The organism is Raoultella sp. T31 (genome assembly GCF_002806725.1).
Lineage (GTDB): Bacteria > Pseudomonadota > Gammaproteobacteria > Enterobacterales > Enterobacteriaceae > Klebsiella > Klebsiella electrica.
Map to the genome: position 1 here is coordinate 1 of NZ_PIBO01000001.1, position 57,671 is coordinate 57,671.

Below are 57,671 nucleotides of genomic sequence, written 5' to 3' on the forward strand. Positions count from 1 at the left end.
TTGTTGGAGTGAACATATCAAAAACAGGCAATTACACAATTTAAATTACAGTCTCGATTTACTATGTCTTCATGGGGTTACTCAGAACTATTATTTTGACACCAGGAAACCGCCAGCAGATTGTCCACTCTTTGTCAGCATTTGATTTCGCTTTTGATATTGCTCTTGGTAATAAAGAGGTGTGCAATGCAACATGATGTTATTTACGGACTCACCGAATGGATTGAATCCCGGCTCGCATCGAAGTTATCTCTGGATACAGTGGCAGCGAAATCAGGGTATTCGAAATGGTATTTGCAGCGCGTTTATCATGAGTTAACGGGGGTTACGCTTAGTCGCTATATTCGTCAGCGGAGGTTATCTGCCGCTGCAGCAGAGTTACATATAACCCGGACACATATTATTGATATTGCACTGAAATATGGTTTCACCACCCAGCAGGCCTTTACGCGCTCTTTCAGAGATTATTTTCACCAGACGCCAGCAAGATACAGAAATAACAATGAATGGGACTGTTCACAACTTTATCCACCATATAAGAGGATAAAATATCCGGTATCAGAGCCTGATATTATCCGGATGCCAGAGCAATATCTAATCGGCATGCAGCACTCTTTTCCCTGCTCTGGTATTTTTGAAGGTCTTAACAAGTTTGATATAGATGTGAGAATGAATTTTTTTAACAGACATTTCAGGTACCATCCGGAACTGCCTTCTTATATCTGTGGACTCAGCCACTTTGAATCTGGAGGTATCGGGATACCTGGAGGAATGATTAAGTTTTCTACAGCAACACCAGAAGAATATATGGTTAAATTTACAGGGGATGATAAATTAAAGAAAATTGTAATCCCGGAGGGTAATTATGTTCAGTTCAATTATTCGGGTATAAAAGCAGACTTTCAGCAGTTTATTGTTGATGTAAACTGTTATCATTTACCTAAGCTGGGTATCATCAGGAGAAAAGGATACGATATTGAGCGCTATTTTATCTCTGACAGAAAGATACATTCATTGCAGTCAAATTTTATCAGTTGCAACTATCTGGTGCCGTGCTGTGATGCATTACATAAACCTGTCGACAACAGGTTTATGTAATGCCTGAAAGGCATTCAGCCTTGACCGGCCATGGCAAACTGGATCAGTCAAAATTTTTAACTGAGGAGAATGTATGAAATACGTTATCACGGGAGTTGACGGACAGTTAGGCGGACGTGTTGCGAAAAATATGATCTCAAGCACGGATCCTGAGGAATTAATTTTTACCTGCCCTGACCCCGGCAGAATAGATTCTGAATTGCGTAACTGCTGGGAATCACTTGGGATAGAGCTCAGACAGGCGAATTATGATGATCCTGACGGAATGCAAAAATCTTTTGCAGGCGGAACGCGTCTTTTTATGGTATCAGGTGTTCTGATTGGAGATAAACGGGTACGGCAGCACAAAAATGTCATCGATGCAGCTGTAAAATCTGGAGTGGAACACATTACATATACGTCATTCATTGGAGCAACAAATCCGGCCTATGCACACGTTTATGTTACGCCAGACCATACAGCTACAGAATTCTATCTGCACGATTGTGGTCTGGATTTTAATGTTATGCGAAATAATCTCTATCTTGAAAACTATCTGACAACCTCCGTGATGTTATCATTAATGTCCGGTAATAAATGGTACACGACAGCAGGAGAAGGGAAAGCAACTTTTATTGCAAAAGATGACAGTGCACTGGCAGGTGCTGCATTATTATTAGGCGTGGGTAAAAACAGACAGGCCTATAATATCACTGGCTCGCAATCAGTGTCACAACGCGAACTGTGTGAGCTGGTAAGCAATGTCTCGGGGATTAATATTGAATATTGTCCTGTTGACAAAGAAGAGTTCTTCAGGTGCCTGGACTCAATCAATATACCGCGTGATACGGACCAGGATTTTTCTTCATCGCCGGTACCGTGGTGTGCAAATGATATGGTCACGAATGAAGCCAGTATAGCTGAAGGGTTGCTTGACGTTAAGTCTACTGATTTTATTTTTCTGACGTTACGTAAACCCCGAAAAGCGCAGGATTTGATTTACAATTACCGCTATATATGGGAGCAGAAAGTGTCTCACTGGCGTGATATCAAATAAGATAAAGGCAGGAAGTTGAGCCACTGAACCTACAAGGAAACAGGTATATGAATTACATTTCCTGTTAGTCCACTTTGGGTATTTTTGCATACCACCGAAGTAGTTTACTGGGCACAGAGTATTTCACTCATGAACACTCTGTGCCTAAAAGGATATAAAATGAGAAAATCTCTATTCATCTTATTACCTGCGCTGTTCAGTCTGAGCGCATGTAACTTACAACCACATTACGAACGACCTGGCTTACCTGTTAATGGTCAATGGCTCAAAGACGGGCAGCGTAATAATGTCGCCGATATCGAGTGGCAGCGTTTTTTTTCTGATGTAACTCTGAAGCAACTGGTGACGTTATCGCTGAAAAATAACCGAGATCTAAAAGTCGCAGCATTAAATATTGAATCTGCAAGGGCACAGTACAGAATTGAAAGGTCTGCTTTATTCCCCACGATAGAGGCCAGTGGTAGTCAGACTTCGTCGCATTTACCTGGTGGACTGTATTCTACTCAGACTACCGGCCCGGTGACTTACCAGCAGTATGAAGCGAACCTTGGTGTAACATCCTGGGAGCTTGATTTTTTTGGCAGACTCCGGAGCCTGAAAGCACAGGCACTTGAAAATTATCTGTCCACTGAGGCAACTGCACATGCGACACAAATCAGCCTGATATCAGAGGTCGTATCCAGTTATCTGACTCTGTGTGCAGATAAAGATCTACTTAGACTTGCTGGAGAAACAGCAGAAAGTCAGCGTGACACTTATAACTTGACCAAACAACGCCTTGCGCTGGATGTGAGCAGTGAACAGGATCTGTCTCAGGCTGAAACCACACTAAGAAGCGCTGAAGCCGAAGTTTATCAGTATACCCGGCAGGTACAGCAGGATGTGAATGCGTTACGACTCTTACTTGGTACTGATTTACCAATGGGTGTTGTGGAAAATGCTACTTTAGAAAAAGCATGGCATTTTCCCGCACTCCCGGGCGGTATGTCATCAGACGTTCTTACTAACAGGCCTGATATTATTGCCGCCGAACATACACTTAAAGCAGCAAATGCTAACATCGGCGCAGCAAGAGCTGCCTTTTTCCCGACAATAAGTCTCACGGCATCAGGGGGGGCAGCATCTGAAAGTCTAGGTCATTTGCTTGAGGGCGGTACTGCTGCATGGTCATTTGTTCCAAGTATCAGCATCCCTATTTTCGATGGAGGTAAGAACAAGGCAAATCTTGATGTTGCAGAGATATCTAAGCGAATTGAAATAGCGAATTATGAAAAAGCCATCCAGCAGGCGTTTAAGGAAGTTTCTGATGCCCTGGCAGGACAATCAACATATAAATATGAACTTGCTGCCAGACAGCAGGATACGGCTGCTAACAAACGATACTACGACCTTGCTAACAACCGATATCAGGAAGGGATTGATGGGTATCTCAATGTTCTGATTGCGCAGCGGGCTTTGTATGAGGCTCAAAAGACAGAGGTATCGACCCGGCTGAGTGAGATAACCCAGCATGTTACCCTCTATAAGGTACTTGGTGGTGGCTGGAAATCATAGTTAACAAACTGTTGCCGGTGGCGGTAATATGCCGCCATTTAACTATTTGACACCCAATACGCATGGGGGAATAAATAAATGACATCTAATCTCAATGGAAAAGCGATAATTCCTGGTCATCGAAATAAGATAATAAATGCAGCCTCATTTTGTATTCGAGGAAAAGGGATATGTGGCTGTTCAATGGTTGATATAGCAACTTATTCCCAGATGAGTGTAGGCCAGATCTATCGGTGTTTTGAAAGTAAAATGGAGATAGCAAAGGAAGCTCTCAAAGATAATTTTGGTAAACAGATTCAGTTATTAACGTTAATCTATACTCAACCAGATCCTATTGATTATATTTTATCCAGTAATATGGTGAAAAATAAAAACTCCCTAGTTCAGCCTGTTTTTGACTTAAAATTAATTTTTCGCACAGAATCTATGTTTTATCCAGAATTATCAGGTTTACAATATGAGTATGAACAAAAATTAATAAAAAAACACTTATCACTAATACAATCTGGAACACTATTTTCTCACGATTATAATGTGGAGATGATTCCTGAAATTATTGATTTTTTAATTACGGAAACAACGTTAATGAGGAATCGGCAAAAATTCACAAATAAAAACATTTCGGTTATCTATAAAACACTAATCAACTCCTTAAAAATATAAAGCTGAACAAATCAGAATTTCATGGGTATTAAATGGAATAAAACTATTGTATTGCGCGCTCAATAAACGCTTCAATTAATTTTACTCCAGGATGAAATATATTTATATCAACGCGAAAAACTCACTCGCTCTTATTATGGGTATCATTATTCATTTAAGATATTAACCCCGTCTAAATAAAACAAAGATAAAGAAACTCACGATCATCAAAAAAATAATATTTATTATCACCAAACCTAAAATTGCTCCTGCAACCCCAAATTTTAACAAAAAATTAAATAAAAAATAATTAGTAAAACCTGAGGCAAGATAAGATAAAGCAATAATCATAATGCAGATAAAAACAAAAGCCACACAACATGAAGCATAAAAATATAGTTTATTTCCCATATTGCTCCTGTCTTTCACAATTGCACTCATCCCTTAAATGATGACTGAATGCTTTTATTCAGGACGTCTGTCATCAGGATGCCATTTCTGAACCCAAGCTATTAAACTTCGGAATCGAAAGTTAACAAAATGGAATCAGTTTATATTGAAACAATTCAAAGACATTGAACACGAAAATTGTCGCCAGATACGGATAATTACCGATTCTGGCATGGAAATTACGAACTGAAGATGACATAAAAAGCTCTAAACCAGTAATTAAGTATTAAGTTGTTAATAGTCAAAAAAAACACCACTATCTGGATAGTGGTGGAAAACTCAATGAAACAATGATGATGTTTACTTCCCGGTAATTTTACATCGACTGGAAATTTCATAAGGAATAATTTGTGCTATCACATCCAGCTTGAGGTGGCAGGTTTTACGCATACCCGTTTCAGTTCCACGTACTTTTTGAGATATCCGTTTTTTGCCAGATTGAGCAAATCTGTTTTGTGTTTGATGGCAGGATTGGTAGTATGATAGTCCCTCTGGTTTTGTATAAGTATTTGACACCAAGATCAAAACCCCGGTAACTCATAGTCTTTCAAAATGTTGTGTCAGCTCTTGTTGCAGCTAATGCACTTAACGGCTGATTATAACAAGCATGAATGATTTCATATATTACAGACCACTTCCCTATAAAACCACAGCACTTTTTACTAAACACTCATAATTCTCTGCAATATCATGAAGATGACACGGGTAAGTTTATTAGATGATGCCATAACGACAGAAGAAGTATTGCTTACCCTTGCCTTAAGCCCTTTAGTAAAGGAACTTAAGACGCTGGAAAGTGATAATAACTCTCAGATATCCAAAGATAAAGCTGCTCTGGCAGCTACTGTTAATGCACTGGCAGTGCCTCATCAGGAAAGACTTTCCAGCATTTCTCAGCAAATACAATCTGGATTTTAAAGTATCTTTCCAGGGCTTGGAGTACAACTTCATGTAGAAATGATTCCACCTGAGCTAAAAATTGAGAATTTGCTCAAACAGGGCTCCGGATTATTGGTTGAAGAAGCTGCTGGTCAATCCCGAATAGGACAACAAGGTACAGGAGCAAGGAGAGCATTATTCTGGGCAATGTTGCAAGTTCATAATGAGATCAGTCGACAAACTGAAAAACGAGATGCACTTCTTAAGTCTTTAAATGAACAATTAAAGAAAGAGTGTAAAAAGGATGCAGAAAGCGAGGCCGTAAAATTACTTAACCATCAAATTGACGCTATAAAAAATGGAGGTGTGATTCCCGAGGATGCCGAAGATCCAGCATTGCCGGGCTACGTCCTTCTGATGGATGAGCCAGAAAATGCTTTGCATCCAATGGCGGCAAGAGCTGCACAATCACATCTTTATGCTCTGGGAAAACATCCTGACTGGCAAGTATTATTGACTACGCACTCGCCTTACTTTATTAACCCACTTGAAGACCATACGACAATTGCGCGTATGCAGCGTTCATCTGATGGAAAATCACTATCTCCAAAATTATATGTCGCTGATGAAGCAAACTTTTCTGCAGAAGAAAAAGATAATTTACAGGCATTGCAATTAACTGATATGGGTTTTGCGGAAATATTCTTTGGTAGTTATCCAATTGTTGTGGAGGGTGATACTGAACATGCTTCATTTATTTCTGCAATAGTAAAAACTCAGCATGAAATGGCCGGAAAGATAAGCATTATCCGGGCGCGGGGTAAAGCCGTTCTTGTACCTCTAATAAAAATGCTACGCCATTTCAAAAGCAACTTTGGGATTGTGCATGATATTGATTGGCCATATCGCAAGGATGGTTCCGGGAATGGAATGTGGACCATCAATGAGACAATTCGTAACGAAATAATAAAATGCAGACAAAATGGCCATATTGTTTATCACCGCTGGAGCATCCCTGACTTTGAACGTTTTCTGGGAGGAGCGGCACTTGGCAAAGATAAACCATATTCTGCTTTTCATCGCATATCATCTGATGACGAACTCAAGGTTAAAGTACAAAATCTTATATCAAGCTTGTTCAACGGAGATGATTATGACCCGATAGGTCATGATCCAAACAGCGAGTTTATTTCTCAGGTTCTAGCGGATTTAACTGTTTGGGCCGTAAAAAACAATCAACAACATAATATACGTATAACAGGCGTCTAATAATACCTACCTGTAATGCCTGCAAAATTATTATTTGCAGGCATTGTATCTATAGTAATTATTTTAGTGGTTATCTGTTTTTAATTATTTGCCACTTACTCATAGCAGGTTGATGTTTATATTTTTCCTTCCAGTCTTGTGTGAAAATGAGCGTTCCAAATAACAGGTTGTGTAATGAGTCGTGTGGCTTGTCATAATCATTTTAAAATTTTAGATGCGAAGTTAGCAGACAATAATATAACTCTCTAATGTTATATTTCAGTTTGAACGAGATGAACATGATAGCCAAACTAACGATTGAAAAGAAAAATAGATTTTACATTTTTATTTTAATATATTAGCAACCTGCCAACCGATAAAATTTTAAATGGAGGTATCAGATAATGGGTGTTTCTTTAGGTATACTTGCAGGCATGGGGCCCCGGTCTACAGCCCCGTTTATTGATATGCTGGTAACAGACTGCCAGGTTGTGTGTGGGGCAAAATATGATATGGATTTTCCTGAGATGCATATCATCTCCCTGCCAACCCCTTTCTGGCCTGGTAAGAAAATTAATTGCAGCGAAATGATAGCCGCCCTGCAGCATGGTATAGCTGAACTCGTCAAAGCAGACGTAAGTCTGATAGCCGTACCCTGTAACCTTGCACACTGCTACTTTGATGAAATGAATGAGGTTAGTGCTGGTATCCCACTTCTCCATATCGCTGACAGTGCGCTTGAAGCCCTGCCAGCAGAAGCAGGTAAAGTCGCAATACATGCCACCGGGCCAACGCATGAAGCCAGTTTTTATCAGCAACGGATACGAGATGCAGGCAGAGAGGTAATTGATTCGCAGGAGCTTCGTTCCACAACCACATCGTTAATTGGGTTAGTAAAAGCAAAAGGCTCCAGGGACCCGGAGGTTCAGGCCAGATGGCATCATTTAATGTCGATGGTCGAAAGCACTCAGGCCGATGCTGTTCTTATTGCATGTACAGATCTTAGCCCACTGATATCGAGGAATTCTTTTAACTTTGCCATCGTGGATACCGCGACAAGCCTCTCCCGAGCGACAATAAGGCACTACAGACGACTGATTGAGGAAAAAAATGATTCTGGCGCGGCACGTTAACTGGTTCATATTCAGTGATTATTGACCCTCGTTAAAACTTATTATATTACACCATCAGGCGTTTTAGAGCTGCGAAACACGCTACGGCCACGTTCTCGCGGTGTGATGTGCTGATTATGGCCATAAAAAAGTCACACATCGTTTAATTCAGCACGCAATAACGTTTCAAACGCATTACGTGAGTGATGGCGGTCTATTCTGCTGTTTTTTATAAAGTAATTTTGTACGGGAAATAACTCGCTAAAAGTATACCCCCTGATATTACCTGTTCTTTTGAACTGCTCAAAAAAGCCAGCAGGGACCAGCGAGACACCGGCTCCGGAGCTGACACATCCAAGAATCGTTCCGTAGCTTGCAATGCTGGTGATATCGACCGTGACCTGATGCTGATTGACCCATCGCTCAAGGGCCTGTCGGTAAGGACACCCGTGCGGCCACATATAAATCCGTTTTCCTTTGAGGTCCTGAGGGGCAGAGATCTCTCCCGTAAACGGAGAGGCAATGAATACCAGTGATTCCTGGTGAGCATTCACATAAGTGATATCCGGATGGTCATCCTTTGTCGCGATAACAGCGCAATCGAGTTTATGCCCGGCGACATCACTGACTAACTGTTGCCATGTCCCTGTACTGAACTGCACCTGGACTGCAGGATAGTTCTGGTGGAATTTTGAGAGAACCATCGGTAGCCGTCCTGTTGCGGCAGATTCAATCGCTCCGACCCGCAGGATCCCGGCAGGTTCTGATGAGGGCTCAAGTGCCCGGCGGGCTTCCTGACAGTAAGTCAGTATTTTGCTGGCGTACTCAAGCAGTATTTCTCCCGAAGGTGTGATGACCAGGCCGCGCCCCTTGCGGATGAAAAGAGAAACACCCAGTTCCGTTTCCAGGAGCTTGATTCTGTTTGTGATATTTGAGGGAACGCAGTGCAGTATCTCAGATGCTCTGGCAATGCTACCCTGCTCGGCGACGGTTTTAAACATTTTCAGCTGAGATAAATCCATCCCCTCACACCTCACTAAAAGTGAATAATTAACTCACTATAAGTCAGTTGTAGTGTGTTAATCAATCATCCTACAATGCCTGGAGCAGGTGGAATCAGACATTATTTTTTAAACGCCGTAATGAAAACCGGAAATAGTCAATTTTTCATTCATTTACCAATGAATGGATCAGGAGTCTTTAAATACTTCAGTCCGTGAATAACAGAGGTGAATATATGACTTCCTTATCTTTGCAAGGCTGTGATGACATATCGAAAAAATCTTATTCTATGCAGGAACTGGGTGAGATATTCATCGATGGTTTGCCTGAACATATCGCAATGTTAAAAATTCCTGGTCGCTGGATAGCCGGAGATGTTCGCAGGTCACCCGTGCCCGCGCATATTGATCATGTCAAGGACATTCAGAATATGATGTACGAAGTTCTTTGTCATGAGATAACCCAGGAGGCACAGGCTTATGCGGAAGGGACTTTTCTTGCCTTTCTGCAAAAGGATAAAGTTGATCCCGGTGTCCTCAGCTTCTTTAACGGCTGGAATGAAACGCACAAAACGACAAGCCTGGTATCCGGAAAAATAATCATGCGACTGTCCGCTGATGCACTTTATATTTCACATGAAGATCAGGCTATCTATCATAACGTTCTGGCCCATATGCATGAAGTAACAAAAGATGACTTTGGACTTGGTCAGAAGGGGCATGACGGAATGTATAAATACATGACAAATGCTTTCAGGGCCGCAGCCTGGGTTGATGATCAATATAAAATCAATGAGTGTAATGAATTCTCTGATTTCCTCTACAATACTGGCATTGCAAAACATAAGTCTGCAATGCGTTCTCCTGAATATCTGCAGTCTGTCATGGATGCCATGATGGTCTCTGTCGCTTCTGAACTCTGGAACGGACGTGAATACAATTTTCTTGCTCAGTTTATAGAGGGGAAATTATTGTCCTTCAATGCGTCGTTAAATGAGGACACTAAAACTCTGCGTAACGCCAAAGGTTATGTCATGGGCCATGCCGGGGAGGTGGAAAACAGGCATGGCTTGCATGCGCTGGCCGCGTTACAGGACTTTGGCCGTATCGCGGGGCTGTCATTCGATACAGAACGACTTAAACATGTCATGCTTGATTATAACAGGAGAGTCGGCGTGGCTTTTTCTGCATTACAAAACGTTCTGACTCACTGAAATACGGAACTGGCTATCCTATTGTTCGTTGCCTGTTATGGGGCAGGTAATGATGCCTCAGGTGTTACAAGAGAAATAAGTTTAAAATATGTCTTTATTGCTTTTGCGGGGGACTGTAATAAGTTATGAATGTTGATATTTCTCTTTTTGCTCTGGGAGGCTTCGCTTTCTGTGGTGGTCTGATCGATGCTGCTGTTGGTGGTGGAGGGCTTGTTCAAATTCCTGCGCTTATTCATGCGCTACCTGGCTCCAGTCTGGCAACGATTTTTGGCACCAACAAACTGGCAGTTCTGCTCGGGAACGCATTTTCTGTCTCAGGGTATCTCCGCCGGGTAAAGATTATATGGAAGCTAATTATTCCAGTAATGGGCGCTGCATTTATTTTTTCATTCGCTGGCGCATACACTGTCTCTCTTATACCAAGAGAGTTTATGGAATATCTGGTTTTTGTCGTTCTTATTATTATGGCGGTCTATACGTTCATAAGAAAAGATCTGGGACGACTACATGCGGATATCAGGATTGGTCTGAAAGAGATACTGTTGGGGATAGTGTTAGGCGCTTTTATCGGATTCTATGATGGTATATTCGGAGCAGGCAGCGGAAGTCTTTTATTGTTTGCCTTTGTTAAATGTTTTGGCTTTGATTTTCTGAATGCTTCTGCATCAGCCAAATTAATAAACCTTGGGACTTTTACTGCTGCACTACTTTTTTTTGTGCCGTCAGGGAATGTATTGTGGATAACCGGAGGTATAGTCGGTATTTGTAATGTTGCAGGGGCGATTACGGGCGTATTTTTAGCCTTGCGGTATGGCAGTGGGTTTATCAGGGTTTTTTTCCTGATACTATTACTGTTTCTTATCGGACGAATGGGGGTTTCCATTCTCTGAATCAGTCTGAAAGTAAATTTTCAGACTGAACAGCTTTTTTGATTAAAATTTATAATGGAGATGAAAACCCGGCCGCTTCCAGCACAATATCCTCTATAGATAATACGGGTTCAGGCGTGGTTTCCCAGAATTGTTTTTTTATTGTACGCCATTCTTCATCTGCCATAAATTCTGCCCATGAGTCGTTCATGACTGTTTTGTCTGTCCATGAAAGCAGGTATATAAACCGGAGTCTGGCACTTTCACCGGATAACCACATAGCCAGTATATTAAAACCATACTTATCCCTCATGATTCTGGCCGCGTGTTTTTCAAATCTTGCCAGAAATTCATCACGTAAATCCGGGTTTATTGTATAAAGACGAAGCTGATTAATCATTGTACCTGTCCTCGTTATTCTGCATTTGCCTGTACCGGGAATCGGGGCGGCAGCACGTGACATCAGGGACTGATGCAGCAGACTGCAATCAGATGGATACAGGTTTCTGCCAGTACTGTTAACTGTAGCAGTGACAGCAGCATACCCCGATTATGCCTGTACCATCAAAATAAATATCGGTTAGTATGTGTCCCGCCGTCAATACATCAGATGACCGGCCTGATTGATAAATTCAGGCTTCCTGCCATCCCATCTGCCAACGCCAGCCTTTAGTCAACCCCATTTCACCACTGCGGAGTAAGGAGCGCTACGCCCGGTTATGCAGAGGCAGATTATTTCTCCCGTGTGCTTTCCGTTCCCGTATTCGCTTCCGGTTAATCGTTTCCCGTTGCAACCCGTCCCGCAAGGGTGAATTGCACGCATTCTGCGCCCCTGCGGGCCAGAACGACGCCGGGAAAACGAACCGTCAGGCGATACGAAGACGAAAATCACACCACTGACGGAGAAAAAACATGACTATTTCCCTATATAACCAGACTACCGCCCCTAACCCCGCAGCGGCGACCAGCGTATCGTCGCTGGAGCGCTCAGGCTCTTCAAAAACGAAAGGGTTAAAAAGCCGGACGGATATTTACCAGACCGTGACAGACAGCCTCATTCCAACACTGGAAGCGGGTGTAAAACCGTGGTCCTGCCCCTGGAAGCGTGTTCCGGGGATGTCCGGTCTGCCCGTTAATTACGCCACCGGCGTAGCCTACAGTGGGATGAATATCATGCTGCTGTGGTGCAGTGCATCGAAACAGGGATTCAGTGATTCACGCTGGATGACATACAAACAAAGTCAGACCGCTGGCGGTCAGGTACGTAAGGGTGAGCGCGGAACAACAGCCATTTTCTACACCACGCTGGAGAAAGAAAACGACGATGGCAAGACGGAATATATCCCGATGCTGAAAACCTTCACTGTATTTAATGTTGACCAGATTGACGGTCTGCCTGTGACGGATGAAACCGGTGCGGAAGCACCTGTCGCTACGTTTGACCCGTTACCGCAGGCAGAAGCACTTTTCAGTTGCAGCGGTGCGAAAATCATCGAGAAGGGGCAGAATGCTTACTTCATGCCTGCCACGGATGAAATCTGGCTGCCTGAGCGTCACCTGTTTAACGATGCGGCAAACTTCTATGCCACCGGCCTGCATGAGCTGGTTCACTGGACCGGGGCAAAATCTCGCCTTAACCGAGAAATGAAAGGCAGATTTGGCAGTGAGTGTTACGCTTTCGAGGAGTTGTGCGCGGAACTCGGCAGCGCGTTTCTGATGGCCGATTTGAGGATTGAGGGCGAGGTTCAGCACGAGAGTTATATTGCGTCCTGGTTGCAGGCACTGAAAAACGATAAACGTTATATTTTCAGGGCAGCCAGCGCAGCGTCAAAAGCGCACCGTTATCTGATGGATAAGCAATGAGTGTAAAATAAGGTGTTGCAAGGGAAGGCAGCTTTCGCCTTATATCTGGGCCAACAGGATGAGAGATATTCCAGGCGATATTTATTTCCCTGCGAATTTATCCGGGCATCTTATACCCGAATAAATTCGCAGGCTGCGGGTGCGGGCGGCAAAGAGCCCGCGCATCCAGCAGGTGTCTCCCGTCGAATTATGCCCTACGACATCGCCCCGTTTATCCGCCCTCCGGTATTGGGCGACTGAGTGGGGCGAACGGTAAGTGTTCCCGGCTCAGTTTTTTGCCATGAAAACGGACACGCCGCTGGTATCTGTTTTCATGCTGACACAGGCGCTGACTATGGGCGTCACGGATGGACGTCAGACCCCACGCCCACTGGAGACGCCCACAGATGACGTCCAACCGGTTGCCCGCATCCTGCAGGCATCCCCGTGTTCCTGGCTATCAGATACCAGCCGACCCGTGGTCGTCTGTCATCAGAAGCGCCCGAATCACGGGCAACGGCGTGTGTCATTACGTTCGGGCTGGACGCCCTTACTGCATGTCACATGGGGGTAATGACTCCGCTGAACGCTGCGTCAAAACCCCCAGGGTCAAAAGCGGCACACCGTCACGCGCTACGCGCGACCAACCCCTTTAAGACGCTGCGTTTCGCCTGTTTTTTCTTTTCCTCGCCAGCTCGGAGCGAAAAAACGGGAACGCTGCTTTAAAGGGATTGGTCGCGCCTGATCGGCAATATTCCCCGTGGGCGGGAAATATTACCTGGCTTGACGGTGTGCGGGGCAGGCCCCCCACAAAAACCGGCACGTGGGCGTGCCTTTTTGCTCGCCGGGGCGGCAAAATTTTTGCGGCTCCCCCCGGCCTGCTCAATTCGCTTCGGGCGAATGTTCGCAGGTGGGCGCGGTGCCTGAAAATTAACAATTCCTCCGGAACTGAATTTTCTGTCCACGCTCCACTTGCTTATTTTTACGGCTTAACAATTTCTTTGAAATTGAAGCCAAAAATCAGCAAGCCTTAACACCATCGTCTAAAATCTCAGTGCATTATTTTTTTTTCGTCATAAATCGAAAAGCATGCTCATATTCGCTTTTTTGTGTTTCATTAACATCTCTATTATCAATTAAATACTGATGTAAATCAAAAATACCCCCCCCCTTAACATGAGAGGTTTTGTTGTTCTTCACTTATGCTCTGTACTTATAGCAATAACTTCAGTTTTGCTTTCTGTGCAAAACAATTATGCCCGTTTTGTGTATTCCTCAATGAGTGACTGTTACATAGAGTAAATATGCCTTCCCAATTGTTTTGAGGATTCTGATATGCACAGCAAGAAAAATGTATTATTAACAGGTGCGACGGGTTTCATTGGTTCATATCTGCTGGCTGATCTTCTGGAGAATAAAGATATCGGGAGGATTTATATTCTTTCCCGGAAAGTGGATAAAAATAATGAAAAGGAAAGATTGTTCACCGCATTTGAAAAATTTTCGGTGCCAAGCCATGAACAACTGGCAGCGGCAACCAATATATCAGTCATTGACGGCGATATTACGCAACCCCGGCTGGGTATATCCGATGCCGCTTTTGAAGAACTCTGTTCAGAGGTGGATGTTATTCACCATATTGCGGCACGTGTCAATCACATCCGACCATATGAAGTGCTAAAAGCGCCCAATGTGGACAGTGTCGCAGATATCATCAGCATCGCTCAGAAAGGTCGGGATAAAATCATTAATTTTGTTTCAACGTTAGGGTCTGCGGCTAAAAAGGACAAGGATGGTCGTTATGTTGAGGCCTTTCCGGGTAATGCCGTTCTTAACTCTGACATGGGGTATTTGCTTTCGAAATGGGAATCTGAGCGTCTTCTGGAGAAATTTCAGGAGCAGGGTGGAAAAGTTAATCTTTTCCGGCTCGGTTATATTTCAGGTCAAAGCCATACAGGTGCTTCGCTTTTTGCCGATAACCAGTTTATGCTGTTTATCAAAAGCTGCATTCAACTGGGTTACGCCCCGGTTCTCCCCAGAATGATTAATTTCGCTCCTGTCGATTACACCACAGCCATCATGGCTCAATCCAGGTATATGTCAGAAGGGGGAGATGTTCTCAATCTGTTTAACTATTCCGGACTTATCAGTTGGGAAGACATTGTTTCATGGCTGAACTTACGTGGGTATAAAATTGAGACTACGGAATTTTATGACTGGCAGAAAAAACTTCTGGCGGATAATGAAAGTAATGCACTCTTCCGTTTTCTTCCACTTTATGGCGTTGATGGCTCTCATGATAAGATCCTCAGGTTTGGCCGTGAAATTGATAAGTTTGATTTCCATAATACGATGGCGGCGACTGAGCGCCTGGCCTATAAATTACCTGCTTTGAGATACGAATTACTGGATACATATTTAAGGTATCTACAGTCAGTTGATTTTTTACCAGTACCTCACGCTGTAAATGCTGCTTAAACAGGTCTGATATTTATGGAAAGAACACAAAGTAGTTATTTTGCACTGGCTTGTCTGTGTGCTTTTGCTGTTGCCAATATTTATTATAATCAGCCCCTGCTTGAACTCTTTGCAAAAGATTTCGCGGTTGATGAAAAACATGCCGGTTCTGTTGCGATGTTTGTACAACTGTCTTATGCAGCAGGTCTTGTTTTCTTCGTGCCACTGGGCGACCGGTTTGAACGCAGGAAACTGCTTATTATTTTATTGGGCATTAATGCTGCTGCTTCGGCAGCGGCCTCTTTCACGCAAACGATTGGACAGCTACTTACTGTAAATATTGTCATTGGTATGACATCTGTTGGTGCACAGATTGTCATTCCGATGGTATCCCTGATAGCTCCTGCGGAACAAAGAGGACGTGCAGTTGGAACCGTGATGAGCGGATTAATGGCTGGTGTCCTGTTTGGCAGGATCCTGTCCGGATTTGTTGGCAATTATTTTGGATGGCGGTCGATGTATCTTGTGGCTACTGCTCTGGATCTTCTTTTGCTTATTATGGTTCCCAGACTTTTACCACACAGTAAAACGGCGGCATCACAGATCCCCTATCATTTACTGCTGAAATCACTTATCACTTTTTTTATAAAAGAAGGTGATCTCAGATTATCATGTTTTTGTGGGGCAATGATGTTTGGTGGGTTCAGCGCATTATGGGGTGGGCTTGCATTTTTACTTGCGCGACCACCTTACCATTATGGCAGTGATATTGTCGGCAGTTTCGGATTTGCAGGCATTACCGGGATTCTTGCCACACCTTATATAGGGAAAATGGCTGACCGTTACAGCCCACGTATTGTTGTATTAGTGGGAAGTGTGATTGCATTACTGGGTTTTATCTCTGTCTTCTTTTCTCCTCATTATCTGTTTGCGTTAATTGTTGCTCTTGTTCTTCTCGATATCGGAGGACGGGCAGGGCTTGTGGGGAACCAACTGAGAGCGCTGGCATTATCCGTAGAAGGAAGGAGTCGTTTAAATACAGTATTTATGTGCTCTTATTTTATCGGTGGTGCTGTCGGAACCCGTGCGGGGGCTGAAATCAGTGTCCGGTACGGATGGACCGGGATCACTGTAATGGGATTTATTCTTTCCTGTTTTGTCCTGTTGCTGAATATGAGACAAGCGAATACGAATAAAAATACTGATGCTCTGGCCTGAGTGAATTTAAGAGGAAATAATATGATGAATGCCTATATTTGTGATGCCGTTCGTACCCCTTTTGGGCGTTATGGTGGAGCCCTTTCCTCTGTACGGGCCGATGATCTTGCAGCGCTGACGATTTCTGCTCTTATGGAAAGAAATCCGGCCATCAATTTCAGCAATATTGATGATGTTATTTTAGGTTGCGCGAATCAGGCCGGTGAGGATAACCGGAATGTCGCCCGGATGGCTCTTCTGCTGGCTGGCCTGCCTGCCAGTGTTCCGGGTACAACAATAAACCGGTTATGCGGCTCCAGTCTTGATGCCATTGTGGTAGCGGCGCGGGCAATCAAATCCGGTGAAGTCAATCTTATTATTGCCGGGGGAGTGGAAAATATGAGTCGTGCGCCGTTTGTTTTAGGTAAGTCAGACAAAGCTTTCTCGCGAAGTTTGAACATCGAAGATACAACAATGGGATGGCGATTCATTAATCCTGAAATGAAAGCTCGTTATGGCGTGGATACCATGCCTGAAACGGCTGAGAATGTTGCCCGCCAGTTTGGCATTTCCCGTGAAGAACAGGATTTGTTTGCTCTGACCAGCCAGAGGCGGGTATCAGATGCTTATCGTAACGGGATTTTTAACGATGAGATTATTCCCGTCACCTTACCTCAGAAAAATAAAGAGAATATTATCTTCAATAAGGATGAACATCCACGGGAAACCACGCTAGAGGCATTATCCCGTCTCAGAGGGGTTGTGACAGCAGATGGTACGATCACTGCGGGTAACGCATCAGGGATCAACGACGGCGCGGGAGCGTTATTAATCAGCAGTGAAACCGGGTTGTCCGAATATTCTCTTTCGCCAAAAGCGAGAATTCTGGCATCGGCAGTTGCTGGCGTAGAGCCAAGGATCATGGGAGTTGGCCCGGTTTCAGCCGTCAGGAAAGTTCTTGAACTGGCAGGACTCACCATCGACCAGATGGATGTGATAGAGATTAATGAAGCGTTTGCAGCTCAGGCGCTGGCAGTGATGAAACAACTGGATATTGACGTTAATGATGAACGGATTAATCCCAACGGCGGAGCAATAGCGCTCGGACATCCGCTGGGGGCAAGCGGTGCAAGGCTTGTTATGACGGCCTGCTATCAACTGCAAAGAACAAAGGGGCGCTATGCACTTTGCACAATGTGTATTGGTGTCGGCCAGGGTATTGCCGTTATCATCGAACGAATTTAGTCACTAAATAACAGCCGTAAGATTATCACGCAAAAATTGTAAAAAAGCAGCCAGTTTGGGTGTCATTCTGGGAAGCGCACGCAAAAAATGGATATCGTCAACTTTCTGCTGCGGGTCATCAAATATATTGACAAGCCTGCCAGCTTTAATATCCTGTCCCACAACCCAGTTGGGCAGAAAGACGATCCCTAATCCTGAAATGGCTGCTTTTAGCAGAGCTTCGAAATCATTGCAACGCATATATAAGCGATACTCTCCTCCCTGAGTGTCGATAATACGATTCCATGAAATGGAGTGTGGATCATGATATTTGTCCAGAATATGGTGGCCGAGGAGTTCAGTCGGTCCACCGGGAACCCCATATTGCTCAATATAACGAGGGCTTGCACAGGCAATCCAGGTCTGGTGCGCTATTTTTGTCGCATACAGTGAGCTGTTTTTTAGTTTACCAATGCGAACCGCTGCATCAAGGCGTTCTATTGATGGGATTTCAAGTTGCTCTGTAAGATCCAGAACAAGATCCACATCAGGATAATGAGATTTGAATTCTGGTAGCCAGGGGAATATATGGAGTTTTGCAAAAGTCGGCAAACAACTGATGCGCAATGTCCCTGTCACTTCTTCATTTAAAGAAACGATTTCATCACGCATATCATTGAGCGCTTCAAGTACCCCCACTGCACGGGTAAACAATGCATCGCCGATTTCTGTTAAATGAATGCCACGGGTGCTTCGTGTGAAGAGGGGGGCTTTCATGACCGCTTCAAGCATATCAATTTTTCGCATGATGGATGACGGGTTTACGCCGTGGCGGCGTGCAACCGCTGAAAATGAACCACATCTTGCTATTTCAACAAACAAAGAAAGGTTTTCTGTATAACGGTAAATATCCATTGTTTCTCTTGATATATTTCACCACTCCCCTGGCAGGGATACGATTTCGTCTGACCTGAACCCGGACAGAAACCAGCAACAAATCCACCCCTGGATTATCGGAGGCTGATTTTGTCCGGGATGAGCATCGTAACATCAGAGTAGATAATCGTGCCAGAAGCGCGGCCCTGTTTCTCATCTGGCCTGTCTGATGTGTCAGGTTCAGCCAGGGAAGATCTGGTATTCTGGCCGGCCCCTCCAGAATTTCCCCTGAGCGCTGACAGTGGCAAATTCTGTTAACGCGTTCTGCCAATAACAGAAACAGGGTTGTTTGCAGGTTCAGACAGCAGCGTGAGAATGCGCGACCCTGCTGTACTCACTGAACGGCATAGAACCGGAAAATGGCTGCGTTTCTACATTACAGATTAAATGAATAATGCCGTGCCAGCACAGGCTGATACGGCTTTTTTCATAATCTTATTATGCCCGATGCATTATGCCGCTTTGTGGCCGTCTTCCTGACCCTGGATATACGGCGGCACATATGCTTCCCGGCAGGTATCCAGATAATCCGACCACCACTGCATCATCGCCTTACGGGCTTCCAGATGTTCCGCCTTATGAATGTAAGCCAGACGAACGGTGTTGCGTTCCTGATGGCTCATCTGGCGCTCCACTGCATCCTGCGACCATAAACCGGATTCCATCAGGGCACTGCATGCCATTGCCCGGAAGCCATGACCGCAGATATCCTCTTTCGTGTCCCAGCCCATAAGGCGCAGTGACTTATTCACGGTGTTTTCGCACATCGGCTTGTACGGGTTATGGTCGCCGGGGAACACCAGTTCACCATCACCGGAAATCTCCTTAATCTGTTTCAGAATGGCGATGGCCTGTTCTGAGAGGGGCACGATATGCGGGGGGCGCATTTTTGCACCTCGCCCGGAATAACGTACGCCTGCAATGGCTTCGCGTGCCCCGGGTATCGTCCAGACCCGGTTCCTGAAATCAATCTCCGACCAGCGGGCAAAACGCAGTTCACTGGAGCGAATGAACACATGTAACGTCAGCAGGACGGCAAGCCGGGTGAGTTCCCGTCCCTGGTGATAACCGTCAATCCGTTCAAGCAGTTCAGGCAGCCGCTCCAGCGGCAGGGCGGGATAGTGATGTCTGACGGGAGTAGCCGTCACGCCGTCAAGGTTTGCCGCCGGGTTGCTGTCGATGAATCCCTGATGAACCGCATAACGCATGATGTTACTGAGGTGCTGCCGTGTGCGGGACGCAACTTCCAGCAGGCCTTTTTCCTCAATCCCTTTCAGCAGGTCAATGAAATGCCGGGGTTTAAGCTCCGTGACAGACAGATGACCAATCACCGGAAAGATATGGTTATTCATGCTGGCAAGCAGACGGTCAGCAGTGTTCTGCGACCATTTTTTATTACTCCCGTGCCACGCCAGCGCCACGTTTTTAAACACTTTCTCCGGTGTTAGTGAGCCACGTTCAGCAGCCCGCTGCTGAACCGGGTTGATATTCAGCGCCAGCATTTTACGGACACCTTCACGCTGCTGGCGGGCATCAGACAGGGAGACGGCAGGATAGGCACCCAGCGCAATGCGGGATTCCTTACCGTTTATACGGTACTTGAGATACCAGTGACGGGAACCACCCGGTTTGACCAGAAGATACAGACCGTGGGAATCGGAGACTTTAAAGGATTTATCAGAAGGTTTGAGACTACGGATTTTCGCATCGGTAAGGGACATATGGGGGTCACTCCATTATCGAACTAACCTGACCCCAGATTTGACCACCAATTTTTCCCGATGCGGAGGGTAAAATCAAAATGCACCGGGAAGAGTTTTCACGCTAACCTCTTGAATCAAAATAACATAAGGATTCACAAGGATGGATGAAAACAGGAATTTGGCTCCTCTGACTGGACTCGAACCAGTGACATACGGATTAACAGTCCGCCGTTCTACCGACTGAACTACAGAGGAATCGTGTGAACGAGGCGCATACTACTGGCCTGGCATTTTTGTGTCAACACTAAAATTAACTCACTGATTCAAATGGCTAAATTTAAGTCAACTCGTTGTTTTAGTGCACAGTGTACCCGTCGTCAGTATCCAGCAGGCCATTTTCACGTAATCTTTGTAAGGGATCCTGACGATAGAAATGGCAAAAGCGCTGCCAGAGCGCCGGAAAGCGCGGGGCAAACAGCTCCGGTGCGCTAAAGAAATATTCCGATAATACGGCAAAACACTCGGCCGGGTCGGTCGCCGCATAGGCGTCAATACTGGCGGCGCTCTCCCCAACCAGATCGATCTCATCCTGAATGTTATTCATCGCTGCGTGGAGATCGTGCTCCCAGCCGGCGACTTCGCGTAACGGAATCAACGGCACGCCGCTGGCGCGATCGCCATTGCGGGTATCCAGCTTATGTGCGACTTCGTGCACGATAAGATTGAAACCCGATGCATCGAAAGAGTCCTGAATATCCAGCCAGTTCAGGATGATGGGGCCTTGTTGCCAGCTCTGGCCGGATTGTACGACCCGTTGATTGTGGACCAGACCAATGTCGTCTTCCCACTCATCATCCACCACAAATGGGGCAGGGTAGATGAGCACCTCGTGGAAGCCATCCAGCCACTCAATGCCAAGCGCGAGAACCGGCAAACAGAACAACATCGCAATGCGGGCGTTTTGCAGCGGGGTGAGTTCAAGCCCTTGCAGGGGGACCAGACGTTTTTGTTGCAGAAAGCGTGCCGCCATCTGCACCAGTTCCTGCTGTTCTTGTGCAGAAAGATTGGCTAAAACAGGAATGGCAAGCGCATGTTCCCAGGGCATTTCTGCGTTGCCGGACTCTTCATCTACTTTCCAGGGCCATTTAAACATCATATTGCTCGCAAAGTCGTCACTTGAACATAATTAAAGAGACAGGAACTATTAAAGTGCCAAAGAACCTGGCATTATAGCAACCTCAGCGGAGAGATGCCGGAGCGGCTGAACGGACCGGTCTCGAAAACCGGAGTAGGGGCAACTCTACCGGGGGTTCAAATCCCCCTCTCTCCGCCACTATTCAAACACTTACGTCAATTCCTTTCAACGACCCGCGTCACACACTTCTCTTGTGTTGGTATAACGGGGCGTCGAATGTCCATCAATCATCATCCTCTGATTTCTCATTGACGGGAAGATCTCGTCTCGATGATATCTGAATACTCCCTGTAGGCAGAAGATTTCTGGCCTTATCAATATAAAAAGCCGAAGGCCTTAGTTCAGCGAGACAAACGGCAAAAGCCGCAATCATCAGTCGCAAACGACCAGGATAATGCGCTCATGGAGAACTTCTTCGAAACGCAGAAACCGGAGTGTTTTTATCTGTGTTCGCTCGGCAGTCTGAGTGAGCTGAAGCTGGTGATAGAGGGCTCTGCCCATGACGACAACCATGAACGGATAAGCCTGAAATTAAAAGGCCTGAGCCCGGAATAATACCGGGCTCAGGCCGAGGAAGCCGCTTAACATGAACTGTCCTGTTTTAGAAGATCAGCCCACCCGGCGGACGTTAAAGCATAAATCGCATCAGAACTGATAGGTAATACCGACAGCAAACTGATCGTCTTCAGCGGCGCCAGTGATGATGCTGTCTTTGTGATCGATCAGGTTAAATTTGTAAGCACTGTAGACATTCAGGTTTTTGTTGAAGTAGTACCAGGTGCCCAGTTCAATATAGTTCATAATCTCAGCATCTTTGCCGCTGTTTATACCGAGATCTTTGCCTTTCGCATAGACATAGCCGAGGGAAGGGCGCAGACCAAAATCAAACTGGTACTGGACAACGGCCTCGATATTCTGCGTCTTGTTGGCGAAAATGCCATTTGCCATTGGCGTCATGTTATGCGATTCGGCATACATCACCGCCGTGTAAAGGCTATTGGCATCATATTTCGCGGCTAAACTCCAGACTTCGGCGGTTTCGCCTTTACGGTCTGCCGCCTGTTCGTCGGTACGATCTGAATTGCTGTATGCGGCGGCGAAACCAAATCCATCGATACTGTAATCGACAGACGTGCTATAGCCGTCGCCGTTAGCTTTTAAACGATCGCGGTTATTATTTTTACCCTGGTATTGCAGCCCGAAATTCAGGCCATCAACCAGACCGAAAAAGTCGCTGTTACGGTAGGTGGCGATACCGTTAGTACGACCGGTCATAAAGTTGTCGGTCGCCACCAGGCCATCGCCGCCCCATTCGACCAGCATGTCGGTATAACCCGCCGCGTCGTAAACCAGACCATAGTTACGGCCATAATCAAATGAGCCGTAGTTGGCGAATTTTAAACCGGCAAACGCCAGACGCGTTGCGCTACCCTGTTCGCCTTCTGGTTTATCCGCTTTGATGTTGTATTCAAAACGGCCATAGCCAGTCAGGTCGCTGTTAATCTGCGTTTCGCCTTTTACGCCGAAACGGGCGTAAGTGGTATCTCTGGAGTTATTGTCGCTGTTGTCGCGATCGGTGTTGGTTAAAATGTGTTCGCCGACCATTTTGCCGTAGAAATCGAGCTTGTTTCCGTTCTTGTTGTAGATTTCTGCCGCATTAGCGGCTCCGGCCACGAGTAATGCCGGAACCAGAAGTGCCAGTGTTTTTCTTTTCATTATATATTCCCTTTTAATCATCATTAATATGAATGGAGGTGAGTATTGCTGAAAGCAATTTCATACTATCGGTAAGGTTCAATTTTATTTAAAATAAAAATGTAAATAAATTATATCCAATATTACAAAATGTTTCAGTTTGCATTAATATATTAAAAATCTATCGTTTTGGAATGATGCATTTTTGCTGTTTATTATTTTCAATAACAATGTGTTAGGTGTTTTAAGGGATGTATTTATGTTACTGATTAAATGCTTTTGAATTATGTGCGACATTTAAATGATTTGGCTGGGTTATTTTACTCGTACGGTCATACGTGATGCCTGAGAAAACATTCATATCCATGTGGAGTTTAACGAGGGGAAATATATTTAAGCTATGGTTTTATTATTGTCTGCCGCGTGTTGACGGCAATAAATAATATATTTTGTGACGCTGGCGCGTAAGCACCAGGATCTCGCGCTGGCTAAAAGCCGTCGTTGATGGGGGGAAGGTGCTGTTTCGTTATCTTTTTCACAGTATAATGTGATTTGCGTCACTTTTTTGCGAAGTGCCGCTGTTTCGTGGTCAGTTAAAGGAGAGGAGTTAATGGAGCAGAAAGCGAAACGAAGCCCGGGCGGGAAGCTGGCCCTGTGGGTCTTTTATGCCTTTTGTGGTTACTTTCTGTGGGCAATGGCGCGCTACTGGTGGGTCGTTGGTAAAATTGAAAGTGTCCCCGGCGCGACAATTGACGGCGATCTGGGGTCGACGTCAGGGAAGTGGCTTGGCGCGCTGCTCGGGTTCCTGGTGCTGAGTCTTGTTGGCGCCATCCTCGGGGCGATAGCCTGGTACACCCGTCCTGACCCCAGGATTCATGAACAACACGATTAAAGTTGCTATGCTCAACGCTGGCCTTATCTCAGAGGAACGCGTATGGAGCAATTTGACTGGCAGCAACGCTTTGAAACCTGGCTTGCGGGACATCTAACCCAGGGTGACTCGGCTCACGACATTTCGCACTTCCGTCGCGTGTGGGGCACCGCGCAACGGCTGGCTGAAGACAGTCAGGTCGATCGTCTGGTCATTGTGACCGCCTGTTATTTCCATGACATTGTTAGCCTGCCGAAAAACCATCCCGAGCGCAGCCGCTCCTCGGTGATGGCGGCAGAAAAAACGCTGGCTATTCTCCAGTCGTCATTCCCTGATTTTCCGCGCGACCGCTATCCTGCCGTTTATCATGCGATTGAGGCGCACAGTTTCAGTGCCAGTATTCCCCCGCAAAGCGCGGAGGCGAAAATTGTCCAGGACGCCGATCGGCTGGAGGCGCTTGGTGCAATTGGTCTGGCCCGCGTCTTTGCGGTCTCCGGGTCGCTGAACAACATCTTGTTTGATGCGGACGATCCCTTTGCTGACCGGCGTAATCTGGATGACAAAAAATATGCGCTGGACCATTTCCAGTGCAAGCTGTTGCGTTTGCCCGACACGATGCAAACGGACAAAGGCAAAGAGATGGCGGTACACAATGCGCGCTTCCTCGTGCAATTTATGGCGAAGCTGAGCGCTGAACTTCGCGGCGACCCGCTGTCGGTGGATGACGCGGTTTTAAGGCGCTTTGAGCCACTGGCCTGAAACTGCCCGCATGATTTGTGGTAATCTCTGCAAAATTGTCCGGGCTGGTTGAGGGTATGCCGCAAAATTTATCGAAGGAAAAGAGCCTGTTGTCGCCTCCGGAACATGCCGGGGAAGAGGCACAGGCGCTATTGCGCCAGCTGATGGCAATATACGATGTGAAAACGCTGGTGGGCATTCTGCTGGCCGTTGGCGATCGTCACTGGAGTCCGGCAATATTAAAGCGCGTGGCGACGGTTGAGCGGGCGGCCAATCGTATTACGGCCAACGAGTATGCTCGTCTGGCAACGCTGCTGCCGCCACCGCCGGCCCATCATCCCCATTATGCTTTCCGCTTCGTCGATCTGTTTGCCGGAATCGGCGGGATTCGCAGTGGCTTTGAGGCGATTGGCGGGCAGTGCGTTTTCACCAGTGAATGGAATAAGCACGCGGTGCGAACCTACAAAGCCAACTGGTACTGCGATCCGAATCAGCACCGTTTCAATGAAGACATCCGTGATGTTACCCTCAGCCATCGCCCGGAGGTGGGCGATGAACACGCGGCGCGGCATATTCGCGAGACGATCCCCGCGCACGATGTGCTGCTGGCGGGCTTTCCTTGTCAGCCTTTTTCGCTGGCCGGGGTATCGAAGAAAAATGCGCTGGGCCGGGCCCACGGTTTCGCCTGTGAAACCCAGGGCACGCTGTTCTTTGATGTGGTCAGAATTATTGCCGCCCGCAGGCCCGCCATCTTCGTACTGGAGAACGTCAAAAACCTCAAAAGCCATGATAAAGGACGGACATTCCGCATTATCATGCAGACGCTGGATGAACTGGGCTATGAGGTCTCCGACGCTGACCACAGCGGCGTCGACGATCCGAAAGTGATCGATGGCCGTCATTTCTTACCCCAGCACCGCGAACGTATTGTGCTGGTGGGCTTTCGCCGCGATCTCCAGCTGCACGACGGTTTTACCCTGCGCGATATTTCAAAATTATACCCGGCCGCGCGGCCGACCTTCGGCGATCTGCTGGAACCGACGGTGGAGGCTAAATTTATTCTGACGCCGGTGCTGTGGAAGTATCTCTATCACTATGCGCGTAAGCATCAGGCGCTGGGCAACGGGTTTGGTTACGGCCTGGTCGATCCGCGCAATCCTCAGAGCGTGGCGCGCACGCTGTCCGCGCGCTATTACAAAGACGGCGCCGAGATTCTGGTCGATCGCGGCTGGGACCGCCCGTTGGGTGAACAACACTTCGACGATGCGCAAAATCAGCTTCGTCGTCCGCGCCGGCTGACGCCGCGCGAATGTGCGCGGTTAATGGGGTTTGAAAGTCCGCAGGGCTATCGCTTCCGCATTCCGGTTTCCGATACCCAGGCCTATCGCCAGTTCGGTAATTCGGTGGTGGTGCCGGTGTTTGCGGCGGTCGCGAAATTACTTGCGCCGCGAATCGCGCAGGCCGTGGCGCGGCGTGAATCCGAGGAGCAAGACGGTGGACGTCCACGATAAAGCCACGCGCAGTAAAAACATGCGGGCGATTGGCCAGCGCGATACGGCGATCGAAAAACGGCTGGCCGCGCTGCTCACTCAGGCCGGGTTTACGTTTACTGTTCAGGATGCGACGCTGCCGGGGCGCCCGGATTTTGTCGTGGCAGAGTACCGCTGCGTTATCTTTACTCACGGCTGTTTCTGGCATCACCATCGCTGCTATCTGTTTAAAGTACCCGCGACGCGTACCGAATTCTGGCTGGCTAAAATCGGCAACAACGTCGCGCGCGATAGGCGCGATATCATGCGCTTACAAGAGCAGGGATGGCGGGTGCTGATCGTCTGGGAGTGCGCGCTGCGCGGGCGACTGAAGCTCAGCGATGAGGCGCTGACTGAGCGCCTGGAAGAGTGGATCTGCGGCGGCGGTGACCGCGCGCAGATCGACACGCAGGGCATTGGTGAATCAGAGCTTACTTCTCCACCTCACAAGGCGTAACTTCAACCCGGGCGGGGAACAGGTATTTTCCCAGCGTGACCAGCACAACGGCAAAAATAATCACGCCCAGCGCCAGCCACTCGATGGACGAGAGGCTCTCTCCGGCAAATCCGGTCCCCAGCAGGACCGCCACCACGGGATTGACGTAAGCGTAGCTGGTGGCGACGGCGGGAGTGACGTTACGAATTAAATACATATAGGCGTTAATGGCGATAAGAGAGCCAAAAATCGCCAGATAGGCAACGGCAAAAATACTGGACCACGACGGCATTTGGCTCAGGGTTTCGCCAGTCGCCCAGGAGGCGAGCGCCAGGACGATTCCCGCGGCGAGCATTTCAATCGCGCCGGCCATCATGCCTGTCGGTAGCTCAATTCGGGAACCGTAAACGGAACCAAATGCCCAGCTCATTGAACCGATAAGGATCAACAGCGCCCCCCACGGATTGCCGCTCAGGTTTCCGCCGCTGTTAAGCAGAATGATGCCCGCCAGACCGATAGCAATCCCCAGCCACTCGATCTTGCGAGTGGTAATACCAAAAAACCGGCTAAAGCAGAGCGTGAAGAGCGGGACCGTCGCGACCATCACCGCCGCAATGCCTGAAGGCACATGCTGGTGCTCGGCCAGGGTGACAAAGCCATTTCCCACGGCCAGCAGCAGGATGCCGATCAGTGCCGCATTGAGCAGCGGCCTGAGTGCTGGAAGCGAGTGGCCGGTTGCCAGCAAATAAGCGAGCAGTAGCCCGCCGGCGGAGAGAAAACGGATCCCGGCCATCATCAACGGGGGCCAGCTGGCGACGCCAATGGCAATGGCAAAATAGGTCGATCCCCAGATGATATAAAGCGCAAACAGGGCTCCGATTAGGGGCAGAAGCTGGCGGGTAGACATACGTCCTCACGACGGTACAGAGACAGAAAGGGACATACAGTAAACGTGAAAACAACTGCGCTGGCGAGCGCTTTAATCGATCGGTAATTGTTAAATTTATATTGACTCTGTGCATCTCTGGGCGAAAAAGCACTTTTACCTCATACTTAGGCGGACATGACCGCTACGCGTTCAGGCTGCGGCCGGAGCGCCAGGGTGTTTATCCGCAATAAATGAAGGAATACCATTTTGGCAGGAAGTAGTCTTTTAACGCTGTTGGATGATATCGCCACCTTGCTTGACGATATTTCCGTGATGGGAAAACTGGCAGCGAAAAAAACGGCCGGCGTACTGGGAGACGATCTCTCGCTCAATGCCCAGCAGGTGACGGGTGTTCGCGCCAATCGCGAGCTCCCCGTTGTCTGGGGCGTGGCAAAGGGCTCGTTCGTCAATAAAGTGATTTTAGTGCCGCTGGCCTTGCTGATCAGCGCGTTTATTCCCTGGGCGATTACCCCATTGCTGATGCTCGGCGGCGCATTCCTTTGCTACGAAGGCGTTGAGAAAGTGCTGCACAGCCTGCAGGCGCGTAAACACAAGGAAGATCCGCAGGCCCGTCAGCAGCGTCTGGAAGCGCTGGCGGAGCAGGATCCGCTGGCATTCGAACGCGATAAAGTGAAAGGAGCGATACGCACTGACTTTATTCTGTCCGCTGAGATCGTGGCCATTACGTTGGGGATCGTGGCCGATGCGCCGCTGCTCAATCAGATTCTGATTCTCTCGGGGATTGCCATTCTGGTGACCGTCGGGGTGTATGGTCTGGTGGGCATTATCGTGAAGCTGGATGATATGGGCTACTGGCTGGTGAAAAAAAGTAGCGCGCTGGCGCGCTCGGTCGGTAACGGATTGCTGGCGGTTGCGCCGCGTCTGATGAAGCTGCTCTCCATCGTCGGGACCCTGGCGATGTTTCTGGTCGGCGGCGGCATTATCGTACACGGCATCGCCCCCCTTCATCATGCGGTTGAACAATGGGCAGGTGAACAGTCGGCTCTCATCGCCTCGCTGCTGCCGACCGGCGTCAATCTGCTGCTGGGCTTTATCGTCGGCGCGGTGGTGCTGGCTGGCGTGAAGGTTATTACCGGGTTTCGCGCTGCGGCGCAGTAAAATCGACCGCTGATTATGCAAAATCGTTCCGTGTCGTCTATGGTGAAACAGTTTCTCCCGAATGACGGACTAAAAAATGGTATTGTTGGTCAGTGATGAAGTGAGGCGAAAGAGCGGAGGGCCGCGCATGGTGGTGACGGGCTTCGCCAGCGGAATGGTCGAGTGTTGTTGGTATGACGGTTATGGCGTTAAACATGAGGCGTTCCGCGAAGATGAGTTAGTACGTGGGGAAGGACAGCGACAGCAGCGTGCCTGACCCCCTATCGCGCCCGGCAAAAGCCGGGCGTTTTATCGTTTAACTGCTTGTTTCACCCACAGGCAGCGTGGATGACGTTTGTCGTTTTGATGGTACTGCGAGAGAACAATGGATAAACCACAGTGGGTAAGAAAACTTCGCCGCGTTTCTGGCCCGGGACATGTGGTTAATTATTGCTTTGTCGCAGTACTCTTTTTTTCTACGCTCCTGATCTGGCGCGAAGTGGCGGTGCTGGAAGAGGCGTATGTCACCAACCAGCGCAACAACCTTGAAAACGTTGCCCACGAAATGGACAGTCTGCTGCTGTTCAACATCGACAGAATGGTGTTTTTTCGCAACGGGATGCAGTCGGCGCTTGAAACGCCGCTGGATTTCGAGATTTTGCGCAATGCGGAACAGGAGTATATGAGCAAACGCCATGACCCGATCTGGTCCGTAGCGTTGCATAACCGGCGTACTCTTCCGGTGTATGGCGTCTCCGATGCCTTTGTCGACAGCCAGAGTATGCTATCCCGTCACAACGCCCGGACCGGTAATGAACTGATGGCGGCTCTTGAGCTGGGTTATCTCCTGCGTCTGGTCGATGAAAGCCGCGGGTTTAACGAAGGGATGCTGTACATTTCGCGCAGCGGTTTTTTTACCGGCACCACATTGCCAAAAAACGCGGTACAGGCCCAGGCGCGCTATACCCATGCGATCGCCGCGCCGTGGTTTACCCGGCAATCGCAGCGGAACAATCCCGGTCGCGGCGTGCTCTGGCAAACCGTTTTTGATGGGCACGCGCAAAACGACGACCCGGTGGTGACGGCTTCCGTTCCCCTTGATTTCCGCCATGACTGGCTCGGCGTGCTGTCGATGGATTTTTCAGTGCGAGAGATGAAGGCGTTTCTGGTCAGCGCCATTAAGGGGGGACAGGAGGGGGAATACCAGCTGTATGACAGTCGGTTTAACCTGATCGCTTCTTCAGCATCGGGGAATGTCCTGACCCTGTTGTCAGCCCGTGAACAGGCAATGCTTAGCTACGCGGTTTCGCATCAAAACCAGGGCAGTATCCGTTTATTAACGCGCTATATCAGCTGGCAGAAGCTAAACAACTTTGATGGCGTGCTGCTGAGGACCCACACGCTCCAGGAAGGCGTGCGCGGTGCTTTCGGGAGCATTACGATTGCGCTGACGCTGATGTGGCTGTTCTTTACGCTGATGCTAATCATCTCCTGGCAGGTAATTTTGCGGATGGTTCGTAACATGAGCGTTATGCAAAAGTCGTTGGAGTGGCAGGCCTGGCATGATGCGTTAACTCGCCTGTTGAATCGCGGAGCCTTATTTGACAGGGCCATCGCCATCACCAGGGTGTGCGAGCGGACAGCCCGGCCAGTCTCGGTTATCCAGCTCGATCTCGATTACTTTAAGAAGGTCAATGACCAGCACGGACACCAGGCGGGAGACCGCGTACTGTCGCTGGTTGCCAGTACTATTGCGAGCAATATCCGTGAAGGCGATCTGGCTGGCCGCGTCGGCGGGGAAGAGTTCTGTATTGTGATGCCTGACACCACGTTACAGATGGCGACAGCCATCGCCGAACGTATCCGCATCCGCATTTACAACCGTGAAATTCTCCTCTGCAACGACACCAGTTTGCGGATCAGCGCCTCTCTGGGGGTGAGCAGCAGCGATGATTCTGCCGGGTTTAATTTTGAAAGCCTGCAGTCAACGGCCGATCGCCGGCTCTACCTCGCCAAACAAAATGGACGTAACCGGGTGTGCTTTAACGATTTACTGTCGCGTGACGGCATGGAAAAATGAGATTTATCTTAAAAAAGTACCCGGGGTCAACGCGCGGTCAGAGAAAAACGATCGCCACAAAGCCTTACGCCATCAGCATCCCGGCAGGGCGACAGTAAGTTCATACCATTTCTCAATTATTTTCCTCATGAATAGCTCTTGTCATACAAAATAATTGAGGATAATGTTTCCCGGCAACGGATATCCCGGTGTAACGAATTTTCAAGTGCTTCTTGCATTAGCAAGTTTCATCCCGACTCCTGCGAGTCGGGATTTTTTTCACCTGTACCTGGCTAGCGGTTGATCTCCGTGACGCTAAAGTCATGAATATCGAGTTCAAACGCTTCCGCTAGTTCGCACCAGGTGTGATAGTCGCGGCCATCAACGCTGACGTGATGCGGATCGTCCCGCGAACGCCGTATCTCGCTCTCGCTGATTTCATTAATCGCCGCCAGCAGGGCATCAACATCGACATTCACCCCGTGACTTCCTGCATATCCACTACCTTTGGCGGTTTTCATCATGCCTACCTCGCTTGGCTCAGATCGTGCCTCTTTAAGTATAGGCATAAAATCAGAGGGGGTTGGCCGCCATGCCGGATGGTCTATAAAAACGCCACTCGCCGGGCAGGGCGCTGCACCGCGGGCAGTTTTGTTCTACACTGGCTCAAAAATAGAGGAGGTAAGTTATGCAGGTGAACGATCGTGTCACGGTGAAGACCGACGGTGGCCCTCGTCGATCGGGTGTAGTTCTGGCAATAGAGTCGTTTAGTGAAGGGACCATGTATCTGGTGGCGCTGGAAGACTATCCGCTGGGGATCTGGTTTTTTAACGAAGCAGGGCATCCGGACGGGATCTTTGTTGAGAGAGAAGATTAGTTCGTGAGGCATCCGAACTGGCGGAGTGCGCCGCCAGTTTTGCCGGCGCCTGGTTCAGCGCAGGTTAACGTGGATACCGCTGGTAATGTTTTCCGCCAGGCGAACGATGTGGTAAATCACCTGTTTATTGTGGGTCTGAATTTTCTTTTTAATATTTCCTTTATGCGACGAAACCGTTTTCGCCTTAATGTTCATTTGGCTTGAAATCTGCGTCGTGCTATAGCCCGCCATCCACATTTGCAACATATTCGATTCGGCACGACTGAGCGACAGTGTCGGAATATTGATGCGGGCGTTGCTGTAGTTATCGTATTTAAGGCGATTACCCAGGATTTCATCAAGGTCTTTTGGCGTCAGTGATTTTGAACTAATAAGCAAATTCTTACGTACCAGCAGATAGTGATCAAAATGAATGTTAGCTAACGACATAAAGATAATAAATAACGTCCCGGGATACCGGGAAATGATATGGCGGATAAGCTCATTGCTATCCGGATGATGAATAAAGCAATCTTCATTGATAAATACCACTGCCGGACGCATGAATTCACAGGCCTCTTGCAGGCATTCCACAGAATGTACTTCACTAATGTCGCGCTTCTTTATTCCCCGGCTTGTCAGATACCCGGTCAGTCCCAGCCGGGTAAAGCTGCACAAATCCATGATAATCGTTGACATGACCCATCCTCAATCAACACGTAACGATAATTTATCTCTCGCCGACAAGCACGATGAAATCCATTTAAGTGGGTAATAAAAACCCGGTTCAGCACAGGAACCATGCGGCAGTCTAAACTATTCCGTAATATTGCCCATAATTTGCCAGGAATACTCCCAAAGTAATGTGAGACCGGGTTATGTGAGGGAATTAAAAGCAAAATTGCCTATTTTTCAGATAATTCGGAAGGCAAATAATAAATATTTTTAGGATTTTCCTTATGTTGGTTGTGTAAATAGTCAGCATATTGTCAGCGGTTCTTCATTCTCGTTATTTAATAATGCGACGGCGAGCGGGATAATTCTTCTCCGGGGGGAAACGGTGACGTTGTGCGCGCGCGGATGTTGGCAAGTTTGCTGCGGCTCTGCGGGAGGGGTGGCGGGCTTAACGCTTTAATGCCACAATACTTTTTTATCGGTTTGTGGGATGGATGATGAAAAAGATAGTGATTGCCGCTGCGCTGTTTATGCTGGCCGGGTGTGTCCAGGTTGATAATTACGATACCGTCGTCAAAGCGCCAGCGCCAGCCGGGTTAGAGGGATACTGGCAGTCAAAAGGTCCGCAGAGTGAAATGATGAGCCCGGACGCGATTGCCAGCCTGATTGTGACGAAAAATGGCGATACCCTGGATTGTCGTCAGTGGCAGCGCGTCATCGCCACGCCGGGTAAATTAATGCAGCGCGATGATCAGGTCTACAACGTCACCTCCAGGCTTGAGGTTTATCCTGTTGAGCGCTCAGGCAACACGCTGCAATACGATCGTATGACCCTGACTCGCGTTAACCGCCTGACCGCCGAGTGCGAGCAGGCGTGGAAAAAAACCGCTGCCGGGAAAAACGTGCACTAATGCAGGGCGGGCTGAAGCGACGTTCAGCCCGCGTGCTTTCAACGACTACAGCACCTCTTCGATGACCCAGACGCTGACGCTTGCGCCGTTACAGGTAAAGGTGCCGCTGCCTTCGTCGTCGGTTTCCACCACCTCCTGACGATTGCCGAGAAAATCCTTCCAGCGCTTATTGCCATAGTTGGCACCCAGCGCCAGCAGCTTCTCTCCCTCATCGCCGTTAGACAATACAACGACGCACCCCGGATCCTCATCGGTGCCGCTGCGGCTAAAGGCAATGCAGTTGGGATGATCGAACCACAGCGTCTGGACGCCGTGGGCGAAACGCTGGCGGGCGTCAATCAGTTCATGCAGCTGTTCAATAACCGGCATCTCAATGGCATAGGTCTGGCCATCGCCGCCGGTATCTTCATAGCTGGCGCCGAAGAGGTCGGCATAAAAAACCGAGGGGACGCCGTTTTCGCGCAGCAGAATGAGCGCATAGGCCAGCGGTTTGAACCACGGCTCAACGGGGGCTTCCAGCGCCTGCAAGGGTTGAGTGTCATGGTTGGTCACCAGCGTGACGGCATGAAACGGATCGGTTTCAACCAGCGTACCGCTAAAAATCTGACTCATATCGTAGTCGCGACCCTGGCGTGACGCTTCGTGAAACTTCATCTGCAACGGGGCGTCAAACAGCATCGTTTTACCGTCGACGCGCTCGATATACTGCTGGAGCTTATCCACCTCGTGTGACCAGTACTCCGCCACGATAAACAGCGGCTTTGTCGCCACTTGCTGGACGTGGTCGATCCACGCTTTATAAAACCACGCGGGAATATGTTTCACCGCATCGAGACGGAAACCGTCGCAGCCGGTTTGCTCCATAACCCAGCGGGCCCAGTACTTCAGCTCTTCGGCGACCGCATGATTGCGGAAATCAATATTCTCGCCCATCAGGTAATCGAAATTACCCATTTCATCATCGACCTGATCGCTCCAGCCTTCGCCGGTATAGTCGTTCACAATTTTAAAAACGCCGTCCTCGTCGGGATTTTCGATGTGATCGACGCCGCTGAAACATTTGTAGTCCCAGATAAACTGAGAATACTGCCCGCCCCGGACCGGGAAGGTGTAGCGTGTCCACGCCTCGCACTCGATAATCTCCTCGGCGATTTGCGTCCGGTCCTGCTCATCGACGCGCTGCACGCGAACCGGCTCTTTTTCATCTGCGCCCATTTTGTGGTTGACCACCACATCAAGCAGAACCGCAATATCGTGCTGGCGCAGGGCCGCAATGGCGGCAAGCAGCTGCGCTTTATCACCATATTTCGTGGCAACAGAGCCTTTTTGCTCGAACTCGCCGAGGTCAAACAGATCGTAGCTATCGTAGCCGACGGAGTATCCGCCGGACGCGCCTTTGTAAGCCGGCGGTAGCCAAACCATGTTAATGCCAATTTCATTCAGGTTCGGAGCCAGGGCTTCGACTTCGCGCCACAACTCGCCGCCGGCGGGGTAATACCAGTGAAAGCACTGCAGTAACGTGGGGTTTTTCATCTTCCATGCTCCAGACGTCATCAAGCTGACCTTTGCAGTATGAGATATATCCAGCAAATTCGATGAATTTTGGTGCTCTTTTCGCTATGTCTTAAATCGCTGCGTATATAATGTTTCGCTATAAGTTGTAGCGTATAGGTGTTGGTGGGCGACGCTAAACGCCTTACACTACGGGAAAATCTCATTTATCAGGGGCATCTATGAAATTAGCACTTCTGGGTCGTCAGGCGCTGATGGGCGCGATGGCTGTCGTTTTAATGGCTGGCGTCAGCGCAAAATCGTTTGCGGCGGAAAATCTGCTGGGGCAGATTAAAGAGCGCGGGACGCTGCGCGTAGGCCTGGAAGGAACCTATCCGCCGTTTAGCTATCAGGGCGACGACGGTAAGCTGACCGGCTTCGAGGTCGATTTTGCCAATGAGCTGGCGAAACATCTGGGCGTGAAGGCCGATCTGAAACCGACCAAATGGGACGGCATGCTGGCTTCCCTCGATTCCAAACGTATTGACGTGGTGATTAACCAGGTCACCATTTCCGACCAGCGTAAGCAAAAGTATGACTTCTCTACCCCTTATACGGTGTCGGGTATCCAGGCGCTGGTGAAAAAAGGCAACGAAGGCATTATCAAAACACCGGCTGACCTGAAAGGCAAAAAAGTCGGCGTCGGTCTGGGGACTAACTACGAAGAGTGGCTGCGCCAGAACGTCCAGGGCGTAGATATCCGTACCTATGATGATGACCCGACGAAATATCAGGATCTGCGCGTGGGTCGTATTGACGCGATTCTGGTCGATCGCCTGGCGGCGCTGGATCTGGTGAAGAAAACCGGCAATACCCTGGCGGTGACCGGCGAAGCGTTTTCTCGTCAGGAGTCTGGCGTGGCGCTGCGTAAAGGCAATGAAGACCTGCTGAAAGCGATTGATGGCGCCATTGCCGATATGCAAAAAGATGGCAGCCTGAAAGCGCTGTCGGAAAAATGGTTTGGCGCTGACGTGACAAAGTAACGGCTGGCGGTGAAAAAAGGCGCTATTGATAGCGCCTTTTTTTATTTCGTACGCCAGTGTGTGCATAATAAAGATAACTCAGTCAGGAGGTACCATGTCACTGCAAAATTTAACGCGCTTCCCGCGCCTGGAATTGATTGGCGCGCCGACGCCGCTGGAATATCTACCGCGTCTGTCCGATCATCTGGGGCGCGAGATTTTTATTAAACGCGACGACGTGACCCCGCTGGCGATGGGCGGCAATAAGCTGCGTAAGCTGGAGTTCCTGGCGGCAGATGCGCTGCGTGAAGGGGCGGATACGTTAATCACCGCCGGCGCGATTCAGTCGAACCACGTTCGTCAAACGGCGGCGGTGGCCGCGAAACTGGGTCTGCACTGCGTTGCGCTGCTGGAAAACCCCATTGGCACTCGTGCCGAGAACTATTTGACCAACGGTAACCGCCTGCTGCTTGATCTGTTTAATACCCAGGTGGAGATGTGCGATGCGCTGACTCAGCCCAATGTTCAGCTCGAAGAACTGGCAACCCGCATCGAAGCGCAGGGCTATCGGCCCTATGTCATTCCGGTGGGGGGCTCAAACGCGCTTGGCGCGCTGGGCTATGTGGAAAGCGCCCTTGAAATCGCCCAGCAGTGCGAAGGCGCCGTTGAGCTCTCTTCCATCGTGGTCGCATCCGGCAGCGCGGGTACTCATGCCGGGCTGGCCGTAGGACTGGAACAGCTGATGCCAGAGGCCGAGCTGATTGGCGTCACCGTATCACGCAAGGCGGCGGATCAGTTGCCGAAAGTCGTTGCGCTTCAGCAGGCGGTGGCGAATAGCCTGGAGCTACAGGCCACGGCCGGGATTCAGCTGTGGGATGACTATTTTGCGCCAGGATATGGCACGCCGAACGACGAAGGAATGGAGGCCGTGAAGCTGCTGGCGCAGCTGGAAGGCATTCTGTTGGATCCGGTTTATACCGGTAAAGCGATGGCCGGGTTGATCGACGGCATTAATCAGAAGCGCTTTAAGGATGAAGGGCCGATTTTATTTATCCACACGGGTGGAGCGCCGGCGCTGTTTGCCTATCATCCCCATATCTAAAGCAGAACATACAGAATGCAAGAGAGTATCCAACTGGTTATTGATTCCGCGCCCTTTCTGCTCAAAGGCGCGGTGTTTACGTTACAGCTGAGCATCGGCGGTATGTTCTTTGGCCTGGTGCTGGGCTTTATCCTCGCACTGATGCGCATGTCGCCTCTGTGGCCGGTGAAATGGCTGGCGAGAATGTATATCTCCATCTTCCGCGGTACCCCGCTGATTGCCCAGCTGTTTATGATCTATTACGGTCTGCCGCAGTTTGGCATTGAGCTTGACCCCATTCCGGCGGCGATGATCGGCCTGTCGCTGAATACCGCAGCGTACGCCGCGGAAACGCTGCGTGCGGCGATTGCCTCGATTGACAAAGGGCAGTGGGAAGCGGCGGCCAGTATCGGTATGACGCCGTGGCAGACCCTGCGCCGGGCGATTTTGCCGCAGGCTGCGCGGGTGGCGCTGCCGCCGCTCTCCAATAGTTTTATCAGTCTGGTAAAAGATACCTCGCTGGCGGCCACCATTCAGGTTCCGGAGCTGTTCCGTCAGGCGCAGCTGATTACCTCGCGCACCCTGGAAGTGTTCACCATGTATCTGGCCGCATCGCTGATTTACTGGGTGATGGCGACGGTGCTGTCCTCGCTGCAAAACTATTTTGAAAACCAGCTGAATCGCCAGGAGCGTGATCCAAAATGAGTGCCATTGAAGTCAAAAACCTGGTGAAAAAATTCCACGGCCAGACGGTACTGCACGGTATCGACCTCAATGTGCAGGCGGGGGAAGTGGTGGCGATCATCGGCCCTAGCGGGTCCGGTAAAACAACGCTGCTGCGCAGTATTAACCTGCTGGAACAGCCGGAAAGCGGAACCATTCGGGTGGGCGATGTGACCATTGATACCGCGCGCAGTTTCAGCCAGCAAAAAGGGTTGATTCGCCGCCTGCGCCAGCATGTGGGCTTCGTGTTCCAGAATTTCAACCTGTTCCCGCATCGCACGGTACTGGAAAACATCATTGAAGGGCCGGTTATCGTTAAGGGTGAGGATAAAAACGAATCCATGGTTCGCGCCCGGGAACTGTTGGCGAAAGTGGGGCTGAGCGGCAAAGAAAACAGCTATCCTCGTCGCCTGTCCGGTGGTCAGCAGCAGCGTGTGGCCATTGCGCGGGCGCTGGCGATGCGCCCGGATGTGATTCTGTTTGACGAGCCGACGTCGGCTCTCGATCCTGAGCTGGTTGGCGAGGTGCTGAACACCATTCGCCAGCTGGCGCAGGAGAAGCGCACGATGGTCATCGTGACTCATGAAATGAGCTTTGCCCGCGATGTTGCGGACCGCGCAATTTTTATGGACCAGGGGCGTATCGTCGAACAGGGTGAGGCGAAAGCGCTGTTTGCCAACCCGCAGCAGCCGCGCACCCGCCAGTTCCTTGAAAAATTTCTGATGCAGTAATGTTTACCCGCTCGCGGCGGCCGTCCCCAGCGGTGAGGACGGCCGCGACCAGAGCACCGGTAGCGGCAGCGGTTTATCCGCCTGGCGCCACTGTTGACTGGCGGCGGCTATCCCGCAGGGCATCTGCACCAGGCTGTCAAAACCGCGGCGGTTGCGCCACGGGCCGCTCCATCCCCAGACATTCAGCGAGACATCGACCAGTCCTGGCCTGAGCCGCGCCCGCGTCTCGCTATCTAATCCCAGGGCGTCCAGCGCATCGGCACGGTAACCGTGTACGAGAACGTCAGCCTGACAGAGCAAATCTATTAAATGTTGCTTATCGTTGGCCGTTTTTATATTCAGCCGTGCGCACCGGGACCGGCGAGCAGACGAGTGGCTACCGGTCCGGCAATAATCCGCGTCAGATCGAGCACCCGAATGCCGGGCAGCGGCCTGCTGCGAGGCAGACGCCTGTCGACGGGATAGAGGCGAAGAATCGGTGACGGCATAGCAGGAACGCAGCGCCCCCGGCTGGGTAAATTCGATTTCCGGGGCCGGAAGGGAACTAAAGGCTTGCCATAGAAGGGAATATATCGTGGTCAGCGAAAAAGGCTCCGACATACTTTTTGTCCTGGCACGGGTGAAGAGCGCCAGTCATGATCTAATAAGTGCGATGCATACGATATTTTATACATATAAATAAGATTTATGTGTTAGTTTTCTGTATTTCTAATAATGATTATTACTCAGGAGTTATTTGGTCGGTTATGAGGGACAATGATTTTTTCAGCTGGCGGCGGGAAATGCTGCAACAATTTCAGTCAATCACCGCGGGAGGGGATGTTTATAATCTCCTGCAACAACAAACAGAAGGGCTGGAATATGACTATTTTGCGCTTTGCGTACGCCATCCCGTGCCGTTTACCCGGCCGAGGATTACGCTGCAATCGACCTATCCGCAAGCATGGATGACACACTACCAGGCTGAGAATTATTTTGCTATCGATCCGGTATTGCGCCCTGAAAACTTTCTTCGCGGCCATCTGCCGTGGGATGACGGGCTCTTTCGCGATACGCCGGAATTGTGGGATAGCGCGCGCGATCACGGGTTGAACAAGGGGGTTACCCAGTGTCTGATCTTGCCTAATCATGCTCAGGGTTTTTTGTCCGTTTCCGGCCAAAACCATAGCGCAGGGCCTTTTCATGAAGACGAGCAGGAGATGCGCTTAAGAACGCTGATTGAGTTGAGTCTGTTGACATTATTGCGTCTGGAAGATGCGATGGTCATGCCGCCGGAAATGAAGTTTAGTCGTCGCGAACTGGAAATATTGAAATGGACGGCAGAGGGAAAAACATCGGCTGAAGTGGCGATTATTCTCTCCATCTCAGAAAATACGGTTAATTTCCATCAAAAAAATATGCAACGCAAATTCAATGCGCCAAATAAAACGCAAATCGCCTGTTACGCGGTGGCGACCGGTTTAATTTGAGCGGGCAGGACGTTCTGCGTGTCAGACGTAGGGACCGGCTGTGCTGAATTCACAGCCGGTTGACTGTTACTGGCGGTAAGCCTGTTTAATTTGCTTAACGGTGCTGGAGAATACGGCAGCCTGAGCCTCATCTTCCATCTGCGTGATCTGTTTTTCCATTTTAATAATCACCCGACCCGCATCCGCCTGGCCCATTGCCTGGAGCATCAGCGTCAGCAGCGTTTTCAGGCAGGTCACTTCCTGCGCCAGTTCTTGATTATTTTCTGCAGTGGAAAAATCTGGAGTGCTCATCGATATCCTCGTTTGCTATCGGCGCTTTTGCGCAATACTAAATGTTAAGGCGACGCAGTATACCACAAGCGACGAGAAAAAAAGGAGCGCGTGATTTATGTTCTCTCATCAGAGGTGCTGGCGGATTAATTGTCTGAATAATACGTACTCTGCACTCGCGTCGCCGGTTAATTTTGCGCTGCTGTTTTTCATAGTTAATTATTGTTACATCTTTAGTTTCGTATTTAGCCATGCGCTATCGCCGCGCCACGCGGATGTTTTTGTAGGGCAAATGTTAAAAATGAAGCGTAATACAACTTACTGTTATCTATAAGTTTCCAGTTGCTGTGCAGACAGATTGACATATCCGGGCAAGAAACTTTCCGTAGGGCATTTTTTTGGCTTTTAAAGTGACGATAAAACCCGGTAATATGTATGAGATAAGCTATCCGTAGCGTTGTCCCTAATTCTGGAGATTATTCCTTTGATCAACGTCCTTCTTGTTGATGACCACGAGCTAGTGCGCGCAGGGATACGACGCATTCTGGAAGATATAAAAGGGATTAAAGTTGTCGGTGAGTCCTGCTGCGGCGAGGATGCCGTGAAATGGTGTCGCGCCAATTCCGTTGATGTTGTTCTGATGGACATGAACATGCCGGGGATTGGCGGTCTGGAAGCCACGCGCAAGATTGCGCGTTCCATTGTCGACACCAAAGTGATTATGCTCACCGTGCATACTGAGAACCCGCTGCCGGCAAAAGTGATGCAGGCTGGCGCCGCAGGCTATCTGAGTAAAGGTGCTGCGCCGCAGGAAGTGGTGAATGCCATTCGCTGCGTGGCGTCCGGCCAACGCTATATTGCTTCCGATATCGCCCAGCAAATGGCGCTTAGTCAGATTGAACCGGAAAAGACCGAATCGCCTTTTGCCAGTTTGTCTGAACGCGAATTGCAGATTATGCTGATGATCACCAGGGGTCAGAAGGTGAATGAGATCTCAGAGCAGTTAAACCTGAGCCCCAAAACCGTGAACAGCTATCGCTACCGGATGTTCAGTAAATTAAACATCCACGGTGACGTCGAGTTGACCCACCTGGCCATTCGTCATGGTCTGTGCAATGCGGAGTCGTTAGCAAGTCAGTGAGTGATGTTTTTGACGCAAAAGCTTTCCTGAAAACGGTAACCAGCCAGCCGGGCGTCTATCGCATGTATGATGCTGGCGGTACCGTCATCTATGTTGGTAAAGCAAAAGATCTGAAAAAAAGGCTGAGCAGCTATTTTCGGAGCAACCTGGCTTCGCGTAAAACCGAAGCGCTGGTGGCACTGATTGCGCAAATCGACGTGACCGTAACCCATACGGAAACGGAAGCGCTGCTGCTGGAGCACAACTACATCAAGCTGTACCAGCCGCGTTATAACGTGCTGCTGCGCGATGACAAATCCTATCCCTTTATTTTCCTTAGCGGCGATACCCACCCGCGCCTGGCCATGCACCGCGGTGCGAAACACGCCAGGGGCGAGTATTTCGGCCCTTTCCCGAATGGTTATGCGGTTCGCGAGACGCTTGCGCTGCTGCAAAAAATTTTCCCTGTGCGCCAGTGCGAGAATAGCGTGTACCGTAACCGGTCGCGTCCGTGCCTGCAGTATCAGATTGGTCGCTGCCTGGGACCCTGTGTGTCAGGGCTGGTGAGCGAAGAGGAGTACGCGCAGCAGGTGGAATATGTGCGGCTGTTCCTCGCGGGCAAAGATGATCAGGTGCTGACGCAGCTAATTGCCCGGATGGAGAAAGCCAGCCAGGCGCTGGAGTTTGAAGAGGCCGCGCGCATTCGCGATCAGATTCAGGCCGTACGCCGGGTGACCGAGAAACAGTTCGTCTCGAATACCGGCGATGACCTCGACGTTATCGGCGTCGCCTTTGATGCGGGCATGGCCTGCGTCCACGTGCTGTTTATCCGTCAGGGGAAAGTCCTCGGCAGCCGCAGCTATTTCCCGAAAGTGCCCGGCGGTACGGAACTCGGCGAAGTGGTGGAAACGTTTGTTGGCCAGTTCTACCTGCAGGGCAGCCAGATGCGTACCCTGCCGGGAGAGATTCTGCTCGATTTTAATCTTGGCGATAAAACCTTGCTGGCGGATTCGCTCTCCGAACTGGCGGGGCGTCGGGTGAACGTCCAGACGAAACCGCGCGGCGACCGCGCTCGCTATCTGAAGCTGGCGCGAACCAATGCGGCAACGGCGCTGACGACCCGGCTTTCCCAGCAGTCGACTATCCAGCAACGTCTACAGGCCCTGGCTACCGTACTTAAACTGCCGGCCGTTAAACGCATGGAATGCTTTGATATCAGCCATACTATGGGTGAACAAACGGTGGCTTCCTGTGTGGTGTTCGACAGTAACGGGCCGCTGCGCGCCGAGTATCGACGCTACAATATTACCGGCATTACGCCGGGTGATGATTATGCGGCGATGAATCAGGTTCTGCGCCGCCGCTACGGTAAGGCGATAGAAGAGAACAAGATTCCTGACGTTATCCTGATAGACGGCGGTAAAGGCCAGCTTGGGCAGGCGAAAAGCGTTTTTGCCGGGCTGGATGTGCCATGGGATAAACAGCATCCTCTCTTATTGGGGGTGGCAAAAGGTAGCGATCGTAAAGCCGGGCTGGAAACGTTATTCTTCGAACCAGAAGGCGAGGGGTTTAACCTGCCGCCTGATTCACCTGCGCTGCACGTTATTCAACATATTCGCGATGAATCCCACGATCATGCCATTGCCGGGCATCGTAAAAAACGGGCAAAAGTGAAAAGCACCAGTTCACTGGAGACTATCGAAGGGGTAGGGCCGAAACGCCGCCAGATGCTGCTGAAGTATATGGGCGGGCTGCAAGGGTTACAGCAGGCCAGCGTCGAGGAGATAGCCAAAGTACCGGGGATATCTCACGGTCTGGCAGAAAAGATCTTCTACTCGTTGAAACATTAGGGGCTCTGTAGCAACATAGGGCTAATTTTTACTTCTAACAGATAGTTACCTGTCACTATGCAATTTAATATCCCTACATTGCTTACTCTGTTTCGCGTCATCCTGATACCGTTCTTTGTGCTGGCGTTTTATCTGCCTTTCGTCTGGGCGCCTTTTGCCTGCGCCCTGATCTTTTTTATCGCTGCCGTTACCGACTGGTTTGATGGTTATCTGGCCCGCCGCTGGAATCAGAGCACGCGTTTCGGCGCCTTTCTTGACCCGGTTGCCGATAAAGTGATGGTGGCGATTGCGATGGTGCTGGTGGTTGAGCACTATCATACCTGGTGGGTAACCCTGCCGGCGGCGACCATGATCGCTCGTGAAATTATTATTTCTGCGCTGCGTGAGTGGATGGCCGAACTGGGTAAACGCAGCAGCGTGGCGGTATCCTGGATCGGGAAAGTCAAAACGACCGCGCAGATGACGGCGCTGGTGTGGATGTTGTGGCGGCCAAACGCGTGGGTCGAGTGGGCCGGAATTGCCCTGTTCCTCGTGGCGGCGGTGCTGACGCTGTGGTCTATGCTGCAGTATTTGAACGCCGCGCGTGGAGATTTGCTTGAACAGTGATCGTTTCGCCGCAAATTTCAGCAAACGACACAGGGATTTAAAAAATATCGTTGACTCATTTCGCCAGGTAAGTAGAATGCATCGCATCGAACGGCAGCACAGCTTGCCAGACGATAACAAAATCAAGTGATTAGCAAATTTGCTTGGTGATGCGGGAATAGCTCAGTTGGTAGAGCACGACCTTGCCAAGGTCGGGGTCGCGAGTTCGAGTCTCGTTTCCCGCTCCAGATTAAAAACATCGGCAGCTGCGGGTGTTTAAGCATTAAGGCGCGTTAGCAAAGCGGTTATGTAGCGGATTGCAAATCCGTCTAGTCCGGTTCGACTCCGGAACGCGCCTCCAATTTACATCCCGAGCCCGGATGGTGGAATCGGTAGACACAAGGGATTTAAAATCCCTCGGCCATAGGCTGTACGAGTTCAAGTCTCGTTCCGGGTACCATTGGGATAAAAGCAGAATAATCAAAGCAATAAGCAGTGTCGTGAAACCACCTACGGGTGGTTTTTTCATTTCTGAAATCTCCGTTTCCGAATATGCGTCCGAAGATGTTTTTTCCGCGAACGCATAGCCATTCATTTTTTCTGACCGCCGACAACCGGCACAATTTTAGTTTTCCTGTCGTAAATCGCCGTTTGTCTTGAGTTCTTATGTCCTGAAATAGCCTGTTTCTCCTCGAGGCTTCCTTCCAGATCAGAGACACCTTTCGCCTTCAGGTCGTGGAAAGTGAAGTCTATCTGCAGGTGTGGGTTCTTTTCCTGCGCTGCAATTTTCGCGTCGCGCCAGCGGGAGTTAAAACCGTCTCGGGTGTATTTGCTGCCACTGGTCTGGTGAATGACAAACAGGCTACGGATGCCAGGCTTTAACGGCAGGGAGCGGGCGAGGGAGACAGCTGCGCGCAGGCGCGGCGACCATGCTTTGATTTGCTTCACGCCTGTTTTGCCCTAGCGGATAAAGATCCCGGTTTCCCGTATCTGGTCTTCAGTCAAAGCCAGCACATCGCTTTGTCTGGCCAGACACAAATAAGCGATTTCCATGGTGGCGCGAACTACGTCCGGAGCAACATCGTAAAAGGGGAAGGCCCTGACGCAGGCGATCGAGCTGTCAATGAGCACGCCTTATATTGACTTCCACTACAACGGCAGCAGTGCGGATTATACCGCTCGCCTTATCCACGACAGGCAGAACCGCCTGAACGCGCAGGTACAAAGTTTTTGGGTAACGGACGGGAGGATCACGGCATCATCTACCATGCCAGCCAACCCGGCAACCGGAATGCAACTGACCTCCAATCCTGTCAGATCCATGATGCAGGGGCGCGGGGCTTACGGTGATGTGGACGGTGCTTACGTGCAGATGTACATGGAGGAGCAGGTAGGCACTGAGCACCGGCTGGTGCTGTACGCAGATGGCTTCGGACGCACTGATGCATGGATTTTCCGGGCTGGCGGCACCATCTCCACCGGAAAAGGTGACGTCATGACCACCGGATCAGACGTGCGATTGAAAGAGGGTTTCACGGAAGCTCCTCAAAATGCACTACAGCGTGTTGAAAGGTTAGGGGGGTGCGAGTATCAGATGAAAGGAGAAAACCGTCGACGCCGTGGATTTATCGCGCAGCAGGCTGATACTGTGGACTCAACTTACACCTTTATGGGACGCGAGCAGGAGATCGATGGGGAAAAGTTTCAGGTAATGAACGTGGACTATGTAGCCATCATTGCTGATCTTGTGTCATCAGTGCAGGAGTTAACAAAACAAGTGCATGCTTTGAACAAGTTATTTCGGACAAAGCAATGATAATTATGGGGACGTCTATAGAAAATGGAATTGGGGTAGTATGATTAGAACTAGAGATAAACCATCTTATTAGGTCGATAATGGTGATCTTACGGCATGCAACGGACATAACAGGAACCATATCATATCGTTAATGAACTAAATGTAATGTGTCTTGAGCGTATTTAGGCTACTGGCCGGAGAATAACTCGATACGTACATGCCACCAGAGCGACAGCCAGCATCAGTGCCAAGCATTCGTTTAATGCAATTTTAGTGGTAACGCTAGTCATTCCTGCCTGACTTGCTAGCAGGAAACACATATTCCCGTCTAATGCTGGTGCTGCTGTTTTCTTCCAACATCTTAGAATGCCGCCTAACAGAAAAAATGGGATTATTGTCACCACCGTCACGATTGTATTGGTTAGATAAGGTTGAATGCTAATACGGTAAACAAAGGCCAGCATGACGCCGCAGATGACACCAAATAACATTTTCAACGCCATATCATAGGGATTCTGTAGGCTTGCGAGTGCCATGGTGAAGATACATACTCCGAGAGTTACAAGTTCTCCTGTTTTCCAGCTACTCAAATGAAAAACACATGCACATATCAAAGTGCCTGTGCTAGCCATCGCGGCGAAGCAGAGTGCTTGTTTTGGCGAGCCAGGATCCGCGTATGCTTTGGTATCTTGCCATTTCAATAGTCCCTTATACCAAACAGTATCTTTTTCGTTAAGAGTGAAACGACTGGTAATTAGCGTTACAACAATGACACCAATAAATGTGCATTCAATACGCGATAAGGCGAGTGCCCAAGCGTGCTGCTTAAAAAACAGCGCAGGAATCAAAATAATGACTATCGTAACCGCGGTCATTTGTGGTGCATAACCTTTAGCACCATGACTGGTGCGCATAAGAAAAATGGTGACGAAGATCGTTATGAATAATATTGAAATTAATATCCATGGGTGAATGGTTATTTTCAAAATGGCAAGACCAATTACGGCACCTACTAACGTTCCGGTTATACGATAAAATCCTCTCTGATACATAAGTCCGCGTGTTTGCTGAGAAATAACCCACACGGGCATAGCTGCCCAGTATGCGTTTTCGACACCGAATAGTACAGCAATTGAAAAAGATAACCAAGCTGCAATAACCAGGCGTAACCCATAAAAAATATTTGTATTCATTTCATTTTCTGGCAAGTTTTTTCATTTTAAAAAATTATACGCAGTTATCGTATGTCTCATAGCAATAGTCTGCTTGAATCGAATACCCAGCAACTCTCTAAGTTGCAGAGTTTCATTAAGCCGTTTTACAACGTAGGTAATATCAGTCATTAATTGTAAAAAAACTGATAATGAGATAATGGTATTTTTTCGAACTATGCAGCATAATAGACTCCCCCCTTTCCCATGTTGAGATGATCCATATCAGCACCAAACAGCAGGGAAAGCTGAAGAATAATGTATTGTTCATAAAGTACGCTATTAATTGACCATTTATTCATGCACTTACCCTGATGTTAGTAATTTTTTTGTCAGACATTTTCGTCTTTTTGGGGGATGATTTCGTCGTCCCCGAAAATAGGCTGTCCTTTTTGGTGTACCGGGCGTAAGGAATTACGATTAAAAATCAGGCGCGTAACATCATTACGTGAATAGTGACCGACTGCATCCCCTGATATTTTTGCCATGGTAATATCATCCAAATTGATGTCTGCATAAAGAATGCCTTCCTCATCTTCGGACAGTGGTGTTGCAAGGGAAGCACCATCGGGACCATAAATCCGTGCAAATCCTCCACCAGATTTAAGTAGGTTGTGGTGGCTATCTGTCGTACATAAAGTATCAACCGTTTCTTTGGGAGTTATAGCGCAAGGTGCAATAACAAAGCACTGGCCCTCTACCGCATAGGTTCTTGAAACGGCTATATTAACTTCACCGCTGATTGCAGGGGTTACTTCATTGTAAAGAGAAAAACTTGGCCATGCGCCAACGTGAATTTGCTCATGCTGACTGTACATGGCAAATTTAGTTAAAGGCTGTATATGTTCCCAGCAGCAAAGTGCCCCAAGCTTTCCAAGCGCAGTATCATGTACTGCTATATCTCCACCATCACCTTCACCAAAGACAAGTCGCTCGGCTAACGTTGGCTTAAGTTTACGGCGGGTAGCAATGGTTTTGCCTGTTTCATCAATAATTGCTTGTGACATATAGAGACTGCCGCCATCTTTCTCAGTAAAGCCCATCACCAAGTGAATTTTATGTTGGGCCGCGGCATGTTCCAGACGCATGTACTGCTCGCTCCCCACAATCAGAGCCTGTTTGTGATAATTTTTCATGAACTGCATTGCCCACGCAGGGGAGCCTAACCAGACAAACCATGGATAACCGGGAAGGAAGTTTTCTGGGAATGCTACGAGTCGGGCACCGTTAGCAGCAGCAGCAGCTATTATATCGATGGCTTTGTCGATGCTTGCATCAAGGTTCATGTATACAGGTGCTGCTTGTACGCATGCTACGCGGTAAGATGGAGAATGGGATACGGATATCATTGTTAGTTCCTCGAATGGATGATGTTTCCACTATGATTGAACAAATTTCATTAAAGGAATGAACTGAGTTTATTGCAGGTATTTGTTTATTTTCCAAGTAAGATAGCTTTTACTTATGATGGAATCTGGAAATGATATCGTTGCACTTTTCTCTTTGGTAGAAAAAATAAGTGGTCACCTCCCGGTGAACAGTGCCAAACTAAACTGAAGTATCTTTCAAAAAGTAAGTAAAACAAAAATAGGTGTATATACATTAGTTCTTACTTCACTATTCTATTAAGGACGCTAAATCATCAATGTATTATGAATTTAAACCTCTGACAGATGGATAACCAATATGCACAATTGTGCTGACCAAAGAGATTATTTTAAACAAAGCATCCATCGTCATGAATGAATGCTTACATTCTTAATGTTGTTCAGATATTTATTGGGTGGTGTCACCGCTAGATGTAAAATAACAAAGGTAACCGCAGTTGGTTCAGCATACACGAGCCCTGCTGAACCTGATTTTCAATAACGGATATCTGCTGCGGTTAGAAATCGATCTTCGTCTGTAATCCAACAACCCATGCATTAGGAACTGTGTTCACAGCGCCTGGAGAATGGTAATACTGAATATTAGGTTGCAGCGTCAGCCAGCCCGTTGCTTTGATGCGATAGAAAAGTTCAGTAGATAATTCACCACTACCGGGAGGCAGATACAACGGGTTGGACGAATCAGAGATCCCCGCTAACTCATTGGCCAGAGAACGATTATTCGACCAGCGGTCATTGATTTTTATATAAGTTGAAGCAAGGGCAATAATATCATCGGGACGACTTTCAAACAGCCCGGTATAATACACTCCGGCGCCGTAAGCGTATTGCAGTACCGAGGTATCCTTATCGTTCATTTCTCCGTTAATATAGACTTTCAGACCTTGCTTGCTGTCTCCACCCGGCCCAGTCAGTTGCTGATCAAGGTACACCCACGCTGCGCGCTTGTTGTTGTGTTGTTTGAATCCAGCGGTCGGATTAAGCGCCTGTGCTCCACCGTTTACGCCCTGATAAACATCATCAGAAGTGACGTTGCTATAGAAAGCACCAATAAAATAATTACCAGCCAGTTTTCTATCCCCCCAATGAGGCCTCCATCCTAATAATATCGGATAAATTTCGCCTCTCCCGCCAGAAAAAGTAAGAGACATACCCTTACTGTTTTTCGTTAATTCAGGATTTTGCTGGAAAACACCTGCACGTAAGTAGACTTCCGGCGAAATATTCATGGTCAGATGCACCCCCCAGGAGCCAATTGGCCAGCCATACCAGATAGGGCTGATACCCGGAACCGTCCCACTGTTAAGCAGCGATTGAAATTCCGGATAGCTTGGGAAAAAGTCAGCCGTCGGCGTCATTTTACCAGCGGTAAACTGGAATAGCCTATCGGCAATTCCCTGCGTATAAGTCAGGCGTGTGATGCGGTTTACTGAACCATAGCCCCAAACCTCCTGACTGAGGTTGGGGAGAGTTCCAGAGCGAGGATCGCTCGTACGCTCAATGGTATTAAGACGATGATTATTTCGATTTGTCAGAATAAAGTTAAACTGACCATCAACATCTGTCATTTTACTTAAATCGTAGTTAAAAAGCGCCATGGTTTGGTCGGAGGTACCAACATCAGAAGAACTATCATACCCCCCGACAACATTGACAGCCGTTTCATTGAGATATTGTAGAGCGAAATTAAAACCAAGCTGACTGAGCTCGGTACGGGTTCCACTCCAATCGCCAAATGCCCAAGGGGAATCAGAATCAAAGGCACCATGTGACATTGCATTCGCAGAAAAACACCCCGTGACAACAAATAAACCAGCCAACACTTTATTTTGATTCATCATAACTACCCCAGGAATATAAATTGTTATTGTCATCGCTTTCATCACGCGAAAGAGCTGGGTAATTATTACAGGCAGTTAATACTATCAACTGGACTGGATTTACCGATAGAATTACGCCTGCTTCTCACTCACACGTTTGCCCACATATGAGGCATAGCATTCTGTGATTAGCATCACATTGGTGCACTACTTGTTACTCTTCTGACTCCCTTTACAAGTAGAATGCACGTTGTGACGATCAGATGTCTGGGATTACTGGGCGATTTAACCAATACTACTGTCACTAATAAAGAGGCATCAGTTTTGCATTAGCAGAGAATACATATATTGTTTCAGGTTGAGGAGAAAGCATGCTGATCAGTACCCAATCATTACCGCAATTACAGCGCTATGACTTCTGGCACCAAATAGTGTGCGAACGATTCGTCACACTTGACTTAGGAGTAGAAAAGTCATCATCATGCAAGAATATAGAAGCTCAACTCTCCCACGATCGTATCTCTGATATAGATATAATGAAACTGAGTGCCAGCAGACATTCCGTATCGAGAAACAGTCGTCAGATTCGCCTTGATCGACGAGATGAAGAATACTTTCTTTTCAGCCTTCAGCTTAGCGGCTCGGGTTATCTTGAGCAGGATGATCGTACAGAGCGACTTCAGCCCGGTGATTTCATTCTCTTTGACAGTATTCGTCCTTACAATATGGGTTTCAACGAGGATTTTGAAAAGCTGGTGCTACGCATACCACGGATGCTACTCAAGCAATATATCGCTGCCCCAGAAAGGCTTTGTGCTTACAAAATGTCAGGACAGAATGCAATTGGGCAAATACTTACCCAGTTTCTCACGTCTTTAAGTCATCTACCCTCTTTGCCAGAAGCGGCGCAAACTGGTGTATCTAAAGCCATTATGGATATGGTATCTGGTGCGCTACTAAGTATGCCGCAAAATAATCATTCTCAATTGACGACAGTCAAGTCTTATCATCTGAAAAGAATAAAGAAATTCATTGAAATGAATATTGCAGAATCTGAACTTTCGGTCTCTAGCATTGCGGTAGCAATGAATATGTCTGTTAGCTCACTGTATCGTATATTTGAAGCGGAAGGGATGCCTCTTGCCCAATATATCTGGATAAAACGGTTAGAATTCTGCTGCCGCGATCTGGAAAACAGTGCATTGAAGAATAAGCCTATCTCGCAAATCGCATTCGAATGGGGCTTCACTCACTGTACCCATTTCAGCAGAGCCTTCAAGAAACAGTATGGATTGTCGCCTAAAGCCTATCGCGAACGCGCACTGAATTGTCAGTAAAAGACCACCTTAAACGTCAACTGGCCCAGAGAGATGAGGAGTTGGCCATTCTCCAAAAGACAGCCACCGCCTGAAGTGAAGTACGGTTTATACAACAGTGTCAGGCGGCGTTCTCCGTGGGTGGCGGAAGAACAAGCCAGAAAAGGTCGGCCTCAGTTTGGAGGCCTTTGGTCAGTTCAGCTGCAAGGGCCTTAAGTTTCTTCTCGTCCATAATTTGCCTGTCTCCGTTACTGGAGTGAACATATCAAAAACAGGCAATTACACAATTTTAATTACAGTCTCCCAGTAGCGCCTCTTATCAGAGGCACTACTGCTGCAACTTCAATCCCCAATGTACCACAGCAAGAAGAATGTTTAGTTATGAATCCTTAAGTGATGCGCCATTAGACTCTATAACTTTTTTATACCAAAAAAATGATTTTTTCCTTGTTCTTTCCAGCGAACCATTTCCATCATCGTTGCGGTCAACATAAATAAATCCATACCGTTTGCTTAACTGCGCTGTTGAGGCACTAACAAGGTCAATGCATCCCCAAGAAGTATATCCTAACACTGGCACACCATCACTGATTGCTTCTGCAACCTGCACAAGATGTTTAGACATATAATCTATTCTGTAATCATCATTAACCGTTTTGCTTCCATTTTCATCAAATGTTAATTGATCTTTAGCTCCAACTCCATTTTCAACAATGAATAACGGCTTTTGATACCTGTCATATAAACGATTAAGTGCATATCGTAACCCTTGTGGATCAATTTGCCAGCCCCATTCACTTTGTTTTAAATGTGGGTTTGGCACGCCACCTATCAGATTCCCCAGACCAGGTGCAATACTTTTATCAGCAGTTTCACACGAACTCATATAATAACTAAAAGAAACAAAATCGACAGTATTCATAAGAATATCTATGTCTTCTTTTTCAAAATTAACTTTTATATTGTTATCTGCAAAATATCTCATCATATAACCTGGATACCGCCCCCTAACCTGTACATCGCCAAAAAAATCATTCAGATGTTCAGCTTTCATAGTAGCAATAACATCATCGGGATGCGGTGTAAGCGGGTAACTCGGCATGCTAAGTAACATACAACCGAACTTAGCTTCGGGCATGATTGCTCGGCCAATTTTTATTGCCAGTGCACTTGCTATTAGCTCATGATGTACAGCCTGGTAAAGAGTCTGGTTTGCAAGGTCTTCTTTAGGGGTTAAAATTCCTCCGCTCATAAAAGGCTCATGAAGCACTGAATTTATTTCATTGAAAGTAAGCCAGTACTTAACTTTCCCTTTGTATCTCTCAAACAAAGTTGTCGCATATTTTTCAAAGAAACCAATAAGTTCTCTACTAGCCCAGCCATTATACTTTTTCGCAAGATTTAATGGTGTCTCATAATGGGACATAGTCACCATCGGCTCTATTCCATACCTTTGACATTCATTGAATAAATTATCATAGAAACACAACCCCTCTTCATTTGGGGTCTGATCATCACCATTAGGAAATATACGACTCCAGGCAATTGATGTTCTAAATACCTTAAAACCCATCTCAGAAAAAAGTTTAATATCTTCTTTATATCTGTGATAAAAATCAATTCCGACTAGTTTTAGGTTATCTGCCGTTGGTCCATTAGTTCTTGGCCCTACGACCCCTTTTGGCATAACATCCTGAATACTTAAACCTTTTCCGCCAAAATCAAATGCTCCCTCGGCTTGATTAGCAGATATCGCTCCGCCCCATAAGAAATCTTTCGGGAAGTTCATCTTATGCCTCCTTTTTCAAGGATATAATTGCATCAGAAATAGTTGTGATGTTTTTTTCAGATAATTCAAAATACGAGTAGTCATCTGAATTAGTAATGACTACAGGAGTGATAATATCAAACCCCTCTTCTACAACACTATTTAAATCAAACTCAATCATAAGGTCTCCCTGTGATATCTTGTCACCCTCTTTGATATAACTTTTAAAATATTTACCGCCTAATGTTACTGTTTCGAGCCCAATATGAATCAAAAGCTCGACACCACGGTCGGATACTAGCCCTACAGCATGCATTGAGGGAAGTAACGATGCGATCGTACCATCAAATGGCGCATAAACCTTTCCCTCTGCCGGGAGTATCGCCACACCTTGACCAATAACTCCTGAAGAAAATGTTACATCATTTATTGTTTCAAGTTTTATGACTTTCCCATTAAGTGGGGAATTAATTATTAATGGCTCTTCCTCAGTTGCAGGTTCTGATACTGGTTCATTTGACGTGTTTTTATTATTTTTAACAAATTCACTCTGGCTTACAGGATCATTGAATCCCAACAACCACGTAAATGTGATTGACATAATGATCGTTAACACAACTGCAATACATGCAAACAATAAATTATTACTATTAATCTGACTAATGAAAATGGGTAATGAAACCAGTGCAGGACTACTGAATGCAAATGCTGAAAGTTTTACTGCTCCAATAAAAAACCCAGTAAGTCCGGCAGACACACAAGCGGCGATCATCGGTTTTTTCAACGGTAGATTAACACCATACATACATGGTTCCGTAAGACCGGAGACAATTGCAGTTAAACCCGACGCAAAGGAAGTCTGCTTCAATTTAGTGTCTTTTGATTTCAACCAAACGCCAATACATGCCGCGCCTTGAGACATATTTGAGACAAGCATAGCAGGTAGAATTAGCGTATCACCATGTTCTCCTGCAAGAGCAGCAATAAATAAAGGTGCCAGTGCCCAATGCATTCCAGTCATCACAATAAACGGCATTAATGCACATAATACTACCATGGTAACAATGTAAAATTTATTCTGAACTAAGCCAACTAAATCTGCGAATGCGGTTCCCATTACCGAACCTATTGGCCCCAGAATAAGAAATGCAACAGGTGCAGATATTAATAATACAAGCGCCGGATTAAGAAATGCTTTAGATATAGATGGTGCGATTTTGTCAACTGCTTTTTCGACATAAGACATCATCCAGGCTATCAATATAGCTGGGATTACTGTCGACGAATAATGCGTTGAAATTACCTTAATACCAAGGAATGTATTACCTTCATTATTAATTAGTTTCACAAAATCCGGATGTAATAACAATCCGATAACAGCGACCACCAGCATTGGATTTGCGCCAAATTTTTTGGCAGCGGAGAAAGCGATCAATGTTGGCATAAAATAAAATGCCGCATCACTAATGACAAGAAGATATTGCAGAGTACTTAAATCTTTTGAAAAATAGAATCCCAGAAGAAGATACAAAATTTTAAGCATCCCCGCACCGACTAGGACAGGAATAACTGGGATCATACAAGAAGATAAAACATCAACCAGGAATGAAAATACATTCTTCCTGTTTTTTTTATCTTCCTGTTTTTCCAAACCCTCCCCAAGACTACGTTCATGGGACATTAGCGATTTATAAAAATTAGCAACATTTTTACCCACGATAATCTGATATTGTCCAGCTTGTCTGACTACACCTGCTACGCCCTCAATACATTTTACTTCTTCATCCTTGACTAAAGATTCATCAACCAGAACAAATCGTAACCTGGTCATACAATGCATGACACTACTTATATTGTTTCTACCACCGAGTCTTTCTATTAATCTAACTGCAGAATCATCAAAGGACATAATTACCCCAGGTTTCGTTATTGGCATTAGTCTAGATGCTCACGTTTACTCAATAAAAGGTGAGTTGGCACGAATGACATCCAAATTAATGGTATGTCCCTTATCCAAGATGAAGTTTTTACAGAGCATTCATTCTCAGCTTCAACATCTTGTGTCAGTCACAGGATGTTAAGAGTGGATAAGGTCCCATTCATTTTAAGTTTTCCCGGTTTACAACAGATTTCTCTGAAGGATACTCAGGGGAGAAACCAGCGTCTATCTTCCTTAAAACAAGAGAAGGGTATGTACTTTACGTCTCGTCGTTTTTGCTCATATTTCTGACTTGCTGTTTTCGTGCGTGGCCCCCCGCGACAGTAGACAAATCCTGTTCTCACAATGAGGAGAGATGCGGACGAATTCCTTGACTCTCAGGAGTCACTTTATGCATTCATACTGTAAGTATCCCTGCAAAACGAACCATCAATTTTTAGAGGACCTCTGGGGCTCCAGATCTTAGCAGTCATTCATCGGGACTAATATGATCATGTAAATAGGATTCTGTAACTAAGCATCTACAGCGCTTGTTATGACTAACGTGCTGTAATTATAGGACCAAAACATTCATAATTAAGCAACGTGAATTTGTGTAACTATTTGATAATTATGAATAATTTTATTTATGTTTGTTATGAAAATCGGTTATATATCTTTGATTATGAGGTAAAAAGCGCACGATTTAAAATCCCTCGGCCATAGGCTGTACGAGTTCAAGTCTCGTTCCGGGTACCATTGGGATAAAAGCAGAATAATCAAAGCAATAAGCAGTGTCGTGAAACCACCTACGGGTGGTTTTTTCATTTCTGAAACCTCCCCCTGTCTCATATTTGTCGCATCGGACGGTCCACCGACTGGCGCAACGAGCGCCATTATTTGCTCATCACGGGCTGTCTCCCGCTGACGTCATAGCGGGACAATTTTACGCCGGGCGAAAATCCCGGTGAGCCATCCGCTTAAGCTGATATCATCAACGCCTCTGTTCCTCGAAAAAGGTATTCCTATGCTGCATTCTGGCCTGCCGGAGAAGCGCAGAATCTTCATCGGCGATATCCACGGTCAGTACCGCAAGCTCTGCGCACTGCTGGAACACCTTGATACTCTGTACCAACGGGATGATCGTATACTGATCTTTGTCGGCGATCTGATTGATAATCAGCCTGGGGCGCAGATCAACCACCTGGCGGTGCTGGAGCGGGTGAGGGCGGAAGTGGCGTCGGGGCATGCGATATGTCTGATGGGCAATCATGAATTTAACGCCGTTGGCTGGGCAATGCGCCATCCGCTCAGCGCTCAGCCGTTGCGGCCGCATTCGCAGAATAATCGCCGTCAGCATCAGGCGTTTCTGGCCGATGTCGTCGAAGACACGCCTTTGCATAATTTCTGGATCGACTGGTTTAAAACGCTGCCGCTGTTTGTTGATTATGGCGATATTCGGGCGGTACATGCCTGTTGGGAAGAGCAGACCATGACCCGCCTGCGGCCGTGGCTGGATGAACAGAATCGATTGAAACCCGAAAGCTGGGTCGATGCTTTTGATAAACAGCATCCGCTGTTTCGGATGATCGAGACCGTGCTTAAAGGACCGGAGCTGCCATTACCTGCGGGTTTTAGTTTCGTCGATAAGACGGGCGTTGAGCGCCGCCATATTCGTGTACGCTGGTGGCGGGATGATGCAAAAACCTATCGTCAGATAGCCCAGGTTCAGCCGGAAATGGTTAGCCGGATTCCGGATATACCCCTTTCACGGACCCTTCTCGACAGAACAGATGCTCCGGTGGTGATCGGTCACTACACCTTATCCGGCGAACCTCACACCTTGAGCGATCGTGTTGTCTGCGTCGATTACAACGCGGCAAAAGCCGATAACCCGCTTTGCGCCTGGATTCAGGAACCGGGCCGGCTACCCGCGGTGGTTGGGACGTTTGTCCGCGAGCCCGCCTTCCGCCGCTGTGCCGGTTAACAGCGGTATTCAGCGTTCCCTCCCATTTTTCTCAGGCGCGGCACGGTCAAACTGCGGTAAAATAGCGCTCCGGTTCGCCGGAATACTATCCTTTGGGAACGGAATGCCGTTATGGCAATAAAAATAATTTAAATGAGGGATCTTATGGCTACATTGCTTGAAAGCTACGGTGATTGCTTGCGCAAATACGCCACTTTTCGCGGGCGTTCGGCGCGCAAGGAGTATGTGGTTTTTACCGTCGCCAACTTTGTGCTTTCGGCCGTACTGGGATTGATTCCGATCGTGGGTGGCCTGTTTAGTCTGATAATCATTATCCCCGGTATCGCGGTTGCGGTGCGTCGTCTGCACGATTTGAACAAATCAGGCTGGTGGCTGCTGTCACCGTATGCTCTTCTGCTGGTTGGCTTGATCGGTATTATCGCCACCGTTGAAAGCGGCGAGGCGGCTGTCTGGGTATGGATAGCGGCGGCGGGAGGCATAGCGGCGCTGGCGCTGTCTGTCTGGCTACTGTTTGCCCGCGGCACCGACGGAGTGAACCGCTATGGCGACATCCAGCAAGAGAGCGAATACAGCTCGCTGCCCGGCAGAGCGCGCCGCTCTCTTCCGCCGATGATGTCCGGGAACGCCTCGCACAGGCGAAAAAAATGTTTGCTGACGGAACCATCACCGA

General features: G+C 48.1%; 52 protein-coding genes, 5 tRNA genes and 4 pseudogenes (1 of these 61 running past the window's edge). 40 read left to right on the forward strand and 21 right to left on the reverse strand.

Annotation, left to right across the window (positions count from 1 at the left end; translation table 11 throughout):
• Positions 1 to 186 precede the first annotated feature (186 nt).
• The 4 genes from CWM52_RS00005 to CWM52_RS00020 all read left to right on the forward strand — a co-directional run bounded on the left by CWM52_RS00005 (position 187) and on the right by CWM52_RS00020 (position 4,351).
• Positions 187 to 1,098 carry a helix-turn-helix domain-containing protein gene (locus tag CWM52_RS00005; RefSeq protein WP_133121723.1) on the forward strand — a complete coding sequence of 304 codons (912 nt, stop codon included), beginning with the start codon at positions 187 to 189 and terminating at the stop codon, positions 1,096 to 1,098.
• A 73-nt stretch (positions 1,099 to 1,171) separates the two neighbouring features.
• Positions 1,172 to 2,134 (forward strand): NmrA family NAD(P)-binding protein, encoded by a 963-nt coding sequence (locus CWM52_RS00010; protein ID WP_100682232.1) that lies wholly within the window; start codon positions 1,172 to 1,174, stop codon positions 2,132 to 2,134.
• A 159-nt stretch (positions 2,135 to 2,293) separates the two neighbouring features.
• Positions 2,294 to 3,688, forward strand: coding sequence for an efflux transporter outer membrane subunit (locus CWM52_RS00015; protein WP_100682233.1), 1,395 nt, complete (start codon positions 2,294 to 2,296; stop codon positions 3,686 to 3,688).
• Positions 3,689 to 3,766: 78 nt separating this feature from the next.
• The gene (locus CWM52_RS00020; RefSeq protein WP_117433770.1) at positions 3,767 to 4,351 is read left to right on the forward strand and encodes a TetR/AcrR family transcriptional regulator; all 585 of its coding nucleotides are present in this window, start codon (positions 3,767 to 3,769) and stop codon (positions 4,349 to 4,351) included.
• Between the two features lie 162 nt (positions 4,352 to 4,513).
• Here CWM52_RS00020 and CWM52_RS00025 read toward each other — a convergent pair whose 3' ends face one another.
• Positions 4,514 to 4,741 carry a hypothetical protein gene (locus tag CWM52_RS00025; protein WP_100682235.1) on the reverse strand — a complete coding sequence of 76 codons (228 nt, stop codon included), beginning with the start codon at positions 4,739 to 4,741 and terminating at the stop codon, positions 4,514 to 4,516.
• A gap of 729 nt (positions 4,742 to 5,470) precedes the next feature.
• Between CWM52_RS00025 and CWM52_RS26600 the strand changes: the two genes are divergently transcribed.
• The 3 genes from CWM52_RS26600 to CWM52_RS00035 all read left to right on the forward strand — a co-directional run bounded on the left by CWM52_RS26600 (position 5,471) and on the right by CWM52_RS00035 (position 8,040).
• Positions 5,471 to 5,698 carry a hypothetical protein gene (locus CWM52_RS26600; RefSeq protein ID WP_227521244.1) on the forward strand — a complete coding sequence of 76 codons (228 nt, stop codon included), beginning with the start codon at positions 5,471 to 5,473 and terminating at the stop codon, positions 5,696 to 5,698.
• A 39-nt stretch (positions 5,699 to 5,737) separates the two neighbouring features.
• Complete coding sequence (locus CWM52_RS00030; RefSeq protein WP_227521245.1) at positions 5,738 to 6,928, forward strand: ATP-dependent nuclease; 1,191 nt, start codon at positions 5,738 to 5,740, stop codon at positions 6,926 to 6,928.
• Positions 6,929 to 7,311: 383 nt separating this feature from the next.
• Positions 7,312 to 8,040, forward strand: coding sequence for an aspartate/glutamate racemase family protein (locus tag CWM52_RS00035; RefSeq protein WP_048985545.1), 729 nt, complete (start codon positions 7,312 to 7,314; stop codon positions 8,038 to 8,040).
• 131 nt (positions 8,041 to 8,171) lie between these two features.
• On the opposite strand, the gene CWM52_RS00040 is transcribed toward CWM52_RS00035, so the two are convergent.
• Entirely contained in the window at positions 8,172 to 9,041 is an 870-nt protein-coding gene (locus tag CWM52_RS00040) for a LysR family transcriptional regulator (RefSeq protein ID WP_048269273.1), read from the reverse strand.
• Between the two features lie 215 nt (positions 9,042 to 9,256).
• Here CWM52_RS00040 and CWM52_RS00045 point away from each other — a divergent pair, with 215 nt between their 5' ends.
• A complete protein-coding gene (locus CWM52_RS00045) occupies positions 9,257 to 10,234 on the forward strand; it encodes a hypothetical protein (protein ID WP_100682236.1) in 978 nt (325 codons plus the stop codon).
• 125 nt (positions 10,235 to 10,359) lie between these two features.
• Positions 10,360 to 11,124, forward strand: a complete 765-nt coding sequence (locus CWM52_RS00050) for a sulfite exporter TauE/SafE family protein (RefSeq protein WP_048269272.1) — start codon at positions 10,360 to 10,362, stop codon at positions 11,122 to 11,124.
• A gap of 49 nt (positions 11,125 to 11,173) precedes the next feature.
• Here CWM52_RS00050 and CWM52_RS00055 read toward each other — a convergent pair whose 3' ends face one another.
• Positions 11,174 to 11,503: an NIPSNAP family protein gene (locus CWM52_RS00055; protein WP_048269271.1), complete on the reverse strand. Its 330-nt coding sequence runs from the start codon at positions 11,501 to 11,503 to the stop codon at positions 11,174 to 11,176.
• A gap of 512 nt (positions 11,504 to 12,015) precedes the next feature.
• Between CWM52_RS00055 and CWM52_RS00060 the strand changes: the two genes are divergently transcribed.
• The 4 genes from CWM52_RS00060 to pcaF all read left to right on the forward strand — a co-directional run bounded on the left by CWM52_RS00060 (position 12,016) and on the right by pcaF (position 17,844).
• Positions 12,016 to 12,966 carry an ArdC family protein gene (locus CWM52_RS00060; protein WP_100682237.1) on the forward strand — a complete coding sequence of 317 codons (951 nt, stop codon included), beginning with the start codon at positions 12,016 to 12,018 and terminating at the stop codon, positions 12,964 to 12,966.
• A gap of 1,314 nt (positions 12,967 to 14,280) precedes the next feature.
• A complete protein-coding gene (locus CWM52_RS00075; protein WP_100682238.1) occupies positions 14,281 to 15,423 on the forward strand; it encodes a thioester reductase domain-containing protein in 1,143 nt (380 codons plus the stop codon).
• 15 nt (positions 15,424 to 15,438) lie between these two features.
• Complete coding sequence (locus tag CWM52_RS00080) at positions 15,439 to 16,620, forward strand: MFS transporter (RefSeq protein ID WP_100682239.1); 1,182 nt, start codon at positions 15,439 to 15,441, stop codon at positions 16,618 to 16,620.
• A gap of 21 nt (positions 16,621 to 16,641) precedes the next feature.
• Positions 16,642 to 17,844, forward strand: coding sequence for a 3-oxoadipyl-CoA thiolase (pcaF, locus tag CWM52_RS00085; RefSeq protein WP_100682240.1), 1,203 nt, complete (start codon positions 16,642 to 16,644; stop codon positions 17,842 to 17,844).
• 3 nt (positions 17,845 to 17,847) lie between these two features.
• Here the strand turns inward: pcaF and CWM52_RS00090 are convergent, their stop codons facing one another.
• The 4 genes from CWM52_RS00090 to mtfA all read right to left on the reverse strand — a co-directional run bounded on the left by CWM52_RS00090 (position 17,848) and on the right by mtfA (position 21,618).
• Positions 17,848 to 18,738, reverse strand: coding sequence for a LysR family transcriptional regulator (locus CWM52_RS00090; RefSeq protein WP_100682241.1), 891 nt, complete (start codon positions 18,736 to 18,738; stop codon positions 17,848 to 17,850).
• A 473-nt stretch (positions 18,739 to 19,211) separates the two neighbouring features.
• On the reverse strand, positions 19,212 to 20,480 hold the full coding sequence (locus CWM52_RS00095) for a tyrosine-type recombinase/integrase (protein ID WP_100682242.1): 1,269 nt from the start codon (positions 20,478 to 20,480) through the stop codon (positions 19,212 to 19,214).
• Between the two features lie 161 nt (positions 20,481 to 20,641).
• Positions 20,642 to 20,717, reverse strand: a tRNA-Asn gene (locus tag CWM52_RS00100).
• Between the two features lie 100 nt (positions 20,718 to 20,817).
• Positions 20,818 to 21,618 carry a DgsA anti-repressor MtfA gene (gene mtfA / locus CWM52_RS00105; RefSeq protein WP_160702622.1) on the reverse strand — a complete coding sequence of 267 codons (801 nt, stop codon included), beginning with the start codon at positions 21,616 to 21,618 and terminating at the stop codon, positions 20,818 to 20,820.
• A gap of 87 nt (positions 21,619 to 21,705) precedes the next feature.
• On the opposite strand from mtfA, the gene CWM52_RS00110 reads away from it, so the two are divergent.
• A tRNA-Ser gene (locus tag CWM52_RS00110) sits at positions 21,706 to 21,795 on the forward strand.
• 264 nt (positions 21,796 to 22,059) lie between these two features.
• On the forward strand, positions 22,060 to 22,212 hold the full coding sequence (locus CWM52_RS00115; protein ID WP_100682244.1) for an IS3 family transposase: 153 nt from the start codon (positions 22,060 to 22,062) through the stop codon (positions 22,210 to 22,212).
• 90 nt (positions 22,213 to 22,302) lie between these two features.
• Here CWM52_RS00115 and CWM52_RS00120 read toward each other — a convergent pair whose 3' ends face one another.
• Positions 22,303 to 23,373, reverse strand: coding sequence for a porin (locus CWM52_RS00120; RefSeq protein WP_100682245.1), 1,071 nt, complete (start codon positions 23,371 to 23,373; stop codon positions 22,303 to 22,305).
• Between the two features lie 589 nt (positions 23,374 to 23,962).
• Here CWM52_RS00120 and drpB point away from each other — a divergent pair.
• The 4 genes from drpB to CWM52_RS00140 all read left to right on the forward strand — a co-directional run bounded on the left by drpB (position 23,963) and on the right by CWM52_RS00140 (position 26,947).
• Positions 23,963 to 24,244: a cell division protein DrpB gene (gene drpB, locus CWM52_RS00125; RefSeq protein WP_100682246.1), complete on the forward strand. Its 282-nt coding sequence runs from the start codon at positions 23,963 to 23,965 to the stop codon at positions 24,242 to 24,244.
• A gap of 42 nt (positions 24,245 to 24,286) precedes the next feature.
• Positions 24,287 to 24,982 (forward strand): phosphohydrolase, encoded by a 696-nt coding sequence (locus tag CWM52_RS00130; protein ID WP_100682247.1) that lies wholly within the window; start codon positions 24,287 to 24,289, stop codon positions 24,980 to 24,982.
• Between the two features lie 89 nt (positions 24,983 to 25,071).
• A complete protein-coding gene (locus CWM52_RS00135; RefSeq protein WP_206057660.1) occupies positions 25,072 to 26,472 on the forward strand; it encodes a DNA cytosine methyltransferase in 1,401 nt (466 codons plus the stop codon).
• A gap of 19 nt (positions 26,473 to 26,491) precedes the next feature.
• Entirely contained in the window at positions 26,492 to 26,947 is a 456-nt protein-coding gene (locus CWM52_RS00140; RefSeq protein ID WP_202395339.1) for a very short patch repair endonuclease, read from the forward strand.
• On the opposite strand, the gene yedA is transcribed toward CWM52_RS00140, so the two are convergent.
• Positions 26,922 to 27,833, reverse strand: a complete 912-nt coding sequence (gene yedA, locus CWM52_RS00145) for a drug/metabolite exporter YedA (protein WP_100682250.1) — start codon at positions 27,831 to 27,833, stop codon at positions 26,922 to 26,924. The genes CWM52_RS00140 and yedA overlap by 26 nt on opposite strands.
• 228 nt (positions 27,834 to 28,061) lie before the next feature.
• On the opposite strand from yedA, the gene CWM52_RS00150 reads away from it, so the two are divergent.
• From CWM52_RS00150 to dgcQ, 3 genes are all read left to right on the forward strand, one after another.
• Positions 28,062 to 28,973 carry a DUF808 domain-containing protein gene (locus CWM52_RS00150; protein WP_100682251.1) on the forward strand — a complete coding sequence of 304 codons (912 nt, stop codon included), beginning with the start codon at positions 28,062 to 28,064 and terminating at the stop codon, positions 28,971 to 28,973.
• Between the two features lie 76 nt (positions 28,974 to 29,049).
• On the forward strand, positions 29,050 to 29,229 hold the full coding sequence (locus tag CWM52_RS00155) for a YodC family protein (RefSeq protein ID WP_100682252.1): 180 nt from the start codon (positions 29,050 to 29,052) through the stop codon (positions 29,227 to 29,229).
• Positions 29,230 to 29,337: 108 nt separating this feature from the next.
• Positions 29,338 to 31,032 carry a cellulose biosynthesis regulator diguanylate cyclase DgcQ gene (gene dgcQ, locus CWM52_RS00160; protein ID WP_100682253.1) on the forward strand — a complete coding sequence of 565 codons (1,695 nt, stop codon included), beginning with the start codon at positions 29,338 to 29,340 and terminating at the stop codon, positions 31,030 to 31,032.
• Between the two features lie 272 nt (positions 31,033 to 31,304).
• On the opposite strand, the gene yodD is transcribed toward dgcQ, so the two are convergent.
• Complete coding sequence (gene yodD, locus CWM52_RS00165; protein ID WP_100682254.1) at positions 31,305 to 31,532, reverse strand: YodD family peroxide/acid resistance protein; 228 nt, start codon at positions 31,530 to 31,532, stop codon at positions 31,305 to 31,307.
• A gap of 167 nt (positions 31,533 to 31,699) precedes the next feature.
• Between yodD and dsrB the strand changes: the two genes are divergently transcribed.
• A complete protein-coding gene (dsrB, locus tag CWM52_RS00170; RefSeq protein WP_100682255.1) occupies positions 31,700 to 31,888 on the forward strand; it encodes a protein DsrB in 189 nt (62 codons plus the stop codon).
• 54 nt (positions 31,889 to 31,942) lie between these two features.
• On the opposite strand, the gene rcsA is transcribed toward dsrB, so the two are convergent.
• Positions 31,943 to 32,566 (reverse strand): transcriptional regulator RcsA, encoded by a 624-nt coding sequence (rcsA, locus tag CWM52_RS00175; protein WP_100682256.1) that lies wholly within the window; start codon positions 32,564 to 32,566, stop codon positions 31,943 to 31,945.
• 473 nt (positions 32,567 to 33,039) lie between these two features.
• On the opposite strand from rcsA, the gene yedD reads away from it, so the two are divergent.
• A complete protein-coding gene (gene yedD / locus CWM52_RS00180; RefSeq protein ID WP_100682257.1) occupies positions 33,040 to 33,453 on the forward strand; it encodes a lipoprotein YedD in 414 nt (137 codons plus the stop codon).
• A 45-nt stretch (positions 33,454 to 33,498) separates the two neighbouring features.
• Here yedD and amyA read toward each other — a convergent pair whose 3' ends face one another.
• Positions 33,499 to 34,986: an alpha-amylase gene (amyA, locus tag CWM52_RS00185; RefSeq protein ID WP_100682258.1), complete on the reverse strand. Its 1,488-nt coding sequence runs from the start codon at positions 34,984 to 34,986 to the stop codon at positions 33,499 to 33,501.
• Between the two features lie 200 nt (positions 34,987 to 35,186).
• Between amyA and tcyJ the strand changes: the two genes are divergently transcribed.
• The 4 genes from tcyJ to tcyN all read left to right on the forward strand — a co-directional run bounded on the left by tcyJ (position 35,187) and on the right by tcyN (position 38,501).
• Complete coding sequence (tcyJ, locus tag CWM52_RS00190) at positions 35,187 to 35,987, forward strand: cystine ABC transporter substrate-binding protein (protein ID WP_100682259.1); 801 nt, start codon at positions 35,187 to 35,189, stop codon at positions 35,985 to 35,987.
• 94 nt (positions 35,988 to 36,081) lie between these two features.
• Entirely contained in the window at positions 36,082 to 37,068 is a 987-nt protein-coding gene (gene dcyD, locus CWM52_RS00195) for a D-cysteine desulfhydrase (protein ID WP_100682260.1), read from the forward strand.
• Positions 37,069 to 37,083: 15 nt separating this feature from the next.
• Entirely contained in the window at positions 37,084 to 37,752 is a 669-nt protein-coding gene (tcyL, locus tag CWM52_RS00200) for a cystine ABC transporter permease (protein WP_100682261.1), read from the forward strand.
• Positions 37,749 to 38,501: an L-cystine ABC transporter ATP-binding protein TcyN gene (gene tcyN / locus CWM52_RS00205; RefSeq protein WP_100682262.1), complete on the forward strand. Its 753-nt coding sequence runs from the start codon at positions 37,749 to 37,751 to the stop codon at positions 38,499 to 38,501. The genes tcyL and tcyN overlap by 4 nt, the downstream gene beginning before the upstream one ends.
• A 54-nt stretch (positions 38,502 to 38,555) precedes the next feature.
• Here the strand turns inward: tcyN and CWM52_RS00210 are convergent.
• Positions 38,556 to 38,947 (reverse strand): annotated as a pseudogene (locus CWM52_RS00210) (CoA transferase); the annotation flags it as partial.
• A gap of 300 nt (positions 38,948 to 39,247) precedes the next feature.
• Between CWM52_RS00210 and sdiA the strand changes: the two are divergent.
• On the forward strand, positions 39,248 to 39,970 hold the full coding sequence (gene sdiA, locus CWM52_RS00215; RefSeq protein ID WP_100682263.1) for a transcriptional regulator SdiA: 723 nt from the start codon (positions 39,248 to 39,250) through the stop codon (positions 39,968 to 39,970).
• 66 nt (positions 39,971 to 40,036) lie between these two features.
• Here sdiA and CWM52_RS00220 read toward each other — a convergent pair whose 3' ends face one another.
• Complete coding sequence (locus CWM52_RS00220) at positions 40,037 to 40,261, reverse strand: DUF2594 family protein (RefSeq protein ID WP_004864152.1); 225 nt, start codon at positions 40,259 to 40,261, stop codon at positions 40,037 to 40,039.
• Positions 40,262 to 40,724: 463 nt separating this feature from the next.
• Between CWM52_RS00220 and uvrY the strand changes: the two genes are divergently transcribed.
• The 6 genes from uvrY to CWM52_RS00250 all read left to right on the forward strand — a co-directional run bounded on the left by uvrY (position 40,725) and on the right by CWM52_RS00250 (position 44,255).
• Complete coding sequence (gene uvrY / locus CWM52_RS00225; protein ID WP_032686893.1) at positions 40,725 to 41,381, forward strand: UvrY/SirA/GacA family response regulator transcription factor; 657 nt, start codon at positions 40,725 to 40,727, stop codon at positions 41,379 to 41,381.
• Positions 41,378 to 43,210 carry an excinuclease ABC subunit UvrC gene (gene uvrC, locus CWM52_RS00230; RefSeq protein ID WP_100682264.1) on the forward strand — a complete coding sequence of 611 codons (1,833 nt, stop codon included), beginning with the start codon at positions 41,378 to 41,380 and terminating at the stop codon, positions 43,208 to 43,210. The genes uvrY and uvrC overlap by 4 nt, the downstream gene beginning before the upstream one ends.
• A gap of 57 nt (positions 43,211 to 43,267) precedes the next feature.
• Positions 43,268 to 43,816, forward strand: coding sequence for a CDP-diacylglycerol--glycerol-3-phosphate 3-phosphatidyltransferase (pgsA, locus tag CWM52_RS00235; RefSeq protein WP_100682265.1), 549 nt, complete (start codon positions 43,268 to 43,270; stop codon positions 43,814 to 43,816).
• A gap of 151 nt (positions 43,817 to 43,967) precedes the next feature.
• Positions 43,968 to 44,043, forward strand: a tRNA-Gly gene (locus CWM52_RS00240).
• A gap of 39 nt (positions 44,044 to 44,082) precedes the next feature.
• A tRNA-Cys gene (locus tag CWM52_RS00245) sits at positions 44,083 to 44,156 on the forward strand.
• 13 nt (positions 44,157 to 44,169) lie between these two features.
• A tRNA-Leu gene (locus CWM52_RS00250) sits at positions 44,170 to 44,255 on the forward strand.
• Between the two features lie 131 nt (positions 44,256 to 44,386).
• Here CWM52_RS00250 and CWM52_RS00255 read toward each other — a convergent pair.
• Positions 44,387 to 44,881 (reverse strand): annotated as a pseudogene (locus tag CWM52_RS00255) (tyrosine-type recombinase/integrase); the annotation flags it as partial.
• Between the two features lies 1 nt (position 44,882).
• Here CWM52_RS00255 and CWM52_RS00260 point away from each other — a divergent pair.
• Positions 44,883 to 45,611 (forward strand): annotated as a pseudogene (locus CWM52_RS00260) (tail fiber domain-containing protein); the annotation flags it as partial.
• A 164-nt stretch (positions 45,612 to 45,775) separates the two neighbouring features.
• Here CWM52_RS00260 and CWM52_RS00265 read toward each other — a convergent pair.
• The 4 genes from CWM52_RS00265 to CWM52_RS00275 all read right to left on the reverse strand — a co-directional run bounded on the left by CWM52_RS00265 (position 45,776) and on the right by CWM52_RS00275 (position 50,033).
• Entirely contained in the window at positions 45,776 to 46,786 is a 1,011-nt protein-coding gene (locus CWM52_RS00265) for an FUSC family protein (RefSeq protein WP_100682266.1), read from the reverse strand.
• Positions 46,787 to 46,980: 194 nt separating this feature from the next.
• Entirely contained in the window at positions 46,981 to 47,106 is a 126-nt protein-coding gene (locus tag CWM52_RS26970) for a hypothetical protein (protein ID WP_255410852.1), read from the reverse strand.
• A gap of 30 nt (positions 47,107 to 47,136) precedes the next feature.
• Complete coding sequence (locus CWM52_RS00270; protein ID WP_100682267.1) at positions 47,137 to 48,153, reverse strand: carbon-nitrogen hydrolase family protein; 1,017 nt, start codon at positions 48,151 to 48,153, stop codon at positions 47,137 to 47,139.
• Between the two features lie 536 nt (positions 48,154 to 48,689).
• A complete protein-coding gene (locus CWM52_RS00275) occupies positions 48,690 to 50,033 on the reverse strand; it encodes a carbohydrate porin (RefSeq protein WP_206057656.1) in 1,344 nt (447 codons plus the stop codon).
• Positions 50,034 to 50,383: 350 nt separating this feature from the next.
• Between CWM52_RS00275 and feaR the strand changes: the two genes are divergently transcribed.
• Positions 50,384 to 51,349 carry a transcriptional regulator FeaR gene (gene feaR, locus CWM52_RS00280; RefSeq protein ID WP_100682269.1) on the forward strand — a complete coding sequence of 322 codons (966 nt, stop codon included), beginning with the start codon at positions 50,384 to 50,386 and terminating at the stop codon, positions 51,347 to 51,349.
• Positions 51,350 to 51,707: 358 nt separating this feature from the next.
• On the opposite strand, the gene CWM52_RS00285 is transcribed toward feaR, so the two are convergent.
• Complete coding sequence (locus tag CWM52_RS00285) at positions 51,708 to 53,117, reverse strand: glycoside hydrolase family 1 protein (protein WP_100682270.1); 1,410 nt, start codon at positions 53,115 to 53,117, stop codon at positions 51,708 to 51,710.
• Position 53,118: 1 nt separating this feature from the next.
• Positions 53,119 to 55,005 (reverse strand): beta-glucoside-specific PTS transporter subunit IIABC, encoded by a 1,887-nt coding sequence (locus CWM52_RS00290; protein ID WP_100682271.1) that lies wholly within the window; start codon positions 55,003 to 55,005, stop codon positions 53,119 to 53,121.
• A 1,036-nt stretch (positions 55,006 to 56,041) separates the two neighbouring features.
• Between CWM52_RS00290 and CWM52_RS00300 the strand changes: the two genes are divergently transcribed.
• The 3 genes and pseudogenes from CWM52_RS00300 to CWM52_RS27045 form a co-directional block, all read left to right on the forward strand.
• Positions 56,042 to 57,001: a metallophosphoesterase gene (locus CWM52_RS00300; RefSeq protein WP_100682273.1), complete on the forward strand. Its 960-nt coding sequence runs from the start codon at positions 56,042 to 56,044 to the stop codon at positions 56,999 to 57,001.
• Positions 57,002 to 57,145: 144 nt separating this feature from the next.
• Positions 57,146 to 57,490: pseudogene (locus CWM52_RS27040) on the forward strand (DUF805 domain-containing protein); the annotation flags it as partial.
• Between the two features lie 155 nt (positions 57,491 to 57,645).
• A protein-coding gene (locus CWM52_RS27045; protein ID WP_416308781.1) for a hypothetical protein crosses the window boundary here: on the forward strand, positions 57,646 to 57,671 show its 5' portion. The gene runs 46 nt beyond the window's last position; only the first 26 of its 72 coding nucleotides appear in the window; its start codon is at positions 57,646 to 57,648; its stop codon lies beyond the right edge, outside the window.

Coding starts and splice junctions, on each gene's coding strand:
- CWM52_RS00010 (WP_100682232.1), top strand. CDS start 1,172: ATGAAATACGTTATCACGGGAGTTGACGGACAGTTAGGCGGACGTGTT.
- CWM52_RS00155 (WP_100682252.1), top strand. CDS start 29,050: ATGGTATTGTTGGTCAGTGATGAAGTGAGGCGAAAGAGCGGAGGGCCG.
- dcyD (WP_100682260.1), top strand. CDS start 36,082: ATGTCACTGCAAAATTTAACGCGCTTCCCGCGCCTGGAATTGATTGGC.
- CWM52_RS00285 (WP_100682270.1), bottom strand. CDS start 53,117: ATGAACTTCCCGAAAGATTTCTTATGGGGCGGAGCGATATCTGCTAAT.
- feaR (WP_100682269.1), top strand. CDS start 50,384: ATGCTGATCAGTACCCAATCATTACCGCAATTACAGCGCTATGACTTC.
- CWM52_RS00020 (WP_117433770.1), top strand. CDS start 3,767: ATGACATCTAATCTCAATGGAAAAGCGATAATTCCTGGTCATCGAAAT.
- yodD (WP_100682254.1), bottom strand. CDS start 31,532: ATGAAAACCGCCAAAGGTAGTGGATATGCAGGAAGTCACGGGGTGAAT.
- CWM52_RS26970 (WP_255410852.1), bottom strand. CDS start 47,106: ATGAATAAATGGTCAATTAATAGCGTACTTTATGAACAATACATTATT.
- CWM52_RS00035 (WP_048985545.1), top strand. CDS start 7,312: ATGGGTGTTTCTTTAGGTATACTTGCAGGCATGGGGCCCCGGTCTACA.
- CWM52_RS00130 (WP_100682247.1), top strand. CDS start 24,287: ATGGAGCAATTTGACTGGCAGCAACGCTTTGAAACCTGGCTTGCGGGA.
- CWM52_RS00015 (WP_100682233.1), top strand. CDS start 2,294: ATGAGAAAATCTCTATTCATCTTATTACCTGCGCTGTTCAGTCTGAGC.
- CWM52_RS00055 (WP_048269271.1), bottom strand. CDS start 11,503: ATGATTAATCAGCTTCGTCTTTATACAATAAACCCGGATTTACGTGAT.
- yedA (WP_100682250.1), bottom strand. CDS start 27,833: ATGTCTACCCGCCAGCTTCTGCCCCTAATCGGAGCCCTGTTTGCGCTT.
- mtfA (WP_160702622.1), bottom strand. CDS start 21,618: ATGATGTTTAAATGGCCCTGGAAAGTAGATGAAGAGTCCGGCAACGCA.
- pgsA (WP_100682265.1), top strand. CDS start 43,268: ATGCAATTTAATATCCCTACATTGCTTACTCTGTTTCGCGTCATCCTG.
- sdiA (WP_100682263.1), top strand. CDS start 39,248: ATGAGGGACAATGATTTTTTCAGCTGGCGGCGGGAAATGCTGCAACAA.
- CWM52_RS00290 (WP_100682271.1), bottom strand. CDS start 55,005: ATGTCCTTTGATGATTCTGCAGTTAGATTAATAGAAAGACTCGGTGGT.
- CWM52_RS00095 (WP_100682242.1), bottom strand. CDS start 20,480: ATGTCCCTTACCGATGCGAAAATCCGTAGTCTCAAACCTTCTGATAAA.
- CWM52_RS00120 (WP_100682245.1), bottom strand. CDS start 23,373: ATGAAAAGAAAAACACTGGCACTTCTGGTTCCGGCATTACTCGTGGCC.
- CWM52_RS00140 (WP_202395339.1), top strand. CDS start 26,492: ATGCGGGCGATTGGCCAGCGCGATACGGCGATCGAAAAACGGCTGGCC.
- CWM52_RS00030 (WP_227521245.1), top strand. CDS start 5,738: ATGATTCCACCTGAGCTAAAAATTGAGAATTTGCTCAAACAGGGCTCC.
- CWM52_RS00025 (WP_100682235.1), bottom strand. CDS start 4,741: ATGGGAAATAAACTATATTTTTATGCTTCATGTTGTGTGGCTTTTGTT.
- CWM52_RS00075 (WP_100682238.1), top strand. CDS start 14,281: ATGCACAGCAAGAAAAATGTATTATTAACAGGTGCGACGGGTTTCATT.
- pcaF (WP_100682240.1), top strand. CDS start 16,642: ATGATGAATGCCTATATTTGTGATGCCGTTCGTACCCCTTTTGGGCGT.
- CWM52_RS00050 (WP_048269272.1), top strand. CDS start 10,360: ATGAATGTTGATATTTCTCTTTTTGCTCTGGGAGGCTTCGCTTTCTGT.
- CWM52_RS00045 (WP_100682236.1), top strand. CDS start 9,257: ATGACTTCCTTATCTTTGCAAGGCTGTGATGACATATCGAAAAAATCT.
- CWM52_RS00265 (WP_100682266.1), bottom strand. CDS start 46,786: ATGAATACAAATATTTTTTATGGGTTACGCCTGGTTATTGCAGCTTGG.
- amyA (WP_100682258.1), bottom strand. CDS start 34,986: ATGAAAAACCCCACGTTACTGCAGTGCTTTCACTGGTATTACCCCGCC.
- drpB (WP_100682246.1), top strand. CDS start 23,963: ATGGAGCAGAAAGCGAAACGAAGCCCGGGCGGGAAGCTGGCCCTGTGG.
- CWM52_RS00275 (WP_206057656.1), bottom strand. CDS start 50,033: ATGATGAATCAAAATAAAGTGTTGGCTGGTTTATTTGTTGTCACGGGG.
- CWM52_RS00090 (WP_100682241.1), bottom strand. CDS start 18,738: ATGGATATTTACCGTTATACAGAAAACCTTTCTTTGTTTGTTGAAATA.
- yedD (WP_100682257.1), top strand. CDS start 33,040: ATGAAAAAGATAGTGATTGCCGCTGCGCTGTTTATGCTGGCCGGGTGT.
- CWM52_RS26600 (WP_227521244.1), top strand. CDS start 5,471: ATGAAGATGACACGGGTAAGTTTATTAGATGATGCCATAACGACAGAA.
- CWM52_RS00270 (WP_100682267.1), bottom strand. CDS start 48,153: ATGATATCCGTATCCCATTCTCCATCTTACCGCGTAGCATGCGTACAA.
- tcyL (WP_100682261.1), top strand. CDS start 37,084: ATGCAAGAGAGTATCCAACTGGTTATTGATTCCGCGCCCTTTCTGCTC.
- dsrB (WP_100682255.1), top strand. CDS start 31,700: ATGCAGGTGAACGATCGTGTCACGGTGAAGACCGACGGTGGCCCTCGT.
- CWM52_RS00300 (WP_100682273.1), top strand. CDS start 56,042: ATGCTGCATTCTGGCCTGCCGGAGAAGCGCAGAATCTTCATCGGCGAT.
- dgcQ (WP_100682253.1), top strand. CDS start 29,338: ATGGATAAACCACAGTGGGTAAGAAAACTTCGCCGCGTTTCTGGCCCG.
- rcsA (WP_100682256.1), bottom strand. CDS start 32,566: ATGTCAACGATTATCATGGATTTGTGCAGCTTTACCCGGCTGGGACTG.
- tcyN (WP_100682262.1), top strand. CDS start 37,749: ATGAGTGCCATTGAAGTCAAAAACCTGGTGAAAAAATTCCACGGCCAG.
- CWM52_RS00080 (WP_100682239.1), top strand. CDS start 15,439: ATGGAAAGAACACAAAGTAGTTATTTTGCACTGGCTTGTCTGTGTGCT.
- CWM52_RS00060 (WP_100682237.1), top strand. CDS start 12,016: ATGACTATTTCCCTATATAACCAGACTACCGCCCCTAACCCCGCAGCG.
- tcyJ (WP_100682259.1), top strand. CDS start 35,187: ATGAAATTAGCACTTCTGGGTCGTCAGGCGCTGATGGGCGCGATGGCT.
- CWM52_RS00005 (WP_133121723.1), top strand. CDS start 187: ATGCAACATGATGTTATTTACGGACTCACCGAATGGATTGAATCCCGG.
- CWM52_RS00040 (WP_048269273.1), bottom strand. CDS start 9,041: ATGGATTTATCTCAGCTGAAAATGTTTAAAACCGTCGCCGAGCAGGGT.
- CWM52_RS00115 (WP_100682244.1), top strand. CDS start 22,060: ATGGAGAACTTCTTCGAAACGCAGAAACCGGAGTGTTTTTATCTGTGT.
- CWM52_RS00220 (WP_004864152.1), bottom strand. CDS start 40,261: ATGAGCACTCCAGATTTTTCCACTGCAGAAAATAATCAAGAACTGGCG.